The sequence below is a fragment of the Vibrio sp. MM46 genome, assembly GCF_027587135.1.
GTDB lineage: Bacteria > Pseudomonadota > Gammaproteobacteria > Enterobacterales > Vibrionaceae > Vibrio > Vibrio harveyi.
In genome coordinates this window covers 1-57,671 of sequence record NZ_JAPPTO010000029.1, presented here as the reverse complement: position 1 = coordinate 57,671, position 57,671 = coordinate 1, and the positions used below count along the sequence as shown (strand labels likewise).

56 protein-coding genes (1 of these 56 running past the window's edge) are annotated in these 57,671 nt (G+C 45.8%); 21 read left to right on the top strand and 35 right to left on the bottom strand.

Going from position 1 to position 57,671, the window contains the following annotated elements:
- Both OH459_RS23875 and OH459_RS23870 read right to left on the bottom strand, forming a co-directional pair.
- A protein-coding gene (locus OH459_RS23875; protein ID WP_005445339.1) for an AI-2E family transporter crosses the window boundary here: on the bottom strand, positions 1 to 64 show its beginning. It extends 1,007 nt beyond the left edge of the window; only the first 64 of its 1,071 coding nucleotides appear in the window; it begins with the start codon at positions 62 to 64; its stop codon lies off the left edge, out of view.
- On the bottom strand, positions 57 to 311 hold the full coding sequence (locus tag OH459_RS23870) for a sulfurtransferase TusA family protein (RefSeq protein WP_017189245.1): 255 nt from the start codon (positions 309 to 311) through the stop codon (positions 57 to 59). The genes OH459_RS23875 and OH459_RS23870 overlap by 8 nt, the downstream gene beginning before the upstream one ends.
- Before the next feature lie 249 nt (positions 312 to 560).
- On the opposite strand from OH459_RS23870, the gene OH459_RS23865 reads away from it, so the two are divergent.
- Genes OH459_RS23865 through OH459_RS23850 form a run of 4 tightly spaced genes read left to right on the top strand, consistent with a single transcriptional unit; the run spans position 561 to position 3,416 of the window.
- Positions 561 to 2,015: a beta-barrel assembly-enhancing protease gene (locus OH459_RS23865; protein ID WP_005445335.1), complete on the top strand. Its 1,455-nt coding sequence runs from the start codon at positions 561 to 563 to the stop codon at positions 2,013 to 2,015.
- 16 nt (positions 2,016 to 2,031) lie between these two features.
- Positions 2,032 to 2,382: an arsenate reductase (glutaredoxin) gene (arsC, locus tag OH459_RS23860; protein ID WP_005445333.1), complete on the top strand. Its 351-nt coding sequence runs from the start codon at positions 2,032 to 2,034 to the stop codon at positions 2,380 to 2,382.
- Positions 2,383 to 2,955: an NAD(P)H:quinone oxidoreductase gene (gene wrbA / locus OH459_RS23855; RefSeq protein WP_005445329.1), complete on the top strand. Its 573-nt coding sequence runs from the start codon at positions 2,383 to 2,385 to the stop codon at positions 2,953 to 2,955.
- 20 nt (positions 2,956 to 2,975) lie between these two features.
- Positions 2,976 to 3,416 (top strand): DUF2069 domain-containing protein, encoded by a 441-nt coding sequence (locus OH459_RS23850; RefSeq protein ID WP_009698621.1) that lies wholly within the window; start codon positions 2,976 to 2,978, stop codon positions 3,414 to 3,416.
- A 120-nt stretch (positions 3,417 to 3,536) separates the two neighbouring features.
- On the opposite strand, the gene OH459_RS23845 is transcribed toward OH459_RS23850, so the two are convergent.
- The gene (locus OH459_RS23845; protein WP_045488950.1) at positions 3,537 to 4,832 is read right to left on the bottom strand and encodes a DUF2066 domain-containing protein; all 1,296 of its coding nucleotides are present in this window, start codon (positions 4,830 to 4,832) and stop codon (positions 3,537 to 3,539) included.
- 236 nt (positions 4,833 to 5,068) lie between these two features.
- Here OH459_RS23845 and OH459_RS23840 point away from each other — a divergent pair, with 236 nt between their 5' ends.
- Positions 5,069 to 6,322 carry a uracil-xanthine permease family protein gene (locus tag OH459_RS23840; protein ID WP_005433047.1) on the top strand — a complete coding sequence of 418 codons (1,254 nt, stop codon included), beginning with the start codon at positions 5,069 to 5,071 and terminating at the stop codon, positions 6,320 to 6,322.
- 138 nt (positions 6,323 to 6,460) lie between these two features.
- Here OH459_RS23840 and upp read toward each other — a convergent pair whose 3' ends face one another.
- On the bottom strand, positions 6,461 to 7,087 hold the full coding sequence (gene upp, locus OH459_RS23835; protein ID WP_005445324.1) for a uracil phosphoribosyltransferase: 627 nt from the start codon (positions 7,085 to 7,087) through the stop codon (positions 6,461 to 6,463).
- Between the two features lie 179 nt (positions 7,088 to 7,266).
- On the opposite strand from upp, the gene purM reads away from it, so the two are divergent.
- Both purM and purN read left to right on the top strand, forming a co-directional pair.
- Positions 7,267 to 8,307: a phosphoribosylformylglycinamidine cyclo-ligase gene (gene purM / locus OH459_RS23830; RefSeq protein ID WP_017189240.1), complete on the top strand. Its 1,041-nt coding sequence runs from the start codon at positions 7,267 to 7,269 to the stop codon at positions 8,305 to 8,307.
- 404 nt (positions 8,308 to 8,711) lie between these two features.
- On the top strand, positions 8,712 to 9,350 hold the full coding sequence (purN, locus tag OH459_RS23825) for a phosphoribosylglycinamide formyltransferase (RefSeq protein WP_009698624.1): 639 nt from the start codon (positions 8,712 to 8,714) through the stop codon (positions 9,348 to 9,350).
- Between the two features lie 397 nt (positions 9,351 to 9,747).
- Here the strand turns inward: purN and OH459_RS23820 are convergent, their stop codons facing one another.
- Together OH459_RS23820 and lpcA are read right to left on the bottom strand one after the other, a co-directional pair.
- Positions 9,748 to 10,593 (bottom strand): class II glutamine amidotransferase, encoded by an 846-nt coding sequence (locus OH459_RS23820; protein WP_005445320.1) that lies wholly within the window; start codon positions 10,591 to 10,593, stop codon positions 9,748 to 9,750.
- Positions 10,594 to 10,654: 61 nt separating this feature from the next.
- On the bottom strand, positions 10,655 to 11,230 hold the full coding sequence (gene lpcA, locus OH459_RS23815; RefSeq protein ID WP_005436835.1) for a D-sedoheptulose 7-phosphate isomerase: 576 nt from the start codon (positions 11,228 to 11,230) through the stop codon (positions 10,655 to 10,657).
- Positions 11,231 to 11,589: 359 nt separating this feature from the next.
- On the opposite strand from lpcA, the gene fadE reads away from it, so the two are divergent.
- Positions 11,590 to 14,034 carry an acyl-CoA dehydrogenase FadE gene (gene fadE, locus OH459_RS23810; RefSeq protein ID WP_269989035.1) on the top strand — a complete coding sequence of 815 codons (2,445 nt, stop codon included), beginning with the start codon at positions 11,590 to 11,592 and terminating at the stop codon, positions 14,032 to 14,034.
- Between the two features lie 1,710 nt (positions 14,035 to 15,744).
- Here the strand turns inward: fadE and OH459_RS23805 are convergent.
- The 4 genes from OH459_RS23805 to dnaQ form a co-directional block, all read right to left on the bottom strand.
- The gene (locus tag OH459_RS23805; protein ID WP_053053930.1) at positions 15,745 to 16,137 is read right to left on the bottom strand and encodes a DUF1353 domain-containing protein; all 393 of its coding nucleotides are present in this window, start codon (positions 16,135 to 16,137) and stop codon (positions 15,745 to 15,747) included.
- A gap of 41 nt (positions 16,138 to 16,178) precedes the next feature.
- Positions 16,179 to 16,685 carry a nucleotidyltransferase domain-containing protein gene (locus OH459_RS23800; protein WP_005446134.1) on the bottom strand — a complete coding sequence of 169 codons (507 nt, stop codon included), beginning with the start codon at positions 16,683 to 16,685 and terminating at the stop codon, positions 16,179 to 16,181.
- 474 nt (positions 16,686 to 17,159) lie between these two features.
- Positions 17,160 to 18,410: a TIGR03503 family protein gene (locus OH459_RS23795; protein WP_009698629.1), complete on the bottom strand. Its 1,251-nt coding sequence runs from the start codon at positions 18,408 to 18,410 to the stop codon at positions 17,160 to 17,162.
- A gap of 11 nt (positions 18,411 to 18,421) precedes the next feature.
- On the bottom strand, positions 18,422 to 19,141 hold the full coding sequence (gene dnaQ, locus OH459_RS23790) for a DNA polymerase III subunit epsilon (RefSeq protein WP_038899081.1): 720 nt from the start codon (positions 19,139 to 19,141) through the stop codon (positions 18,422 to 18,424).
- Between the two features lie 58 nt (positions 19,142 to 19,199).
- Between dnaQ and rnhA the strand changes: the two genes are divergently transcribed.
- Positions 19,200 to 19,664, top strand: coding sequence for a ribonuclease HI (rnhA, locus tag OH459_RS23785; protein WP_005446139.1), 465 nt, complete (start codon positions 19,200 to 19,202; stop codon positions 19,662 to 19,664).
- Here the strand turns inward: rnhA and OH459_RS23780 are convergent.
- Positions 19,661 to 20,416: a class I SAM-dependent methyltransferase gene (locus tag OH459_RS23780; RefSeq protein ID WP_005446141.1), complete on the bottom strand. Its 756-nt coding sequence runs from the start codon at positions 20,414 to 20,416 to the stop codon at positions 19,661 to 19,663. The two genes, rnhA and OH459_RS23780, sit on opposite strands and share 4 nt — an antisense overlap.
- A 39-nt stretch (positions 20,417 to 20,455) precedes the next feature.
- Here OH459_RS23780 and gloB point away from each other — a divergent pair, with 39 nt between their 5' ends.
- From gloB to OH459_RS23765, 3 genes are all read left to right on the top strand, one after another.
- The gene (gene gloB / locus OH459_RS23775; RefSeq protein WP_009703865.1) at positions 20,456 to 21,214 is read left to right on the top strand and encodes a hydroxyacylglutathione hydrolase; all 759 of its coding nucleotides are present in this window, start codon (positions 20,456 to 20,458) and stop codon (positions 21,212 to 21,214) included.
- Positions 21,215 to 21,466: 252 nt separating this feature from the next.
- Positions 21,467 to 23,053, top strand: a complete 1,587-nt coding sequence (locus tag OH459_RS23770) for a lytic transglycosylase (protein ID WP_005446145.1) — start codon at positions 21,467 to 21,469, stop codon at positions 23,051 to 23,053.
- Positions 23,050 to 23,736 (top strand): YIP1 family protein, encoded by a 687-nt coding sequence (locus OH459_RS23765; RefSeq protein WP_029789634.1) that lies wholly within the window; start codon positions 23,050 to 23,052, stop codon positions 23,734 to 23,736. Before OH459_RS23770 ends, OH459_RS23765 begins: the two co-directional genes overlap by 4 nt.
- A gap of 23 nt (positions 23,737 to 23,759) precedes the next feature.
- Here the strand turns inward: OH459_RS23765 and OH459_RS23760 are convergent, their stop codons facing one another.
- From OH459_RS23760 to rpsB, 21 genes are all read right to left on the bottom strand, one after another.
- Complete coding sequence (locus OH459_RS23760) at positions 23,760 to 24,611, bottom strand: endonuclease/exonuclease/phosphatase family protein (protein ID WP_172580166.1); 852 nt, start codon at positions 24,609 to 24,611, stop codon at positions 23,760 to 23,762.
- Between the two features lie 230 nt (positions 24,612 to 24,841).
- Complete coding sequence (gene glnB / locus OH459_RS23755; RefSeq protein WP_005436810.1) at positions 24,842 to 25,180, bottom strand: nitrogen regulatory protein P-II; 339 nt, start codon at positions 25,178 to 25,180, stop codon at positions 24,842 to 24,844.
- A 219-nt stretch (positions 25,181 to 25,399) separates the two neighbouring features.
- Positions 25,400 to 25,714, bottom strand: coding sequence for a c-type cytochrome (locus OH459_RS23750; RefSeq protein ID WP_005446152.1), 315 nt, complete (start codon positions 25,712 to 25,714; stop codon positions 25,400 to 25,402).
- 61 nt (positions 25,715 to 25,775) lie between these two features.
- Positions 25,776 to 27,107: a tRNA lysidine(34) synthetase TilS gene (tilS, locus tag OH459_RS23745; RefSeq protein ID WP_045488939.1), complete on the bottom strand. Its 1,332-nt coding sequence runs from the start codon at positions 27,105 to 27,107 to the stop codon at positions 25,776 to 25,778.
- An 87-nt stretch (positions 27,108 to 27,194) separates the two neighbouring features.
- Positions 27,195 to 28,154, bottom strand: coding sequence for an acetyl-CoA carboxylase carboxyl transferase subunit alpha (gene accA / locus OH459_RS23740; protein ID WP_005446156.1), 960 nt, complete (start codon positions 28,152 to 28,154; stop codon positions 27,195 to 27,197).
- A gap of 47 nt (positions 28,155 to 28,201) precedes the next feature.
- Positions 28,202 to 31,681 carry a DNA polymerase III subunit alpha gene (dnaE, locus tag OH459_RS23735; protein WP_256902058.1) on the bottom strand — a complete coding sequence of 1,160 codons (3,480 nt, stop codon included), beginning with the start codon at positions 31,679 to 31,681 and terminating at the stop codon, positions 28,202 to 28,204.
- 92 nt (positions 31,682 to 31,773) lie between these two features.
- Positions 31,774 to 32,412, bottom strand: a complete 639-nt coding sequence (gene rnhB / locus OH459_RS23730; RefSeq protein WP_005446160.1) for a ribonuclease HII — start codon at positions 32,410 to 32,412, stop codon at positions 31,774 to 31,776.
- A gap of 9 nt (positions 32,413 to 32,421) precedes the next feature.
- Positions 32,422 to 33,561 (bottom strand): lipid-A-disaccharide synthase, encoded by a 1,140-nt coding sequence (lpxB, locus tag OH459_RS23725; RefSeq protein ID WP_269989034.1) that lies wholly within the window; start codon positions 33,559 to 33,561, stop codon positions 32,422 to 32,424.
- Between the two features lie 137 nt (positions 33,562 to 33,698).
- Positions 33,699 to 34,487 (bottom strand): acyl-ACP--UDP-N-acetylglucosamine O-acyltransferase, encoded by a 789-nt coding sequence (gene lpxA / locus OH459_RS23720; protein ID WP_005446164.1) that lies wholly within the window; start codon positions 34,485 to 34,487, stop codon positions 33,699 to 33,701.
- A gap of 1 nt (position 34,488) precedes the next feature.
- Positions 34,489 to 34,941, bottom strand: coding sequence for a 3-hydroxyacyl-ACP dehydratase FabZ (gene fabZ, locus OH459_RS23715; RefSeq protein WP_005430234.1), 453 nt, complete (start codon positions 34,939 to 34,941; stop codon positions 34,489 to 34,491).
- Between the two features lie 173 nt (positions 34,942 to 35,114).
- A complete protein-coding gene (gene lpxD / locus OH459_RS23710; protein WP_269989033.1) occupies positions 35,115 to 36,146 on the bottom strand; it encodes a UDP-3-O-(3-hydroxymyristoyl)glucosamine N-acyltransferase in 1,032 nt (343 codons plus the stop codon).
- Between the two features lie 6 nt (positions 36,147 to 36,152).
- Complete coding sequence (locus OH459_RS23705; RefSeq protein ID WP_005446168.1) at positions 36,153 to 36,662, bottom strand: OmpH family outer membrane protein; 510 nt, start codon at positions 36,660 to 36,662, stop codon at positions 36,153 to 36,155.
- 13 nt (positions 36,663 to 36,675) lie between these two features.
- Positions 36,676 to 39,090: an outer membrane protein assembly factor BamA gene (gene bamA / locus OH459_RS23700; protein ID WP_269989032.1), complete on the bottom strand. Its 2,415-nt coding sequence runs from the start codon at positions 39,088 to 39,090 to the stop codon at positions 36,676 to 36,678.
- A gap of 44 nt (positions 39,091 to 39,134) precedes the next feature.
- Entirely contained in the window at positions 39,135 to 40,493 is a 1,359-nt protein-coding gene (rseP, locus tag OH459_RS23695; protein WP_009698640.1) for a sigma E protease regulator RseP, read from the bottom strand.
- Positions 40,493 to 41,698, bottom strand: a complete 1,206-nt coding sequence (ispC, locus tag OH459_RS23690; protein ID WP_005446171.1) for a 1-deoxy-D-xylulose-5-phosphate reductoisomerase — start codon at positions 41,696 to 41,698, stop codon at positions 40,493 to 40,495. The genes rseP and ispC overlap by 1 nt, the downstream gene beginning before the upstream one ends.
- 51 nt (positions 41,699 to 41,749) lie before the next feature.
- On the bottom strand, positions 41,750 to 42,592 hold the full coding sequence (locus OH459_RS23685) for a phosphatidate cytidylyltransferase (protein WP_038899075.1): 843 nt from the start codon (positions 42,590 to 42,592) through the stop codon (positions 41,750 to 41,752).
- A 12-nt stretch (positions 42,593 to 42,604) separates the two neighbouring features.
- On the bottom strand, positions 42,605 to 43,360 hold the full coding sequence (locus OH459_RS23680) for an isoprenyl transferase (protein ID WP_005446173.1): 756 nt from the start codon (positions 43,358 to 43,360) through the stop codon (positions 42,605 to 42,607).
- 96 nt (positions 43,361 to 43,456) lie between these two features.
- On the bottom strand, positions 43,457 to 44,014 hold the full coding sequence (frr, locus tag OH459_RS23675) for a ribosome recycling factor (protein WP_005446175.1): 558 nt from the start codon (positions 44,012 to 44,014) through the stop codon (positions 43,457 to 43,459).
- Positions 44,015 to 44,109: 95 nt separating this feature from the next.
- Positions 44,110 to 44,841: a UMP kinase gene (pyrH, locus tag OH459_RS23670; RefSeq protein WP_005446177.1), complete on the bottom strand. Its 732-nt coding sequence runs from the start codon at positions 44,839 to 44,841 to the stop codon at positions 44,110 to 44,112.
- 154 nt (positions 44,842 to 44,995) lie between these two features.
- Positions 44,996 to 45,841 (bottom strand): translation elongation factor Ts, encoded by an 846-nt coding sequence (gene tsf, locus OH459_RS23665; protein ID WP_005446179.1) that lies wholly within the window; start codon positions 45,839 to 45,841, stop codon positions 44,996 to 44,998.
- 131 nt (positions 45,842 to 45,972) lie between these two features.
- Positions 45,973 to 46,701 carry a 30S ribosomal protein S2 gene (rpsB, locus tag OH459_RS23660; protein ID WP_005446181.1) on the bottom strand — a complete coding sequence of 243 codons (729 nt, stop codon included), beginning with the start codon at positions 46,699 to 46,701 and terminating at the stop codon, positions 45,973 to 45,975.
- Between the two features lie 397 nt (positions 46,702 to 47,098).
- Here rpsB and map point away from each other — a divergent pair, with 397 nt between their 5' ends.
- From map to OH459_RS23645, 3 genes are all read left to right on the top strand, one after another.
- Positions 47,099 to 47,977, top strand: coding sequence for a type I methionyl aminopeptidase (map, locus tag OH459_RS23655; protein ID WP_005446183.1), 879 nt, complete (start codon positions 47,099 to 47,101; stop codon positions 47,975 to 47,977).
- Between the two features lie 99 nt (positions 47,978 to 48,076).
- A complete protein-coding gene (gene glnD / locus OH459_RS23650) occupies positions 48,077 to 50,701 on the top strand; it encodes a bifunctional uridylyltransferase/uridylyl-removing protein GlnD (protein WP_009701987.1) in 2,625 nt (874 codons plus the stop codon).
- Between the two features lie 156 nt (positions 50,702 to 50,857).
- Entirely contained in the window at positions 50,858 to 51,241 is a 384-nt protein-coding gene (locus OH459_RS23645) for a DUF3461 family protein (protein ID WP_005436760.1), read from the top strand.
- A 346-nt stretch (positions 51,242 to 51,587) separates the two neighbouring features.
- On the opposite strand, the gene truC is transcribed toward OH459_RS23645, so the two are convergent.
- Together truC and OH459_RS23635 are read right to left on the bottom strand one after the other, a co-directional pair.
- Complete coding sequence (gene truC, locus OH459_RS23640; protein ID WP_009701984.1) at positions 51,588 to 52,355, bottom strand: tRNA pseudouridine(65) synthase TruC; 768 nt, start codon at positions 52,353 to 52,355, stop codon at positions 51,588 to 51,590.
- Positions 52,356 to 52,360: 5 nt separating this feature from the next.
- Entirely contained in the window at positions 52,361 to 52,675 is a 315-nt protein-coding gene (locus OH459_RS23635; RefSeq protein WP_269989031.1) for a YqcC family protein, read from the bottom strand.
- A 76-nt stretch (positions 52,676 to 52,751) separates the two neighbouring features.
- Between OH459_RS23635 and OH459_RS23630 the strand changes: the two genes are divergently transcribed.
- Together OH459_RS23630 and OH459_RS23625 are read left to right on the top strand one after the other, a co-directional pair.
- A complete protein-coding gene (locus OH459_RS23630) occupies positions 52,752 to 53,789 on the top strand; it encodes a DUF3549 family protein (protein WP_005446188.1) in 1,038 nt (345 codons plus the stop codon).
- Between the two features lie 13 nt (positions 53,790 to 53,802).
- Positions 53,803 to 54,102, top strand: coding sequence for a DUF3301 domain-containing protein (locus tag OH459_RS23625; RefSeq protein ID WP_005446190.1), 300 nt, complete (start codon positions 53,803 to 53,805; stop codon positions 54,100 to 54,102).
- On the opposite strand, the gene OH459_RS23620 is transcribed toward OH459_RS23625, so the two are convergent.
- Positions 54,062 to 54,547 carry a GNAT family N-acetyltransferase gene (locus OH459_RS23620; RefSeq protein ID WP_005446192.1) on the bottom strand — a complete coding sequence of 162 codons (486 nt, stop codon included), beginning with the start codon at positions 54,545 to 54,547 and terminating at the stop codon, positions 54,062 to 54,064. The two genes, OH459_RS23625 and OH459_RS23620, sit on opposite strands and share 41 nt — an antisense overlap.
- A 906-nt stretch (positions 54,548 to 55,453) precedes the next feature.
- Here OH459_RS23620 and OH459_RS23615 point away from each other — a divergent pair.
- From OH459_RS23615 to OH459_RS23600, 4 genes are all read left to right on the top strand, one after another.
- On the top strand, positions 55,454 to 55,747 hold the full coding sequence (locus tag OH459_RS23615) for a hypothetical protein (RefSeq protein WP_005446195.1): 294 nt from the start codon (positions 55,454 to 55,456) through the stop codon (positions 55,745 to 55,747).
- Positions 55,744 to 56,193 carry a YaiI/YqxD family protein gene (locus OH459_RS23610; protein WP_005446198.1) on the top strand — a complete coding sequence of 150 codons (450 nt, stop codon included), beginning with the start codon at positions 55,744 to 55,746 and terminating at the stop codon, positions 56,191 to 56,193. The genes OH459_RS23615 and OH459_RS23610 overlap by 4 nt, the downstream gene beginning before the upstream one ends.
- 196 nt (positions 56,194 to 56,389) lie before the next feature.
- Complete coding sequence (locus tag OH459_RS23605; protein WP_026138228.1) at positions 56,390 to 57,379, top strand: ketoacyl-ACP synthase III; 990 nt, start codon at positions 56,390 to 56,392, stop codon at positions 57,377 to 57,379.
- Positions 57,376 to 57,671, top strand: a 296-nt coding sequence (locus OH459_RS23600; RefSeq protein WP_269989030.1) for an NAD-dependent epimerase/dehydratase family protein, incomplete at its 3' end; no start/stop codon positions are given. The genes OH459_RS23605 and OH459_RS23600, both read left to right, overlap by 4 nt.

Sequence of the window (57,671 nt, the reverse complement as noted above, 5' to 3'; positions counted from 1 at the left end):
CGAGGCTCACTGCATGTGGGTCTGAAAAGCGTCGCTTATACCAACGACTTACCATTTCAAGCATCGTACGAAGATTCCTTATTGAATACGGTCAAAGTGAAGTGTTCAGGAGAAGCTTGGCAATCCACTGTGTAGCCTTGGTTACGCAAATACTTCACGATATCGTGCTTAGAGCTTTTATCCACCACTTGAATAACAAGCTGATGATCTTGTTGTGTTTCTTCCTGAAACACCTCAGCAGCGTGACGCTTGGCAAGTAACAGTGCCATAGGGCAGCGTTCCTTACGCAAATCAAGTAATATGGATTCCATTGTATTGCTCTGCACTTGTGATAGGGTTGTATTGTAACGGCTTTTTGAGCTGGTGCTAGCATTTCTCACATGATTTAAGAGTAGACGCGCAGGACTTTTAGATTGACAATTTACGAAACCAATTCGTTTATCTTCGGTCTTATTGCTAGCATATTCATCCCACAAGGATGACCATAAAGTCTGTGCTGATGTTGAATGGATTTCGCCCCTCAAGCACACGCTCGGTATTTTGGAGAATCTTTAAACCGTATGTTAAAACGCACTCGCTCGCTAGTTTGTTTATGCCTTGCTGCTGCATTAAGTACACCAACGCCAGTTTATGCCAATAGTCCCGACCTCCCAGATATTGGTACGGCAGCCGGAGGCACTCTAACGATAGATCAAGAGTTGATTTATGGTGACGCCTATATGCGTATGCTTAGAGCCAGCAAACCTATCGTCAATGACCCTGTTATTAACGAGTACATCGACTCGTTGGGTCACCGTTTGGTCGCGAATGCCAATGACGTAAAAACCCCATTCCACTTTTTCATGATCCGAGATCGCAACATCAACGCTTTCGCTTTTTTTGGCGGCTACGTTGCCCTGCACTCAGGTCTCTTTCTCCATGCCCGCACTGAAAGTGAGTTAGCCTCCGTTGTTGCTCACGAAATCGCGCACGTTACTCAGCGCCACCTTGCACGAAGCATGGAAGAACAAGCTCGTCGTTCACCAGCAACCATGGCAGCACTTGCTGGCGCTCTTCTGCTTGCGATAGCCTCTCCTGAGGCTGGTATGGCAGCGGTGACGGCAGCAACCGCTGGCAATATGCAAAGCCAAATCAACTACACTCGCTCCAACGAGAAAGAAGCAGACCGCTTTGGTATCGCGACACTGGCAAAAGCGGGCTTTGATGCACAAGCAATGCCACGCTTTTTTGGTCGCCTAGCGGATGAATATCGATACGCGAGCAAGCCGCCACCAATGTTGCTCACTCACCCGTTGCCTGAAGATCGTATTACAGACAGTCGTGCTCGTGCTCGTGCTTACCCACCAATGCGGGTGATGCCCTCTATTGATTACCATTTAACCCGAGCTCGCATTGTCGCACGTTATGCCGGAATTGATGGTCAAGCAGCAATGAGTTGGTTTGACCGAACTCAAAAGAAAGCCTCACCTGATATTGTGCCATCATTTGATTATGGTCGAGCCTTGGTACACCTAGACAACAAGCGTTTGAGTGAAGCGGAACCTTTATTGAAAAAGCTCCTTCAGCAAGACCCAGGTAACCCGTTTTATCTGGATGCAATGACCGATCTTTATATTGCTCAAAAGCAACCACAAAAAGCAGTGGATATGTTGAGTAGCGCACTCAAACGCAACCCACAAAACAAAGTCCTGACCATCAACTATGCAAACGCATTACTTGAGGCGAAAAAGGACCAAGAAGCGGTGCGTATTCTGCAGCGCTACACACACGATAACCCAGAAGACACGAATGGCTGGCACCTGCTTTCACAAGGCAGTCATGCGCTGGGTAAAAGTGATGAAGAACTCGCCGCACGTGCCGAAATTTTGGCATTGCGAGCCAACTGGAACAAAGCCATCCAGTATTATAGTGAAGCAAGTAAAATTGCTAAGTTAGGTAGCTTACAACAAGCTCGATATGACGCTCGTATCGACCAACTGATGATCCAAAGAGATCGATTCATGGCATTACAATAACGAAATGGAGAAAACCATGTCAGTCGTGATTTATCACAACCCTCGCTGCTCAAAGAGCCGTCAAACACTTGAACTGCTTGAGCAAAATGGCGTAACACCGGAAGTGGTTAAATACCTTGATACACCGCTTAATGTTGAACAACTGAAAGCGCTTTATGCTCAACTTGGTTTCTCTTCCGTACGCGAAATGATGCGTACCAAAGAAGACATCTACAAAGAGCTGGCACTGGGAGAAGCCTCTGTCAGTGATGAGCAACTGTTCGAAGCGATGGCACAAAACCCGAAACTGTTTGAACGCCCAGTAGTAGTTGCAAATGGGAAAGCAAAAATCGGTCGCCCACCAGAACAAGTTTTGGAAATTCTGTAAATGGATTGCCAGATCCTCATTTTGTATTTCAGCCGTCATGGCTCGACAAAACAACTGGCAAGACAAATAGCAAGAGGAGTCGAGTCGACTCCTCATTGCGAAGCGATTTTACGTACAGTTGAAGAATTGTCACCTCACTCACATACCCCTTCTGATCCAATTGCTACTCTAGATGAGTTGAAGCAGTGCGATGGTCTCGCGTTTGGCAGCCCAGTTTGGTTTGGCAACATGGCAGCGCCGCTCAAGCACTTTTGGGATCAAACCACACCTTTGTGGGTGAATGGCGACCTTATCGATAAGCCAGCTTGTGTGTTTACCTCATCGTCTTCCATGCATGGTGGTCAAGAAACCACGCTACAAAGCATGATGACCCCATTATTGCATCACGGCATGATGGTATTAGGAATCCCTTATTCAGAGCCAGAACTGCACACCACGCAATCAGGAGGCACACCCTATGGTGCAAGCAGTGTAGGACAAGAGCCAAGTCTCACGGCAGAAGAGATTCGTCTCGCACAACAATTAGGAAAACGACTGGCAACCACAGCGAAAAAGCTCAAAGGAAGTCAGTAAGCTCAAGGATAAGTAAATCGATGTCTGACATTATTGACCAACCACCTCTTAGCACACGCACTCAAACCTATCGCTACATGGCGCTGTTTGGCAATTTGGCGTTATTGGCTTGGGTTGCGATCTGGCAACTGGCGTTGTCCCCTCACCCACATCTAAGCAGCACTACATTGGCGATTGCTTGGTGTATTCCTCTATTGTTACCACTTCCTGGTATTTTAGCGGGCAAACCCTACACACACGCTTGGGCAAACTTCGTTCTGATGCTGTATTTTTTGCATGCGTTGACGATTTTGTATGTTGACGATGGTGAGCGTTGGTTGGCCGCAGTAGAGTTGCTCCTTACCTCACTCGGCTTTGCTGGTAACATTTTGTTTGCCCGAGCACGTGGTAAAGAGTTGGGTCTGAAGTTAAAACGCTTATCTCAAGTCGAAAAAGAAGAAAAAGCGAAGTTCAATAAATAGAAGCGAAACCATTACGGGGACATGGCGCTTCAAGCTGAACTAACTTCATCACATCTCCAGCCATAGAACCACTAAAAAAAAGAGTCGCACTAAGCGACTCTTTTTTGTTTTGAATAAACCTTAACTTAGGTTTTCAACCACATCCGTTTCCAATACTGGCGCGATTTCAGAATCTTGTTCTACTGGCTCGGCTTTCGTGCGAACTGGAGCATTCCATTTGTAGATCAGATCGTACTGCTTTGGCGCTGGTTGTAGTGCAACAGCAGGTGTGATTGATGCCGGCTCAGTTGCCACATTTGTTTCCGTTGCCGTATCGAGCTCAACGACTTGAGCGGTTTGATCTTCTGTTGTTTCCGCTGGCAATTGTGCTGGTTGAGCAACTTCCTCAGGAAGCTGGGCTGGTGCTGACGGCTCTACATTCTCAAGCGGGTCTTCGGTAATCTCAAGTGAACGGATAGAGGACGCTTCTTGTTCAAACGCTTGTTGAGATGCCAACAAGTGAATCGTTAACGTCACTTGATTGCCTTGAATTCGTTTGATTTCAGTACCCGCAACTGAGTTTAGCTTTGTCAATGAGTTCTCAAGATTAAAGAAGTCCACCGCTGATGCGACATCTAATACCTTCACATCAATCGCTTCAGATGATTTGCTTGATACCACAACAGCACTCTTCTTCGCGTAGTAGTCTGCGATACCACCCATCATGGCGGAGATTGCATTTGCACCAGACGCTGAGCCACTGCGAGGTGACTGTTGCGATTGAGCAAGTTGCGCTGGTGATTGGTCATATAGCGTCCAGCGAATTTTATCGCCTTGCACACGCACCACTAGCACAGCATCAACAGGGTAACGCTGACTCGCTTGGCTGATTGGGTCTACAAAGCCCCCCCACAAATCAGACACGTTAACACCCGTAACATCATCAAAGTCCCCCACAGGCATAGTGACTGGTAGGCCTCGAGATTCAGCCGCAGCGCGCAGTGCAGCAGCACTGGTTGAGTCTGAATGCTCCCAAGTGATCGTACGATCATAGCCCTGCTCTTCTACCATCCAAACTAAGATGTTGGCACGGTTTGGAGACCATAATGGTAATTGCGCTTGAGTCAGTAGCGAACGAATCTGACCACTATTAAACAGCATCTTTAAACTGCTTTGACCATCAAGCTGACCATAACCAAGCTGAGAAATGTAGCGAGAACTTGAACCCACTGCTTTCTTTATTACCGGGTTGCTAAGGGAAGATTGGCTACCTGTCGCACGCACAATCACATCTTGCATACCTTGTTGACGAGCGAGCTCTTCGCCGTCTTTTTGCTCACCGTCGATCGCCACTTCGGCACGATAGATATCTACCTGAGTTAATGCATAAACTGGCAGAGACAACCAACCTATCAATAAGAGAGCTAAATAGCGCATAGTTTTCATAATCCTCTGAACAAGAACCCGCATGATAAGCAACTATCAAACCGTGAGCAAGAAGAGTACTGAGTGAATTGTCTGTATTCTGACCAAGTTAAAACACGGAAGTGAAACTAAACATTCGTCGACCTTATAAATCCACACAAAAGTTTGATCTAGGCAACATTGCAATCGATTGCCAGATGATAAGATTCGCCGGATTTGTCTGCGTATCTTTGAAATAGGGAATTATTATGAAAAACGCGTTACAAGGCGCTCAGATGCTCTTTGTCGCTTTTGGTGCTCTCGTATTAGTACCACTTCTTACTGGTCTTGACCCAAACGTTGCTCTGTTTGGTGCTGGTGTCGGTACTCTTCTTTTCCAACTAATAACTAAACGTTCCGTTCCTATCTTCCTTGCCTCTTCTTTTGCGTTTATTGCTCCTATTATGTTCGGTATCCAAACTTGGGGCATCGGTGCGACTATGGGCGGCTTAATGGCGGCGGGTTTGGTTTATGTCGCGCTTGGTGCGATGATCAAAGTGCGTGGTGTCGGCTTCATCCATAAAATTTTACCACCAGTTGTGGTAGGTCCGGTGATTATGGTCATTGGTCTTGGTTTGGCACCAACAGCAGTAAACATGGCGGTAGGTAAAACCGGTGACGGTGCCATCCAACTCGTAAATGGTGATGCTGCAGTTATCATTTCAGCAGTGTCATTGCTAACGACCATCGCACTGAGTGTATTCGCGAAAGGCTTCCTAAAACTGGTGCCTATCGTCGGCGGTATCTTAGCGGGTTACTCTGTTTCGCTTTTCTATGGTGTGGTTGATTTCACTCCAGTAGCTCAAGCTGCTTGGCTAGCCATGCCAAACTTCACGGCGCCAGAGTTTAACATCAACGCTATCTTATTCATGATCCCAGTTGCGATCGCACCAGCGGTAGAGCACGTAGGAGACATGCTGGCTATCTCAAACGTAACGGGTAAAAACTACCTGAAGAAACCTGGTCTTCACCGCACGATTGCGGGTGACGGGGTGGCAACAATTGCGGCTTCTATGGTTGGTGCTCCACCAAATACAACTTACAGCGAAGTAACGGGCGCAGTGATGCTGACTAAAGCCTTTAACCCTGTGATCATGACATGGGCGGCGATCACGGCAATCGTACTTGCCTTAGTGGGTAAGCTCGGAGCCATTCTACAAACGATCCCTGTTCCGGTCATGGGTGGCATCATGATCCTATTGTTCGGTTCTATCGCAACCGTCGGTCTAAACACGCTCATCAAAAACAATGTGGACCTGCACAAATCACGTAACCTAGTGATCGTCGCAGTAACACTGGTATTTGGTATCGGTGGCATGGCTTTCGGTATTGGCGAGTTTAGCCTACAAGGTGTGAGCCTGTGTGGTATCGTGGCTATCATTCTTAACCTTGTGCTACCACACGATCTTGGTGAAAACCACGTGGTAGATAATGCACAGATGGAAGAAGACAACGCGAAGTAATTTATCGTGCGGCTTAATTGATTTGAGTCGCGCGGTTATCACTTTCATATCTAGCTTCTAGCTTCCACATAGCAGAGACAAAAAAGGCTTGGTTTTCACCAAGCCTTTATTTATTCAATTCAGTAAAAGCAATAACGCTTATTTAGTACCGAAGATCTTGTCACCAGCGTCACCTAGACCAGGAACGATGTAACCTTTGTCGTTTAGCTTCTCATCGATTGCAGCTGTGTATAGCTCAACGTCTGGGTGAGCTTTTTCTAGCGCTTCGATACCTTCAGGAGCAGCGACAAGAACAAGTACTTTGATTGCCTGACAACCTTTCTCTTTTAGAAGGTCGATAGTCGCGATCATAGAACCACCTGTTGCAAGCATTGGGTCAACAACTAGAGCAATACGCTCATCGATGTTAGAAGCAAGCTTGTTAAAGTATGGTACTGGCTCTAGTGTTTCTTCATCGCGGTAGATACCAACAACACTGATACGCGCGCTTGGCATGTGCTCTAGAACACCATCCATCATGCCTAGACCTGCACGCAAGATTGGCACTACTGTTACTTTTTTACCCTTGATTTGGTCAACTTCTACAGGACCATTCCAACCTTCAATGGTTACTTTCTCTGTTTCAAAGTCTGCAGTCGCTTCGTAAGTAAGTAGGCTACCGACTTCTGTCGCTAACTCACGAAAACGCTTCGTGCTGATGTCACCTTCTCGCATTAGACCGATTTTATGTTTTACTAGAGGGTGTTTAACTTCAACAACTTTCATTTCCATCTCCGGCTTTATTGGCAATATTTAAACAAACCTTCAGATTATACATGATTTTTGCAGGGATATCAGGATAGATCACTAAAGAAAAAAACCGACGCAAACGTTTGCTATCTGTATTTAACCACTGGTAGAATAGCGCCGTTTTCATATCCAACTTAAAAACCGAGGACTTCCCTGTGAGTGGTAACAACTCTTCTCTTAGCTATAAAGACGCTGGTGTAGATATTGATGCAGGCAACGCGCTTGTAGATCGTATTAAAGGTGCGGTTAAGCGTACTCGTCGCCCTGAAGTGATGGGTGGTATCGGCGGTTTTGGCGCATTGTGTGAACTACCAACTAAATATAAACAGCCTGTACTGGTTTCTGGTACTGACGGTGTAGGTACAAAACTTCGCCTAGCGCTGGATATGAACAAGCACGACACTATTGGCGTTGACCTAGTGGCAATGTGTGTAAACGATCTAATCGTTCAAGGTGCAGAGCCATTATTCTTCCTAGATTACTACGCGACAGGCAAACTGGATGTAGACACAGCGGCAGACGTAGTTTCTGGTATCGCTGATGGCTGTGTTCAAGCAGGCTGTGCACTTATCGGTGGTGAAACCGCTGAAATGCCAGGCATGTACGAAGGCGAAGACTACGACGTTGCAGGCTTCTGTGTTGGCGTAGTGGAAAAAGAAGATGTGATTGATGGTACTAAAGTAGCTGCTGGTGATGCACTTATCGCAGTTGGCTCTAGCGGTCCACATTCGAACGGTTACTCGCTTATCCGTAAGATTCTAGAAGTTTCTGGCGCAGATAAGAACGAAGAGCTAGCAGGTCGCACTATTGGCGAACACCTTCTAGAACCAACTAAGATTTACATCAAATCAGCACTTAAGATGATTGAGAAACACGATATCCACGCGATCTCTCACATCACTGGTGGTGGTTTCTGGGAAAACATCCCACGCGTACTGCCTGAAGGAACCAAAGCCGTTATCGATGGTAACAGCTGGGAGTGGCCAATCATCTTCAAATGGTTACAAGAGAAAGGCAACGTTGAAACACACGAGATGTACCGTACGTTCAACTGTGGTGTTGGTCTAGTCGTTGCACTACCAAAAGACCAAGCGGACGCAGCAGTTGCACTTCTTAAAGAAGAAGGCGAAAACGCATGGGTGATTGGTGAAATTGCTCAAGCAGAAGCCAATGAAGAGCAAGTCGAAATCCAATAACTTGCGAATCAAGCTCAAAAAATAAAAAGAATGGGGATGTTATCCCCAAATAACTTCTAAATGCTGGTTCAGCGAGAATGAATTGGTTTGTAGGCGCGACAACGATTTGAAGATCTAGTGGTTCTAAATCAAAAATCGTTAACAAAGTATACAAGCCAATACAGCTCGCCCTTCGGGAGCATGTCACCAATACGATTTCATCGTCAAACAACTTGGAAAAAGCTTATCCACTGCGTTGTTTTCCTTGAACTAGAATTGGTGACAAAGCTCTGAATCCAGCCTAATGAAGTCATTTGGGGATATAGTCCTCATTCTGCTATCTGGAACATCGAAAACCATTCTAATAGTAGGTAATTTAGCAATTACGCACGTCAAACCTACAGTATCAAGGCAGTCTCAATATCATGAAAAACATAGTGGTCCTCATTTCAGGTAACGGCAGTAACCTGCAAGCTATCTTGGAAGCTTGCGAAGACAACATGCCAAATGCACAAGTCGCAGCCGTATTCTCCAACAAAGCTGACGCTTATGGTTTAGAACGTGCAAAGCAGTTTGATGTGAACGACCATTTTGTCGATCCAAAAGCATTTGATTCACGCGAAGACTTTGATGCTGAACTGATGCAGCAAATCGATGAGTACCAACCAGACGTCATTGTGCTCGCAGGCTACATGCGTATTTTGAGCAGCGCGTTTGTTTCCCACTATCTGGGCAAGATGATCAACATCCACCCTTCTCTTCTGCCAAAGTACCCGGGGTTACACACCCACCAGCGCGCGATTGATGCAGGCGACAAAGAACACGGCACCAGTGTTCACTTTGTGACAGAAGAATTAGACGGCGGACCTGTGGTATTGCAAGCAAAAGTGCCAGTATTTGAAGACGACGATGCCGATATTCTAGCCGCTCGCGTTCAAACTCAAGAGCACAAGATCTACCCAATGGTGACTAAGTGGTTAGTAGAAGAGCGCTTAACCATGAAAGATGGCAAAGCATTTCTTGATGGTTTTGAGCTTGGTGAACACGGCTACGCTGACGAGTAATTCTGAATACCAAATTCCAAACGCAAAAAGGCAGCCATCAGGCTGCCTTTTGTCATTTTAAATCTTATAAGCTTGGCTCAATGAAGCCGTTGTCAAACTAGAAACCAAAACTAACAACCTAAAAAGTCCCTGACACCACCTTAGCAATACAACACTCGGATAGTAGATTCTGAATCTGACTCGTTCCTCGTCGTTCAGAATGACGCTGCAGGCAAAGAAAAATCAATTTCACTTCAATTATTTACGTCATTCCAGCGAGCCTTAGCGAGACTAGGAATCTATTATCAATACGCTAGGAAGTAAAAATGCTCATCTGTACCCGCCTTCGGTTTAAGACGCATAAAAATAAAGCTCGCGATTAAGCGAGCTTTATCTAGATGTTCATTGTCAAAAACCATCACTCCAACGGTTCAGTCGGCGCTTGGTTACCTGGCTTCGGTGCAGCAAATGGAACATCTTCCAGAGCTTTGGCATTGTTCAATACCAATTCCCCAACGTGAAACAAACCGTACTCGCCCGGCTTCATGCGATGCCATGTTTCATTACCAGTAAGCGGCTGAGTTGCAATCACAGAAACCACATCATTTGGTGTCGTCTCTTCTTGGAAGTTGATTTCTACATCTTCATCCAACAGAGCGGCCTTGCCAAATGGAGCTCGACGGGTAATCCAATACAAATGGTTGGTACAGTAAGTCATCACAAACTCACCGTCGCTGAGCAGCATATTGAACACGCCTTTCTCTTTTAGCTTGTCGCAACATTCAGCGACATAGATAAAGACCGCTTCCATATCCTGAGGAGGCTCAGGATACTTATCTTCCATCTGCTTTAATAGCCAGCAAAATGCCATTTCACTGTCAGTTTGCCCTACCGGACGGTGACGCCCTGTGTACAAATCTTGGTAATCGGTCAGCTGACCATTGTGTGCAAAAGTCCAGTAACGCCCCCAAAGCTCACGCGTAAACGGATGGGTGTTTTCCAGATTCACACCACCTCGGTTAGCTTGGCGAATATGACTCACTACTGCGCGACTTTTTATCGGGTAGTTTTGCACTAATTCAGCAATCTTTGAGTCACAACTTGGGTTTGGATCTTTGAAAGTGCGGAATCCCTTTCCTTCATAAAAAGTGATTCCCCAACCATCACGATGCGGACCAGTACGACCACCGCGCTGCATCAATCCAGTAAAACTGAAACAAATATCGGTTGGAACATTTGCGCTCATGCCGAGCAATTCACACATGGTTTAACGAACTCCTTACCTTAAAACACAACTAAGCCATCATTCAGCTTAGTTGTAAATCTTATTCCATCTCTTTTTCGATCAATTGAATAATGATGTGAATGATCTTGATGTGTACTTCTTGGATACGGTCTGCATAACCGAAATGCGGTACGCGAATCTCGATGTCTGCAAGACCGGCCATCTTACCGCCATCTTTACCCGTTAGCGCAATCGTCTTCATGCCTTTTGCTTGGGCTGCTTCAATCGCTTTTAAGATGTTACCTGAGTTACCAGAAGTCGATAGACCGAACAGAACATCACCTTTGCGACCCACTGCTTCTACGTAACGTGAGAAGACAAAGTCATAGCCAAAGTCGTTACTTACGCAAGAAAGGTGGCTTGGATCTGAAATAGCGATGCCAGCATAACCTGGACGGTTTTCACGGTAGCGACCTGTTAGCTCTTCTGCAAAGTGCATTGAGTCACAGTGCGAACCACCGTTACCACACGACAGCACTTTACCGTCTTGCTTGAAAGAATCAGCAATCATTTTCGCTGCTGCTTCGATTTGCGCGATGTTGTGATCATCACTTAAAAACTTGTTCAGAACTTCAGCAGCTTCGTTTAATTCACTTCTAATCAGATCTTGGTACATAAGACGTTCTCTTTATTATTTCGGCCAAAACAGTGAGGTTGAGCCTCTCGCTTAGCAAATTGTGCTGATGAGGCAATTGCCTTACACATTTCATTACTCTGAGTTTACCCACAAACGAGAATTAGTGTCGATAGCGAACCACAAGATTTGGATTCTTCACGGTAATAAACTTGCTAACTTGCTTATGAAATCATCACCCAACTCTCAACTTTAGAATTTTAACTCTACTTAGATCACTTTTTGCTCAATGTTGTGTTTTACATTTCTTTAATATTTTGATTACACTTATGAGAACTGGTTAGACCTCTTACCAAAATACAGACGTACAACATAATTAAAGTCTGAGAAGGAAAAAACATATGGACATCTTGCTCTCAATCGTAGCGATGACAGTTGTGTTAGGCATTACGCTTTACCACAGAATGTCACTCGTGAAATCCGTCAGCCTGCTAACAGCTGCCATGCTAGCACTGACTATCGCAGGCTCAGTTGGTTTTATTGGCTGGGTACTTTACGTTCTTGCCGTTGCAGTGTTCGCGGTTTCTAGCATTCGTCAATCCCTCATTAGCCGAAAAGCACTTGCTCTGTTTAAGAAAGTCCTACCTGCTATGTCTCAAACCGAAAAAGAAGCATTAGACGCCGGTACAGTGTGGTGGGAAGCAGAACTATTTAAGGGCAAACCTGAATGGCAAAAACTTCATGCCATCAAAGCTCCTAAATTAAGTAAAGAAGAGCAAGACTTCTTAGACGGTCCTGTAAACGAAGTGTGCGCCATGGTTAGTGACTTTCAGGTAACGCACGAACTTGCAGATTTACCACCAGAAGTGTGGCAATACCTTAAGGACAATAAGTTTTTCGCCATGATCATCAAGAAGAAATACGGCGGTCTTGAGTTCTCTGCATACGCTCAATCTTTGGTATTACAAAAACTAACCGGCGTTTCTGGCGTTTTGTCATCTACCGTTGGTGTTCCAAACTCGTTAGGTCCCGGTGAACTACTGCAACACTACGGCACTGAAGAGCAGAAAAACCACTACTTACCCCGTCTTGCTGAAGGTAAAGAAATCCCATGTTTCGCATTAACTAGCCCAGAAGCAGGTTCCGATGCAGGCTCAATCCCAGATTACGGTATTGTATGTAAAGGCAAATGGGAAGGCGAAGAAGTGCTTGGTATGCGCTTAACATGGAACAAGCGTTACATCACCCTTGCTCCTGTCGCAACGGTACTTGGTCTTGCTTTTAAACTGCGTGATCCTGATGGCTTGCTAGGCGACCAAAAAGAGTTGGGCATCACCTGTGCGCTTATTCCAACGGACCTAAAAGGCGTTGAGATCGGCAATCGTCACTTCCCGCTTAATGTACCATTCCAAAACGGTCCAACCCGCGGTAAAGACATTTTCGTTCCGATGGATTTCATTATTGGTGGCGAGAAAATGGCAGGTCAAGGCTGGCGTATGCTGGTTGAATGTCTGTCAGTTGGTCGAGGTATCACACTGCCTTCTAACTCAACTGGTGGCATCAAAACTGCCGCGATGGCGACAGGCGCTTACTCGCGTATTCGTCGTCAGTTCAAACAACCTATCGGTCATATGGAAGGCGTAGAAGAACCATTAGCACGCCTAGGTGGTAATGCTTACGTTATGGATGCGGCAAGCAACTTAACTGTAGCTGGTATTGACCTTGGTGAAAAACCTTCGGTTATCTCGGCTATCGTGAAATATCACTGTACTCACCGTGGGCAGCAAAGCATCATCGACGCGATGGACATCGTAGGTGGTAAAGGTATCTGTATGGGTCCTTCTAACTTCCTAGCGCGTGGTTACCAAGGTGCGCCAATCGCGGTAACGGTAGAAGGTGCAAACATCTTAACTCGTTCAATGATCATCTTTGGTCAAGGTGCGATTCGTTGTCACCCGTATGTTCTTGAAGAGATGAACGCGGCTTACTCTGACGCAGGCGATGCGGTTGAGAAATTCGACAAAGCGCTAGCGGGTCATGTCAGCTTCACGATGAGTAATCTCGTTCGCAGTATCTGGTTTGGTCTAAGTGATGGTCTGGGTTCCTCATCACCAACTAAAGATGCAACTAAGCGTTACTACCAGCAATTGAACCGTTACAGTGCAAACCTTGCTCTGCTATCGGATATCTCAATGGCGGTGCTAGGTGGCTCATTGAAACGTAAAGAGCGTCTGTCTGCACGTCTTGGCGACATTCTAAGTCAGCTGTACCTTGGCTCTGCAACCCTAAAACGCTTTGAGCAAGATGGTCGTCCGGTTGAAGACCTACCGCTAGTACACTGGGGCTTACAAGACAGCTTGAAGCAGACTGAAGCAGCGATTGATGAGTTCCTAGCGAACTTCCCTAATAAAGTGATCGGTCGCGCACTGCGTGTATTGATCATGCCATTTGGTCGTGTACGTAAAGCGCCAAGTGATAAGCTAGACAGCAAAGTAGCTCGTATTCTACAGACACCAAGTGCAACACGCTCACGCATTGGTCGTGGTCAGTACCTAGAACCAACTGAGCACAATGCAGCAGGTAAAATTGAGCTAGCACTGTCTGTGATTCTTCAAGCTGAGCCTGTGTTCGACAAGGTATGTAAAGCGCAAGGCAAACGCCGCCCATTCCTACGTTTGGATATGATCGCTCAAGAAGGTTTAGAGCAAGGTGTAATCACTCAAGAAGAAGCGGATCTGTTGAGAGAAGCAGAGCAGCATCGTCTAGACACCATCAACGTAGACGACTTTGAGCCAGAGCTATTAGCCGCAAAGCCGCTTTACCCTCAGATGGAGCACGTCGCTTAAGCAGGTAATCACTTAAACGAAAAATAGAAAAGCAAAACGGGAGCTAAGGCTCCCGTTTTTTATTGAATCTCTGCTTCGCACAACACGGCGCTCGCAAAGTCCTAGAACGCTGGTAGCAGATTCTTAGTCTCGCTGGAGCTCGCTAGAATGACGGTTTACTTTGAGTTGTCAGGTTACTGCACGCACAGTGTTCCTAGATTTCCATCATTCTGAACAGTGAGGAACGAACGTGATTCAGAATCTACTTTCCACGTGTTCCTTAGATAATGACGCCCCAAAGCCCTAGAGCGCTGATAGCAGATTCTTAGTCTCGCTGGAGCTCGCTAGAATGACGGCTTACTTTGAGTTATCAAGTGACTACACGCACAGTGTTCCTAGGTTTTCGTCATTCTGAACAGTGAGGAACGAACGTGATTCAGAATCTACTTTCCACGTGCTCCTTAGATGAGGACGCCCCAAAGCCCTAGAGTGCTGATAGCAGATTCTTAGTCTCGCTGGAGCTCGCTAGAATGACGGTTTACTTTGAGTTATCAAGTGACTACACGCTCAGTGTTCCTAGGTTTTCGTCATTCTGAACAGTGAGGAACGAACATGATTCAGAATCTACTTTCCACGTGTTCCTTAGATAATGACGCCCCAAGATCCTAGAACGCTGATAGCGGATTCTTAGTCTCGCTGGAGCTCGCTAGAATGAGGGCTTACTTTGAGTTGTCAGGTTACTGCACGCACAGTGTTCCTAGATTTCCGTCATTCTGAACAGTGAGGGACGAACATGATTCAGAATCTACTTTCCACGTGTTCCTTAGATAATGACTCCCCAAAGCCCTAGAGTGCTGATAGCAGATTCTTAGTCTCGCTGAAGCTCGCTAGAATGACGGTTTACTTTGAGTGATCAAGTGACTGCACGCACAGTGTTCCTAGGTTTTCGTCATTCTGAACAGTGAGGAACGAACATGATTCAGAATCTACTTTCCACGTGTTCCTTAGATAATGACGCCCCAAAGCCCTAGAGCGCTGATAGCAGATTCTTGGTCTCGCTGGAGCTCGCTAGAATGACGGTTTACTTTGAGTTGTCAGGTTACTATACGCACAGTGTTCCTAGGTTTTCGTCATTCTGAACAGTGAGGAACGAACGTGATTCAGAATCTACTTTCCACGTGTTCCTTAGATAATGACGCCCCAAAGTCCTAGAACGCTGGTAGCAGATTCTTAGTCTCGCTGGAGCTCGCTAGAATGACGGTTTACTTTGAGTTACCAGGTTACTACACGCACAGTGTTCCTAGATTTCCGTCATTCTGAACAGTGAGGAACAAACGTGATTCAGAATCTACTTTCCACGTGTTCCTTAGATAATGAAGCCCCAAAGCCCTAGAGTGCTGATAGCAGATTCTTAGTCTCGCTGGAGCTCGCTAGAATGACGGCTTACTTTGAGTTATCAAGTGACTACACGCACAGTGTTCCTAGGTTTTCGTCATTCTGAACAGTGAGGGACGAACATGATTCAGAATCTACTTTCCACGTGTTCCTTAGATAATGACGCCCCAAAACCCTAGAGCGCTGATAGCAGATTCTTGATCTCGCTGAAGCTCGCTAGAATGAAGGTTTACTTTGAGTTGTCAGGTTACTGCACGCACAGTGTTCCTAGATTTCCATCATTCTGAACAGTGAGGAACGAACGTGATTCAGAATCTACTTACCAAGAGAGCCTAGCTAGACAGATAAAAGATCCGGTTTGGAAAAACATCCACCAAACACTCTGACTCCGTAATAGATGTAGGAAGCCCTAAAATTCGACATGCCGTGTTCGAGACATATTTGACGCAGAAGCCTATCCGCTTGCTCTCGACTGCTTTGCGGCAATACTTCCTCCCTCATGAGCTGGTACAACGCGTCATGCACCAAAGACGCCTTGAGGATGTTTTGAGTATCAATCACAGGACCACTCGCCCCATCCCATGAATAGCCTTTCTTAATCGTCAACAAACCTTGCTCAGATAGGCTGAGAAACGGGCTGTCAAAAGGCTGCGCGAGGGCGATACCGGTTTTAATCTGTTCTTCAGAATGAAGGTTATATTTGTACGTCCGACGTTTTTTGTACTTCATAAACACCTCCTAGTCACCAAGCGGCTTGTAAGACACTATACCTAGAGCTTGTCTGCGAGTTTCTTGAGGTAGTTTTTTGCCAACTCATTGTTGTCGCGACTCAGCCATTTTATACAGTCAAACAGCTCCCAAATCAGACCTTGGTCTCCACTTGTATAAACGGGAAAATCTTCGTGCTTTGGGGCTGGCTCATCGGTTACTAACTCATCGATGATATCAGCTTTATCGAATAGAACTTTGAAGGGTCTTGAAAGTTGGAAAGGTTCATTAAGATCCAAGCAATGAATCTCTGCACTGGTCAGATCGTTAAAGATGTACTTTTTAAAGCAAGCATTCTCATTGTGATCGCCTTCAAGACGATAGAAGATCTCTTTGCCTTCCTCAAACAGAGCAAAGCAAGGTGTGACATTTTTATGGAAGTTATTTTTGGTAAACACGATAACATCCGCATCCGATACACGATCCCCTTTTCCTGAAGACAATGAGCCAAGCAATACTGCGGCTACCACCTCTTCTTCGTGCACAAAAGCGTTGCATGCAGATTCCACTAGCGCTCTTTGCAAAGGTAAATGATCTAGATTTAATAATTTGATTGTCACAACTAAAGTCCTCAATTTAAACGCAGCACACAATGTAAATATCAGTTTTTAAACCAAAGTACACCCAAGTGACTTCAAGATACAGGATTCAGAGCGTTGCCATTGATTCGAGAGTAAGGAAAATAACGTAGTATAATAGCCAGCTCTTTCCAAGTTGTTTGGTGTAGCCATTGGTTTAATAAAAAAGCGAGTTCATGACACGCTCTCAAAGGGCACTCTTTACAAATAGTAAGGGCCTTGGCTTGTATACTTTGTTGCCGATTCTTGATTTAGAATCAAGATCTTTAAATCGCCGCAGCGTCTACACATCAACTCATTCTCGCTGAACCCGAGTATCTGAGTTACTTGGGTATAAAACTCTAGTAAGACGATCTAACAAAAACGGAGCCAATCGGCTCCGTTCTATAATCTCATTTCTTTGCCCTACTTCTTAGGGACTTCCAATTGCATCTCTGGCATAGCTTGACGTTTAGCTTTTACCTTGCTCCATATGATCCAGAATAGCACCACTAGAATCAGGGCGATGACGTTTCCGATACCTATGATGATCATGCTGCGCTTACGTTCCGCTTCGCGCTCAGCAATGATGCGTTTTTCCATTTCAATACGACGCTGCTCAGCGAGTTCCGCCTCTTTCGCAACACGAGCCGCTTCAAGATCCACCTCTTCAACAACACTAAATGACTGTTCTTTGATTGGGAAGACTAATGAACGCTTAGTCGCTAAGTCAGTTGCAAACACCTCACCGTGCCATGAGTATTTACCTAGCTCTGGATCGTTGTCCATTTTGAGCGTGGTTTTCGTGCCATCAGCCGACACTTGACCTTGGCTATAACTGATAAAACCATCGGGCGCTTCCTGCTCAATGTTCACCGCAATAGAGCCCGGAGTGATCATGCCTTGTTCACCACTGACCACCAGCTGATGCGGTTGGTCTGCATGACGTGATTGAATAAAGGTGCGCGTAATTGGCGATGGATAGACCAGCACGATTTGTTCTTGCGCTCTCAGGAAAACCCCGTTACCTGATGTAATGCGTGCGCGGTACTTACCCGGCTCAACATCAATTGGTAGCTGAACCGTAAATACACCATCACCTGCTTTTTCATCCAAACCACGACCATCATCGGCAAACTCACCGATCACCATAGGTACTGGTCGCGCTTCTTTGATCAGTTCGTCTTCATTCTCAACAAATTTGGTGAAGGTGACGCGCAGATTGACGCGGTCTAGAAAATCTCTCAATACCAACGGTTGATCGTCTGAGGTTAAACGCGCGGTGAACTTAAGCGCCTCACTGTGGTAAAGGCGATTAGGGAACACATCGGTACTCAGCTTGAGATGTGAAATCAGACGGATGTTGTTTTTAGGAGTGACCTTACCCACAGCCTGCCAAGGACCTGGCATTGGATTATCAATCGATATGATGTCCAGAGAAGGCTCTTGGTACCAACGCACATTGTCGTAGGTACCCCATGCATAATATTTTTTGCCATCAGGACGGACAAGAACAACGGGCTGAGAGCTCTGTTCGCGATAAACCAGAAAGGTAATTTGTTCGATGGTTGGGTCGACACGAAATCGGTTATCTAACAAAGACATGGCGGACTCGCTCGCAGAAAACGCGAAACAACTCCAGAACGCTAAAATAGCGACTGACAAAGCCCTCAACATAGTCTCTCCTATTACTGCCAAATACTGTCGTTCACCAGTTCCAATCTTTTCTGGTGTGCTTCTACTTCATCGGCAGTTGCACGCAAAACCTTTAGCGCTTTTCTTCCTTCAACACGACGAATACCTTCTGCACCGCCGTCACTCTTGTTAGCGTTGAATTCTAGGCTTGTTTGTCCACCAGTCATCAGTAGGTAAACGTCAGCTAGAATCTCCGCATCGAGCAATGCCCCGTGGAGCGTACGGTGTGAGTTATCAATGCCGTAACGTTCACACAAAACGTCGAGGTTGTTTCGTTTGCCTGGGAAGATTTTCTTCGCCATGGCAAGGGTATCAGTCACCTTACAGAAGTCATCCGTTTTACCGATCGTCGGATCGAGCATTTCAAACTCGTAATCCATAAAGCCGGTATCGAAGGGCGCGTTGTGGGCAACCAACTCGGCACCTTTGATGAAATCTAAAAACTCTTGGTGGACATTTGCATAGTCCGGCTTGTCGACAAGAAACTCATCGGTGATACCGTGTACTTCAATTGCATCTGGCTGAATGTCACGGTCCGGTTTTAGGTAAACGTGGAAGTGACGACCAGTTAGCTTACGGTTGATGATTTCCACGGCACCGATCTCGATAATGCGGTGCCCCATGTAGTGCGGGCCGCCTTCGAGGTTCATACCCGTGGTTTCGGTATCGAGTACGACAATACGATTATGTTCAGAATTGCTGCTGGTATTCATAAGGTTATGTGTGTCAGACTATGCTTTATTAAATGTTTCGGCTAATAGTACCAAAAATATGACCAAACACGTTGAGATTTTCACTGATGGATCTTGTTTAGGCAATCCTGGTCCAGGTGGTTACGGCATTGTTCTGCGTTACAAACAAACAGAAAAGACGCTAGCAAAAGGCTACACATTGACGACCAACAACCGTATGGAAATGTTGGCAGCAGTAGTGGCACTTCAAACGTTAAAAGAGCCATGCCAAGTAACGTTAACAACGGATAGCCAGTACGTGCGCCAAGGCATTACGCAATGGATACACAACTGGAAAAAACGTGGCTGGAAGACCGCAGATAAAAAGCCGGTAAAGAACGCCGATCTATGGCAAGCTCTCGATAAAGAAACCGCTCGCCACCAAGTAGATTGGCACTGGGTGAAAGGTCATGCGGGTCATCGTGAAAACGAAATCTGTGATGAGCTAGCACGCGCAGCCGCAGAAAACCCAACCGAAGAAGATACAGGGTACCAAGCGTCTTAGTTTTTACCGCTTGAGACCTTTTTCACTGCACTGCCCTCTCTGTTCATCACGCCCAATGGTGTTAACTTTCTCTTCAAGCGCCAATGCGGCTTGATCGGTTTGAGAGGGTACGTTCGTTTACGAGCAACGATATAGTACAAACTTCCTGCTGGTGATGCCCAATCGCCTAAGCTATTTTCTAGCCACGTCCACATAGTTTTGTAACGCGTCATAGGAAACAGCGCGTAACGGTCACAATGAATCACTTGATAGTTCAATACACCTAACCAGTCTTTGATACGGTTGGCGGTGAACATACGTCCGCTCCATGGTAAGTTGTTTCTGCGCCAAGGCAACAAACTTGCTACACCAGTGAGACTGATCGGATTAAACCCCGTAATAATAAGATAACCATCATCCATCATGACGCGGTCAACTTCACGTAGCAACCGATGGGGATCACTTGCATAGTCAAGCTGATGAGCCAGCACAACAACATCAAAGCTTTTCTCTAAAAAGGGTAATTCGTAACCATCTGCGATGACATTATGCAACGGGTTCTGGATATCTACGTTGACTTGGTGTTGAATGTTACAACTACAGCTGGTTAGCTCACAGCTCAAGCCACCCAATTTCAACATGTGGTAACCGAACAGCTTCGGACACCACTCATCAAGGCGGGTTTGGATTGACTCAAGTACCCATGGACCATTGTTCATTTCTGACCAAGTCGACGGGTGCTGTAAAGTTTTGTTGCTGAGTGCTGGTTTCATTAACCACCTGACTATTAAAAGGGTGACGGAGAACGAATCGTGTTAGAGATCAAAAGCATACCCGCATTTAATGATAATTACATCTGGCTGATACAAAATAGCGACAAGCGTTGTGCGGTGGTCGATCCGGGCGATGCTAAGCCAGTGTTAGAATATTTGCAGGCTAACGAGTTAACTTTAGAAGCGATCTTAATTACGCACCACCACAACGATCACATTGGTGGCGTTCCAGATTTAGTTCATGCTTTTCCACATGTTTCTGTGGTAGGCCCAAAAGCGGAGCCTATTCCAACTTTAACCAATGCGATGGAAGAAGGCGACAAACTAGAGTTGTTTGGCGAAATCTTTATGGTACTTGGCTTACCAGGTCACACTCTGGGTCACATTGGCTATGTCGGCGACGGTAAGCTTTTCTGCGGCGATGTGTTGTTCTCAGCTGGTTGCGGCCGCATTTTTGAAGGCACACCAGAGCAGATGTTCGAATCCCTAAGTAAGCTTTCCAAGCTTCCTGAAGAAACCGAGGTATTCTCCGCTCATGAATACACCGCAAGTAACGTAGCATTTGCCCTTGCCGTTGAGCCGGATAATGAACACTTGCGCCAGTACCGCGACGACGTAAATCGCCTACGTGGGCTGAACATTCCAACTCTCCCGACAACGCTGCGTAAAGAGAAACTCATTAACCCATTCCTTCGTGCGACCAACGCGGAAGTTATTCAATCCGTCGCAAACCGTATTGAAAATAGCGATCCATGCTCGGTTTTTACAGCTCTACGTGAGTGGAAGAACGAATTTTAACCAATTTCTGCTTGTAAACTTGCTCGACGCAAGTATTATCATGAGCTGATTTTCATAGAAGCGCCTCTGGCGCTTCTATTGCGTTTAGGGGCTGATATAAAGCAGTTTGTATTTCACCCAAACGCATACAGTAGCGGCTATGTGCCCTACTTTTAGTTAGTGTTACAAGATGTCTATTATCTTGCGACTGCCACGCACCTTAGCTGCGCGACAGGCAGGAGAAGATAAACAGGCCCTAAATAGGCTGAATCCATGCGTTTAAAGTACAGTTGGGCGTTGGCGTTATTACTTTCTGGCTGTCAATTGACTCAGTCAGATTCAACAAACACTCCAGCACCAGAAACCAATAAGTCCGAGCAAGCAGTAAAACAAGATGCAGCTCAAACGGACTCCGAGAAAAAGCAATCAATAGCAAAGAAATCTGCTAAAGAGACCCCAAAAGCCCTTTCTCCTCAGGAACAAAAAGATGTATGGCGACGTATCGGCATGCAACTTGAGATGGACATCCCAGACAACAAGAAAATTGCTTACTACCGCACATGGTATTTGAAGCACCCTAGCCACCTGCGCACCGTTTCAGAGCGTGCACAGCCGTTTTTGTACATGATTACAAAACGCATCGAAGAACGTGGACTGCCAATGGAGTTGGCGCTTCTGCCTGTGGTAGAGAGCTCGTTTGATGCGTTTGCATACTCGCACGGCAGCGCAGCAGGGCTTTGGCAGTTCGTGCCTGGTACGGGCAAAATGATGGGACTAGAGCAAAACTACTGGTACGACGGTCGTCGCGACGTGTACGCGTCAACTAATGCTGCACTCGATTACCTAGAGCAACAAAGCAAGCGCTTTGATGGTAACTGGGATCATGCTATCGCGGCGTACAACAGTGGTGGTGGTCGTGTATCAAGTGCCATTCGTAAGAACAAAAAGCTTGGTAAGCCAACAGACTTCTTCTCTTTGGATCTTCCAAAGGAGACAAGCAGTTACGTTCCTAAGCTCCTTGCTCTTGCCGACATCGTCGCTAACCAAGATAAGTACGGTATCGAGATCCCACCGATCCCAAACAAACCAGTACTGACACTTGTTGATCCGAAAGAGCAACTCGATCTTGCGATTGCTGCTGATTACGCAGGCATTGGCGTAAAAGAGCTACAAGGTTACAACCCTGCTTACAACCAATGGTCTACCGCCCCAGAAGGACCACATCAACTTCTTATTCCTATTGAGAAAAAGGATCAGTTCCTTGCCCAAGTGAAAAAGAACCGTGGTAAAGGAGTTAAAGTAGCACGCTACAAAGTGAAGTCTGGTGACTCACTCAGCGTGCTCGCTCAAAAGTACGGCACGACAACGAAAGTTATCCAACGTGCTAATGGTTTATCAAACAACAATATCCGCGTTGGTCAGTACCTGATGATCCCAACGTCAACAAAAGACGATTCTAAGTACGCTTTAAGTGCTGAAAATCGCCTCAACAAAATGCAATCTCAAGCTCGTGGTCAATACAAATTGACGCACACCGTCCAATCTGGCGAGAGCTTGTGGTCTATCGCGCGTGAGAACAAGGTCTCTCATAAATCCCTAGCGAAATGGAACGGTATGGGACCAAAAGACACACTGCGCGTCGGTCAAAAACTGGTGATTTGGAAGAATTCAGACAAAGGTGCGGTGATTCGCACTGTGTTCTACAACGTACGCTCAGGCGACACCATCAGTGGTATTGCAAGCAAGTTTAAGGTGAAGAGTAACGACATCGTGAAATGGAATTCTCTTCAAAAGCAGAAGTACCTGAAACCAGGTCAGAAGCTTAAGTTGTATGTTGACGTAACTAAGGTAAGTGTATGAACCCATCGAGTAACCCGCTTGTAATGTTGTTGGATATTTTCCGATCTCCAACATCGTGCTTCTTGGCGCTGTATCAGCGTGGAGGCTGGGGGTGGCAACCGTTCATCTTCTTGATGATCAGCCCATTCCTGTTTTGGGGTGCCTATTTCTCGAATGTGGATTTCACTTGGTTGAGTGAACAATTAACCGCTCAGTTCCAACAGATCGATCCTAAGCAGATTGAACTGTTGGAGCCGAACACGCTGATGGCAAGTGCCATTATCAATGACGTGTTTAACCGTTTTGCAACGCTACTTCTACTGTCGCTTTGGTTCCTTCTAGCGACAAAAGCGAGCAAACAACAATACGGTTACTGGAAATGGTTTGCCGCTTCAAGCGCAATTCTATTCCCTGCTGTACTGGGTGACATTGCCAGCTACGCGAGCCTACTTTTGAAACACGGTGAAGTAATGACTTACGCTGCAGACCTAAACAGTCTTAACGGCCTGTTGAAACTGCCGTTAACCAACGAATGGTCACATTTTGCAAGCTCACTACCGCTATTGCTGCCTTGGTACATTGTATTAGGTTATGGCGTGGTTCTAACTTGGACTGAGTTTGAACGCGGACAGGCTCTTGTGATTTCGAGCCTGCCTTGGATTGCATTCTACGTGATTTGGGCACTGTACATCGTTGTTACTTGAGTCCTCAAGCGAACTTAATGCTGTCAGCGTTCATCGTTGAGCGTAAATGACACCAACAGTGGATTATGATCGGAAGCGTCGCTCTGCGGCGCTTTCGCATTTTTGAGGGTCAGACCACGATAAAAGACATGGTCAAGTGGCAATCCCGTAATGAATTGAGTTCGATCATCTTGGTTAAACTTAGCCTCTTGAAGATGCGCTTTTTGTAACGCCTTTTTCATCGCAGCGACACGTTCTTCACTCCAGCTATTAAAATCCCCAGCAAACAGAATTGGACCTTGGTGCTCCTTCAATACCATCTCTAACGCAGACAACTGCGATGTGTATTCTTCAGTGCCCACGGTAAAGTTAATTGCATGAATGTTCACGACTGCCAAAGTTTGACCATTGCTCAGTTGATATTTGCTGTACAGCGCAGATTTCGGTAAACGCAGCCACGGCTCTTTCGATGTATACGCACAAGCTCGGATTGGCGCTTGCTGAGCAATGCTAATCACACCAGCACCGCTGCCCAATGCTTTGAACGCACTGACTTGATTACTCACCCAATGCCCTTCTACCAACCAATTCTTAAACTCATCTGTTAAGCTCGCTTCTTGTAGAAGCAACAGTTGTTTATTGGCAGAAAACATATCCAATGCTTGTTGCCAGTTATCACGGTTCTGTTTATAGATATTCCACACCAAGACATTTAATTCACCGTCCTTATCGAGCGCTTGCGGTTTATCAAACTCCATACAACGGATGTTTTGAGTAATATTCGCCCCTGTTTGAGTAATAATTTGCGGCTGTTCTGGCACGGTGAAAATGACCTGAAAGCTCACAAATCCAGCGATAATGAGAAAAACTAACGCAAAAGCAAAACGCTGATACATAAACCTACCTAAACACAAAAATGTCACATATATACCCGAGTGGCTTCAAGATGCAGAATTCAGAACGTTGCTGCGCCTGCAAACCAAGTCACTTTCGTTGAACTACGCATCTCGAGGTTACTTGGGTATAAAATGCGAATAACAAAAAAGGAGCCATGCGCGGCTCCCTTTTAGCTTACTCAAATTTTCACCACATAATGAAGTGAAATCTTAATTCTATCTCGACGGAGTTAGATTGCGTCTTCGTCTTCTTCACCTGTACGGATACGTACTACGCGTTCTACGTCGGTCACGAAAATCTTACCATCACCAATCTTGCCCGTTTGCGCTGTTTCGATGATAGTTTCTACGCACTTGTCTGCAACGTCTTCAGTCACAACGATTTCTAGCTTCACTTTAGGCAGAAAATCCACCATGTACTCTGCACCACGGTACAACTCAGTGTGCCCTTTTTGGCGACCAAAGCCTTTCACTTCAGAGACGGTCATCCCTGTAATGCCTACTTCAGCCAATGCTTCTCGAACATCATCCAATTTGAATGGCTTGATAATCGCTTCAATCTTTTTCATGTTCATCCCTTAAGCTTCAATCGTTTGCGCATATTATCGGTTAGCGTCCCACAACATTCAATCCTTGTTATTACCAAGCGACTGAAAATCCTGACACTGATGGAGTTTATTTGACGAAGAACGCAACAAAATACAAGGTGACTGAGACCATACGTTGTGTTCGTCAATAGCAAAAAGCCAGAGCAAAAACTCTGGCTTAACGTAACTTATTGTTCGTACCTATTTTAAGCTAGCATAGTATGCCGCCAAGTTCGCAATATCCTCGTCAGAGAGCAAGTTCGCTTGTGCTTGCATCACAGGCGCAAGACCGCCGGTACGTTGACCCGCTTTATACGCTTTGATCGAGCTTTCAATGTATTGCTCGTTCTGCCCTTTCAGATTTGGATAACCCGGAATCACCGCGATACCATCCGCGCCATGACAAGCGGCACACACAGCAGCTTTCGCTTGTCCTGCCGCTGCATCTCCAGCAGCCAGTGCTTGCCCACTCAACATGGTTAGCGCCACCATTGCGCCCATGATTGTTTTCTTCATTGCTTCACCTAATCGTTTTTATTTAAGTATCTGTTTTTTATATTCGATATTGTGGCATGAATTACAACGACTTGCGCCAGATAAGTTCACAGTCTTGACCACTGAAAGCCTGATCAACAAACAAATCTCCAACGGCGACTACCTGATTTTGGTACATCAAAATCGGAATTTGACGACGTAGCCAACTTGGCACATTGTACTCTTGAAACAACTTTTTCAGCTTACGACTGTGATTCCGCGTGGTTGGGTGCGCAGAAAGCCCCTCTGGATTAAACGTCACTCTGAGCAGATCTGGCTGGGACGGTAACGCTATTGTCGCGTTATCTGAGCTTGTGCTTAGCGTCAACTCTCCTAAATGTTCAGGCAGTACCAACCGTGTGTCGAGCTGAATTTCACTGTGCCATGTTGTGACATCGACACTTTCTTTCACCCAGTAAAGACGATGTTGAAAGCGGCGCACTTCGCCTTGTTTGAGCTTGAGCTTTGGGTTGGCATCTTGTTGCGCCAAAGCGACTTCATTCCAAATCAGATTGAGTTGCACCTGCGTCGGCATGTTGACTGCAAGTTTTGCTAGCCACATTCGGATAAGCCTTGCCCGCGCGAGTTCACTGTGTTCATTGAGTGCTTCAATACTCACGCTGAGGTCAGTTTGCAAAACACGCTCAAATGCCGCTCCTAGCAGTTCATCCAACAAGGCTTCTTGTTGCGCGCATAAACTCGCACTGCGCTGAACGGCTTGATGGACACTCGGCCAACGTTCAGATAACTCAGGCACAATTCGATGACGGAGGAAGTTACGGTCGTAACGAATATCTTGGTTACTTTCGTCTTCTACCCAGTCCAGTTTTTGCTCTCTGGCTGCCGCTTCAATTTGCTCTCGCTTAACGGTCAGCAACGGACGAACTAATATGCCACCAGCAAACGGCATGCTTTCAGCCATTGCTGATAACCCCTTTGGTCCACTGCCTCGTTTAAGTGCTAACAAGAAGGTTTCCACTTGGTCATCGGCATGTTGCCCTGTCAGCAATAAGTCACCCATTTGGATATGCTTTTCTAAGGCTTGGTAACGAGCTTCACGTGCCAACAACTCGATACTTTCACCGCTGTTGATGTCTAGCTCAACCCGTTCAACCGTGCATGGAATGTTCACATGTTTTGCCCATAGCAAGCATTTGTCTGCCCAATCATCGGCATTCGAACTTAAACCATGATGAACGTATACCGCCTGACACCTGAGTAACTTAGATTCAATTGAGTTCACTTGCTGATAACGACTGAGTAGCTCAAGTAGCAGACGCGAATCAACCCCGCCGCTAAACGCCAAGACAATCTTTGTATCTGGTTGAAAATAGCGGTCGAGAACTTGAGCAAAATGCGAGTAAAGCGATTCCATAAGCCATCCGATAGAAACAAAAAAGGGTTAGGCATATGCCCAACCCTTTCTATTTTATCTGTTATCTTGCGAGATATCAGCTAGCGCTTAGCAGTAACCGTAGTTCATTAGACGTTGGTAACGACGCTCTAGTAGCGTTTCGTGGTCTAGTTGCTCAAGGTCTTCTAGCTGACGAAGCAAGTTAGCTTTCATGTTTGCAGCCATTTGAACGTGGTCGCGGTGCGCGCCACCTAGCGGCTCTTCAATGATTTCGTCAATAAGCTCAAGCTCTTTTAGGCGCGGAGCTGTTAGACCCATTGCTTCTGCTGCTTGAGGCGCTTTGTCTGAATCACGCCATAGAATTGAAGCACAACCTTCCGGAGAGATTACTGAATACGTTGAGTACTGAAGCATGTTTACGTAGTCACCAACACCAATAGCAAGTGCACCACCAGAACCGCCTTCACCAACAACGTTACAGATTACTGGTACTTTAAGACCAGACATCACTTTAAGGTTCTTCGCGATAGCTTCTGATTGACCACGCTCTTCAGCGCCAACACCTGGGTATGCACCTGCTGTGTCGATGAAAGTGATGATTGGCATGTTGAAACGCTCAGCCATTTCCATCAAACGCAGTGCTTTACGGTAACCTTCAGGCTTTGGCATACCAAAGTTACGTTTTACTTTTTCTTTGGTTTCACGACCTTTTTGGTGACCAATGATCATCACAGGACGACCTTCAAGACGTGCAATACCACCCACGATCGCTTTGTCGTCTGCGAACGCGCGGTCACCCGCAAGCTCATCAAACTCTTCGAATACGTGCTGAATGTAATCTAGCGTGTATGGACGTAAAGGGTGACGAGCCAGTTGAGCTGTTTCCCATGCACCTAGGTCGCTGAAGGTTTTCTTCTTAAGCTCTAGGCTCTTCTTCTCAAGCTGTTCGATTTCTTTATCAAGGTCAATTGCAGAATCACCACCGTGACGAGATACGTCACGTAGCGCTTCAATTTTCGCTTCTAGTTCTGCAATTGGCTTTTCAAATTCAAGAAAGTTTAGGCTCATCTATGAATCCTTTTTGACTCAGCGTCTTACGTATTGCGCTGAATTTTTTAGTTAAATTCGAGTTCTACTTGGCTCTTACCAAGTAACTGTTTTAAATCGTCTAGTAATGTATCACTTGGCGTTACTCGCCATTCGGTGCCCAATGTTAACCGCGCTCTGGCGTCGGCACGCTGGTAGTATACATTGACAGGTACGGTTCCGGCTTTGTGCGGTTCTAAAATACGAGTAAATTGCTCAAAGAATTTATCGTTAATCTGTTTAGCATCAATTGATACTGACAAACCACGTGCATATTTCTCACGCGCAGTACCCAGATCCATAACTTCACGCGCCGACATTTTAAGGCCACCGTTGAAGTCATCAAAGCTGACCTGTCCAGAAACAACCAAAATTTTATCTTTTTCGAGAAGTTCTGCATACCTATCAAGCGCATCCGAGAACAACATCACCTCCATTCGACCACTTCGGTCGTCCAGAGTCATGATACCGATTCGTGTACCGCGCTTGGTTGTCATTACACGAGCTGCAATCACCAAACCCGCGACTGTCACGGATTGATCACGACGAGTTGGGGTTGCGTCTTTTAGTCGACAACTAACGTACTTATTTAGTTCCTTTATGTATGCGTTAACTGGGTGCCCGGTCAAATATAAACCGAGCGTCTCGCGTTCACCCTCTAACCAGACTTTCTCTGGCCATGCTGGCACCTGAGTATATTTGTGTTCCACCTCTTCCGGAGCATCGGTCAATACACCGAACATATCCGTTTGACCAAATGCTTCCGCTTGGTGGTGTTGGCTTGCCGCTTTCACCGCGTCATTAAGCGATGCCATTAGTGCCGCACGGTGTGGACCCAGTCTATCGAGTGCGCCTGCGTAAATCAGCTTTTCGATGACACGTTTGTTGACCTTTTTCAGGTCGATTCGCGCACAAAAATCAAATAGGTCGATGAAGTGACCGCCTTTGTTGCGCGCTTCCAAGATCGCATCGATTGGACCTTCACCCACACCTTTAATCGCGCCGATGCCATAAACAATCGCGCCATTCTCGTCTACGTTAAAGCGGTACAAGCCGGCATTGATGTCAGGCGGAAGCACGGTGAGCTTCATGCGGAAACATTCGTCAACTAAGCCAACCACTTTCTCAGTGTTATCCATATCGGCAGTCATTACCGCTGCCATGAATTCCGCTGGATAGTGCATCTTCAGCCATAGCGTTTGGTACGAAACCAGTGCGTAGGCTGCCGAGTGAGATTTGTTAAAGCCGTAACCCGCGAACTTCTCTACCAAGTCGAAGATCTTCATCGCCAACTCGCCATCGACGCCGTTGGCAATTGCCCCCTCTTCGAAGGTAGCACGCTGTTTCGCCATCTCTTCCGGTTTTTTCTTACCCATCGCACGACGAAGCATGTCCGCACCACCAAGGGTGTAACCAGACAGTACCTGTGCGATCTGCATTACCTGTTCTTGATACAGGATGATGCCGTAAGTCGGATCCAGAATCTCTTTAAGCGATTCGTGTTGCCACTTTTCATCAGGATAAGAGATCGCCTCACGACCGTGCTTACGGTCGATAAAGTTATCTACCATGCCCGACTGAAGCGGCCCTGGGCGGAACAGTGCCACCAATGCGATGATGTCTTCAAAACAGTCCGGTTGCAGACGTTTAATCAGCTCTTTCATACCGCGCGATTCAAGCTGGAATACCGCAGTGGTTTCTGAGTTTTGCAGCAAACGGAATGACGCCGCATCATTCAGTGGAATCGATTCGATGCGAACAGGATCTTTGCCTTCACGTTCTAGACGCGGGTTAATCAGACCCAACGCCCAGTCGATGATGGTTAAGGTACGCAGACCCAAGAAGTCAAACTTAACCAGACCAGCGGTTTCAACGTCGTTCTTATCGAACTGAGTAACTGGGAAGTGACCTTCCGAGTCAGCATAAATCGGGGCGAAGTCTGTAATTGTGGTTGGTGAGATTACAACACCACCCGCGTGCTTACCGGCGTTACGTGTACAACCTTCTAGGATGCGACACATATCGATCAGTTCTTTAACTTCTTCGTCAGCATCATACAACTCAGGCAGTGCTGGCTCAGCTTTAAACGCTTTCTCCAGAGTCATACCCGGATCAGGCGGTACCAGTTTGGAGATGCGGTCTACAAAACCAAACGGATGCCCCAGTACACGACCTACGTCGCGAATTACCGCTTTTGCCGCCATGGTACCGAAGGTGATGATCTGTGATACCGCATCACGACCGTACATTTCTGCTACGTGATCAATTACTTGGTCACGTTTATCCATACAGAAGTCGACGTCAAAATCGGGCATGGATACACGTTCTGGGTTCAAGAAACGTTCGAATAGAAGGTCATATTCTAACGGATCAAGATCGGTGATTTTTAATGCGTATGCCACCAAAGAACCAGCACCCGAACCACGACCCGGACCTACCGGAATCGCGTTGTCTTTCGACCACTGAATGAACTCCATTACGATCAAGAAGTAACCTGGGAATCCCATTTGGTTGATTACGTCGAGTTCGATTTGTAGACGATCATCGTATTCAGGACGACGTTGCTTGCGCTCTTCCTCATCTGGGAATAGGAACTCTAGACGCTCTTCCAGACCTTCACGAGACTTCATGACCAAGAAATCAGTCTCTTCCATACCCTCGGTTGGGAAAGCAGGGAGGAAGTATTCGCCAAGACGTACTGTGACGTTACAGCGCTTGGCAATTTCGACACTGTTTTCTAGTGCTTCCGGAATGTCGGCAAACAGCTCGCACATTTCCTCTTCAGTACGCAGGTATTGTTCTGGGCTGTAGTTCTTTGGACGGCGCGGATCTTCTAACGTATAGCCGTCATGGATCGCAACGCGAATTTCATGAGCGTCAAATAAATCTTCGCTGATAAAGACCACTTCGTTGGTCGCGACTACTGGCAATTGCGTTTCTTCTGCCAATTCGATGGCAAAGTGCAGGTAAGTCTCTTCATCGGAACGACCAGTACGAACCAACTCTAAATAGAAACGGTCTGGGAAATATTCTTGGTAGAACGCTACACAGCTTTCCACCACTTTGCGGTTACCCTTAAGTAACGCTTTACCAATTTCACCATTTTTCGCGCCAGATAATACGATCACACCTTCTGACAGCTCGGCTAACCAAGCTTTATCAATCACAGGTTGGTGTTGTACGTGACCACGAAGGTAGGCTTTAGAGATCAATAAGGTCAGGTTTTTGTAACCTTCGTTATCTGCAGCCAATAGGGTCAGTTGCGTCAGTTCCTCACCAAACTCATCCGATTGCATTTTGAAATCTGCGCCGATGATTGGCTTCACACCACTGCCGTGCGCAGTGCCGTAGTATTTCACCAAACCACACAGGTTAGTGAAATCGGTCAACGCCATTGCAGGCATGCCGAGCTCGGCGACTTTCTTAACGAGCGGTGGAACTTTGTTGATACCATCCACCATCGAGAAATCACTGTGGATTCGAAGGTGAATGAACTTAGGATCTGACATTAACAGGTACCGTAAAACTAAATCTTGTTTGGGATTCTAACCTAAAGCGGGCATGGTTTATAACACCGATATGCCCGTTATACCACTTTGGCTTATTCTTCGATGCCGAGCGCTTTCTTTACTGGTTTGAAGCTCTTACGATGCTCACTGATCACACCGTGTTGTTCAATTGCTTCAAAGTGCGCTTTGGTTGGGTAACCTTTGTGCTTAGCAAAACCAAATTGTGGGTATTGCTTGTCTAACTCTTCCATTTCTTGGTCACGAACAACTTTCGCAATGATAGAAGCAGCACTGATTTCAGCAACACGCAAATCACCCTTCACGACGGCTTGCGAGTCCATCGGAAGTTGCGGGCAACGGTTGCCGTCGATAAGAGCTAAGTCTGGCTGCACTTCCAAACCAGCGATCGCACGTTGCATAGCAACCATCGTCGCTTGCAGGATGTTTAGCTCGTCAATTTCTTCTGGAGAGCAGCGCCCTACTGACCAAGCCAACGCTTTCTCTTTGATTTCTGGCAGCAACGCCATGCGTTTTTTCTCGCTCAGTTTTTTAGAATCGTTCAAACCCTCAATTGGGTTATTCGGATCTAAGATCACTGCCGCAGTCACGACATCGCCAACCAAAGGACCGCGTCCTACCTCATCAACACCGGCAACCAATTGATAGCCTTGTGGATATTCAAACGGTGGTAGTTCAACTTTGGTTTTGGTCGCTTTTGGTTTAACAGCCATGATAAATCTCTATTTTTCAATCAGTTTTAGAACCGCATTTGCGGCTTGTTGGTCCGCATCTTTACGGATCCAGTGGTGCATTTCAGTGAACTTATCCAACATTTCTTGGTTGTCACTTTCTAGCAAGCGAGACACTTCGTTGAATAAATTATCCGGTGTGCAATCCTCTTGCAGATATTCTTTGACCAATTCGGTATCAGCCAAAATATTCGGTAGCGATACGTATTTAGTCTTCAGCAAGCGTTTAGCAAGAAACGCCGTCATAGCGTTCACACGGTAACCCACCACCATCGGACGCTTAAGTAACATGCATTCTAAGGCCACGGTACCGGAAGCCAACATCACCGCGTCTGAAGCCGTAATTACGTTACGCGCTGTATCATCCACCAACTTAAAGTCCAATTCTGGAGCGTATTCTTTCCACGCTTGTTCGAATTGCTCACGACGTTTTTGATTTACTAACGCAACGACAAAACCAAGATCTGGGAATTTCTGATGGAGTTTTTTACACGTTTCAATGAAGGGTTGAGAGAGCATTTTCAGCTCACTACCACGACTCCCCGGAAGCACCGCTAGCCATCGCCTATCTTGTTCTAGACCCAATAGCTCGCGAGCAGGCGTTTTGTCTGATTGCAGTGGAATCGCATCTGCGAGAGTATGACCAATGAATTCACAAGGTACATTGAATTTGTCGTAGAACGCTTTTTCAAACGGAAGGAATGCCAGCACTAGATTGGTTGCTGCTTCAATTTTGAAAATACGCTTCTGACGCCAAGCCCAAACTGAAGGGCTCACGTAATGCACGGTTTTTATCCCTGCATTTTTCAAATCCAGTTCAACACGCAAGTTAAAATCTGGTGCATCGATACCAATAAAGACATCTGGCGGGTTATCAGTAAAGTACTTAACAAGCTCAGCTTTGACTTTTAGCAATCTTGGTAAGCGCCCTAGAACTTCTACTAAGCCCATTACAGCAAGCTCTTCCATATCGAAGAGAGACTCACAACCTTGAGCGATCATCTTTGGACCGCCAATACCAACGAACTCCGCGTCAGGGTATTGTTGTTTCACCGCTTTGATAAAGCCTTCACCTAGCGTGTCGCCAGACAGTTCTCCGGCAATGATGCCGATACGTAATGGTCTTTCCATATCTACTTCGCTATTTTTCCTGTGCGCTATGGGTAACGGTTTGCACTTTCTCTCACACAAACCGTTATCCATAAAACACAAAAAGACCGCAGCCCTGCTTGGGCGCGATCTTTTCTATTTAACCGCTCACTCGTTGATTAACGAATGATGCCACGTTCCGTCGTTTCCAGAATGTCTGAGAAACGTTTCACTGCTGGCCACTCTTGTGCCATTTCAGCTAGGATTGGTTTTACTTCTTCCAGAGTCTTACCTGAGCGGTAGATTTCTTTATACGCTTTCTGTAGTGCACGAATCTCTGGTTTTTCAAAACCATTACGCTTCAAGCCAACCAAGTTCAAACCAAATGGCGTCGCATGGTTACCTTGCGCGAGTACGTAAGCTGGTACGTCTTGAACAACGGCAGAACAGCCGCCAACGTAAGCATAAGCACCAACAGTACAGAACGGATGAATCGCAGAAAGTGCCATAACACCAGCATGATCATCAACCGTTACGTGACCACCAAGGATCGCGTTGTTGCCAATGTGAGTGTGGTTACCTACGATAACATCGTGGGCGATGTGAGCGTTAACACAGAGCAGGTTATCATCACCAATCACTGTTGTTGCTTTATCTTGAACCGTACCACGGTGAATTTGAACCGCTTCACGAATCACGTTGCGGTCACCAATAACCACTGTTGTATCTTCGCCACCATACTTCTTGTCTTGGTTCTCTTCACCAATCACAGCATGTGGGAAAATGCGGTTATCTTTACCAATTTTGGTGTGGCCTTTGATCACTACGTGAGACATCACTTCAGTGCCTTCACCAATCTCCACCGTAGAGGTGATGTAAGTGAAAGGACCAACGGTCACGTTAGCGCCAATTTTCGCGCCTTCTTCTACCACCGCTGCTGGGTGGATTTTAGCGGTTTCATGAATCATATTAAAACTCTCGACGAGCACACTTCAGCTCAGCTGAACATACCACTTCGCCGTCAACTTTTGCTACACCGCTAAATGCAGCAATGCCACGGCGCTCTTTCAGAAATTCTACTTCAATAATCATTTGATCGCCTGGTACTACTGGCTTACGGAACTTAGCACCGTCTACACTTGCGAAGTAGTACAGTTCGTTTTCCGTTGGTGCACCAAATGATTTAAATGCAAGTAGGCCTGTCGCCTGAGCCATCGCTTCCAAGATCAATACGCCTGGGAATACTGGTAGCTGTGGAAAGTGACCTGTAAACTGAGGTTCGTTAACCGACACGTTTTTAATTGCGTGAAGGTACTTCTCTTCTTGGAAGTCAATCACACGGTCGATCAATAAGAATGGGTAGCGATGAGGTAGTAGCTCTTGAATTTCAGAGATGTTCATCGTTTTCTTTTCAGTAGTCAAAGTCGTCTTCCTATATCAATTCTCAACAACCAAGATGGCAAGGCAGCGGCAAATGCCACTTATTCAGGAATTGCCTGCAAAGTGTATACCAGCTTGGTGATAAATCTACTTATAGCGCGTCATTATAGAAGAAAAAGACCCGCATTTCGCGAGTCTTTGTTCAGAATGTGGAACTAAGATTCTTCTTTCTGTTCCAGCTGCTTTTCAACAGCTTTCAGGCGTTTGTTCATCTCGTCAATACGGTGAACTCGAGTCGCCGTTTTACGCCACTCTCGGTTGGTTTGCAGCGGAATGCCTGATGAGTACAGACCTTTCTCTTCGATACTGCGCATCACCATGCCCATACCGGTGATAGCTACGCCATCTGCAATCGTGATGTGACCATTAAGAACCGACGCGCCGCCGATCTGACAGTACTTACCAATTTTCGTACTGCCCGCCACAATAGTACCACCTGGCATCACAGTACCATATCCGATCTGCACGTTATGAGCGATTTGAAGTTGGTTATCAAGAACTACGTTGTCTTCGATGATGGTGTCTTCTAGCGCACCACGGTCAATAGTGGTACATGCACCGATCTCGACACGGTTACCGATACGCACAGAACCCAGTTGAGGAATCTTGATCCATTCGCCTTTGTCATTTGCATAACCGAAACCATCAGAGCCAATGACTGTACCAGATTGAACTAGACAGTCATCACCCAACGATACTTCATGATAGATCGTCACATTAGCCCAAAGCTTAGTATTGTTACCTAGCTTTGCGTTTTTACCGATAAAGCAACCAGCGCCAACACTTATGTTGTCGCCTAGCTCTACACCCGTTTCAATCACTGCGTTAGCACCGATTGTCACGTTCGTACCCATCTTTACATCCGCTGCGATCACTGCACTTGGTGCAATCTCATCAGCGGGCTTTGGCGTGGTATCCATCGCTTGAACAACACGAGCGAAAGCAATGTAAGGGTCAGCAACAACCAGAGCGTTACCCGCGCACTGGTCTTTGTGTTCTGGTTTCACCATTACCACAGTTGCTTGGCACTCAGATAGGTGTTTCGCGTATTTTGGGTTAGACAAGAAGGTCACATCGCCTTCTTGTGCTTTATCCATTGGAGCTACGCGGTTTACAACGAGAGACTCGTCACCAAATAGCTCACCCTCGGTAATTGTTGCCAACTCGGCTAATGTCAATTTCTTCATAACTTCTTATTTTAGAGCTTTAATTACGTCTTCAGAGATGTTGTATTCTGGCTTACCGTACTGAAGCGAAGAGATATCGATAACTAGGTCGTAACCTTTTTTCTCTGCTACTTTCTTCACTGCGTCTTGGATAGTTTTGAATAGTTTTGCTTTCTCTTCAGCTTCGCGACGTGCACTTGCTTTCTCAAGCGCTTGTGCTTTCACTTTGTATTCGCTGTCTAGTTTAGCGATATCAATACGCAGTTTTTCGATCTCTTCTTGACCTAGAAGCTCGCCATCACGCTGCAGTTTTTCAATCTTTGTCTTAGCTTGCGCTTGGATTGATTTCAGCTCATCAGCTTTGCTCTTAAAGTCTTTCTGCATTTTTTGTAGAACCACTTCACGTTGAGGAAGTGCTTGGAAAACTTGAGCAGTGTTGATGTAGCCAATTTTCTGAGCAGCTTCTGCCGCGTTTGCAAACATTGAAGAGCTAAGTACAAGAAGGCCAATGCCTGCCGCTTTGATCATTTTATTCAAAATATTTTCCTCTTTAGAAGGTTCTACCGATAGTGAACGTGAAGAACTCTTCATCGTCGCCATCAAATTTCTTAATTGGTTTCGCTAGTGAGAATACTAGTGGTCCCATTGGAGACATCCATTGCAACGCCGCACCATAAGATGAACGGTAGTTGGTTGGATCTGAGTAATCGTAGTAGTAACGATCGCCGTATTCAGCACCAGAACTGCGGTAATCGAATTCCGTATCCCAAACACTTGCCATATCAAAGAAGATACTGGTACGAATTTGGTTACGAACTTCATCCGAAGCAAATGGGGTTGGTACGATCAACTCGATACTTGCAAGCGCTACCGCGTTACCACCAACAGAATCATCTGTTGCGGTGTCAGCACCGTTGTTTGAGCCTGAGTAATCACGGTAAACCGCTTTCGGACCTACTGAGTTAGAGCCGAAACCACGTAGTGTTGTAAAACCACCTGCGTAGTAGTTTTCGTAGAATGGGAACAAGTTATCGTTGCCATCCGTTTGACCATAACCGTTACCATAACCTAGACGACCACGGAACAAGAGCGTGAACTCATGCTTCTTGGTTAATGGCACGTATTGACGAACATCATACTGCATCTTGAAGTATTGAACGTCAGAGCCAGGTACGGTCATCTTGTAGAATGCACGTTGGTGGTTACCTGCTGTCGGGAAGTAACCACGGTTCAGGTTGTTACGTGTCCACGAGATGTTGAAGTCAAAGTCATTAGTATTCAATGCGCCGCTAGAATCAATGTTGTCAGCTTGCGCTTGTAGGAACTGTTCTACCTGTAGGTAAGGTGACAAGTTACCGATCTTGTTGTGGGTGTAACCAACACCGAACTCAAAACGGTTCAGTTCGTCAAATGGGAAGCCCCATGTCAAACTTGCACCATATCTTTGGTTGGTATAGTCAACGATACCCGCTTCAGATGCTTCGAACTCATCGTAGAAGATCTTACCACCCAAACTTACACCATCTAGGTTCCAGTATGGGTCACGGTAGTCCAAGCTCACGTTTTTCTGGTAGTCGTTCATCATCGCGTTAATACCAACGCGGTTACCACTACCAATAAAGTTGTCTTGTTGTAGACCAACTTGGAAGCTCACGCCTGATTCAGTACCGTAACCTACACCGAAGTTTACTCTGCCTGAGTTAGCCTCTTTTACGGTATAAACAAGATCAACTTGGTCATCGCTGCCAGGTACACGGACCGTTTGAACCTCTACATTTTCGAAATAGCCAAGACGGTTTAGACGCGTTTTACCCGTTTCGATAGATTTCGAGTTTAGCCAGCTACCTTCCATCTGACGCATTTCACGACGCAATACTTCATCTTTCGTCGAGTTGTTACCCGTAAAGCGAATATCTCGTACATAAATACGGTTGCCTGGGTCAACGTTCACAATCAAAGAAACTTGCTTGTTCTCGTCATCAAACTCAGGGATGGTATTGACTTGTGGGTAAGCGTAACCAGATTCACCAAGTACGCGCTTAATGCCTTCTTCCATCGAAGTCACACGAGAACCATTGTATGTCTCGTTATCTTCAAATGGCACAAGCTTTTCGAATTCCGCCTCTTCACCAATCAGGTTGCCACGGAATTTTACGTCCTTAACGGTGTAAACGTCGCCTTCTTCAAGACCAAGTGTAATGTATACGCCTTTTTTGTCAGGAGAAATCGCCACTTGTGTCGAATCAACGTTAAATTTCAGGTAACCACGGTCTAGGTAGTAAGACTTCAGAGCTTCGATATCACCAGCAAGCACTTGCTTTTGGTATTTTTCGTCCGCTAGGAAGTTCCACCATGGCACATCAACATTTAGGTTGAAACGAGAAAGAAGTTCTTCGTCAGAAAAGACTTCATTGCCGATAAAGTTGATTTGTTGAATTTTCGCCGAAACACCTTCGGTGAAGACGAATTTCAAGTCAGAACGGTTACGAGGCAATGGAGTAACAACCGCTTTTACCGTTGCGTTGTATTTACCAACACTGTAGTAAAAGTCTTCCAAACCTTTTTCGATGTTGCTTAGCGTTGTACGGTCAAGCGCTTCACCTTCACGAACACCAGAAGCATTCAGGTTTTCTTGTAGCTGCTCGTCCTTGATTGCTTTGTTACCCGAGAATGAGATGCTCGCAATAGTTGGACGTTCTTTCACTTGAACAACCAGAACATCACCATCACGCAGTACTTTTACATCTTCGAAGTTACCCGATGCGTACAATGCACGAATGATCTCTGCAACATCGCCTTGGTCAACGGTGTCACCGACACGTACAGGCATTTTCAGCAACGCGGCACCTAGTGCGACGCGCTGCAATCCATCGATTTCAATATCTTTAACTACAAAGTTCTCTGCTCCATTTGCAGATACACTGGTCGCCAGTAAACTTGCAAACAGAATTCGCTTAATCGCCATACTTGTTCTAATTATTCCTTGCTACTACTTTTGTCTCTGAACTATCACAGACGAGTAAAATCATTAAATAGCGCTAACGCCATGAGCGAGAAGATAATCGCACCACCAATTCGATACCCCATTTCCTGTACTTTCTCAGGAACTGGGCGTCGGATGACCGCTTCAATTGCGAAAAATAGCAGATGACCACCATCCAACATTGGTAAAGGAACGAGGTTAATAATACCTAGGTTAACACTAATTAGTGCCAGAAAACCTAAAAAGTAAACCAGACCGTAGTCTGCTGTCGCCCCTGCTCCTTTGGCAATCGAGATTGGTCCACTCAAATTGTTCAGACCAACATCACCTACAATCAGTTTCTTAAGCATACTGATTGTAAGTCCAATAACTTGACCAGTTTTGTCAATCGCTTTGCCAATAGACTCGAATACACCAAACTGTAATTCGAAGCGATAACTTTCTGGCCATTCTGCGACTTCAGGTGCGATACCCGCAAAGCCAACGACTTGTTTGTTAGCTAGCTCACGACTACCCGGTGTCAGTGTGAATGATTGCTCCTCACCTTGACGCAACACCGTCAGTTCCATTGGCGTATCTGGGTTAGAACGAATGGCTTCTACCACTTCATCCCATTTAGAAATCTTATTTCCATTAATCGCAATGATCTTATCGCCAGCTAGTAGACCTGCTTTCTCTGCAGCACCACCTTCGCTTACTTGCGCTAACTCCGTAAAAATCTCTGGAGTATATGGCTTGAAGCCCAACGATTGCATCGCTGATTGTGTTTCTGGATCAAACTTCCAATCACGGATATCAAGTGTCTTCGTGACTTCTGAACCCACTTCGTTTGCAGAAGAGAGTGTCACTGTCATCGAATCATCACCAATATGAGAAACTAATCCCATGTTGACTGATTCCCAGTCCGGAGTTTTGATGCCTGAGATAGATTTTAGTTCCATCCCTGATTCAATTCCTGCTTCTGCAATGATTGAATTGGGCGTAACTTCACCAATTACGGGTTTAACCGCTGGAACACCGATCAGGAAAACCAGCCAGTAAGCCACAATGGCAAAAAGGAAGTTAAAAATAGGACCTGCCGCCACGATGGACGTGCGTTTCCACAAAGGCTTTTGGTCGAAAGCTAAGTGCTTTTCATGCTCTGGGACTTCATCAACACGGCTATCCACCATTTTGACGTAGCCACCCAGAGGGATCATAGAGATGCTGTATTCTGTTCCATCTTTGCCTACCTTGCTCCAGATAGACTTGCCAAAACCGATGGAAAACTTTTCAACTTTTACACCACAACGACGCGCGACCCAAAAGTGACCATACTCGTGCACGGCAACTAAAATGCCCAATGCAACGATAAAAGAAACCAAATTCCACAAGATACCAGTCATTAGCTACGCTCGCGTAAAAAGTCTAAGGCGATAGTTCGTGACATTCTATCTAGCTCTATCAAGCTTTCCAAGCTATTCACATTCTCAGTTGTATGGCTTGCAGTGATTTTGTTCAAAACTGATTCATTGATGCGAGCGATATCTGTGAAACCAAGGCGGTTATTTAAGAAGGCATCAACAGCAACTTCGTTCGCTGCATTCAATGCCGTTGTTGCATGTTGCCCTTCGTAACAAGCATCAATCGCTAGCTTTAAACAAGGGTAACGAGCAAAATCAGGCTGAAGGAAAGTTAATTCTCCAACTTGAGTAAAATCGAGTGGTTTCACCCCAGCATCCACACGCGATGGGTAAGACATTGTCAATGCGATTGGTGTTGCCATGTCAGGCTCCCCCATTTGCGCTAACACAGAGCCATCACGATATTGCACCATAGAATGAATAACCGACTGAGGGTGAATGATCACTTTCAACTGCTCACGAGCAGCATTAAATAACCATTTCGCTTCAATGTATTCGAGACCTTTGTTCATCATGGTTGCAGAATCAACCGAGATTTTTGGTCCCATTGACCAGTTCGGATGAGCAATAGCTTGCGCTGGGGTTACGTTTTCTAACTCTGCAATATCGGTATAGCGGAATGGACCGCCTGATCCGGTAAGAAGAATCGAAGAAATACCATGCTCTTCAAGATTGCAACGACCCAAGTTGGTTTGAACTTGTTGCGGAAGACATTGGAAGATTGCGTTGTGTTCACTGTCGACAGGAAGCAGCTCTGCACCATGTTCTGCAACCGCATCAATAAACAGTTGACCTGACATCACTAGCGCTTCTTTGTTCGCTAACAGCACTCGCTTGCCTGCTTTTACCGCTGCCATCGTCGGCAACAGGCCTGCGGCACCGACGATTGCTGCCATTACGCTATCCACTTCCTCTAACGCAGACACATGGCAAAGCGCATCAACACCACCTAACACTTCTGTGCTTGGAGAAACTGAAGCTAGCTCACTTTGTAGAGCCACAGCCGCCGCTTTATCCGCCATTACCGCGTACTTAGGTTGCCATTTACGACAAAGTGCGACCATCTTTTCAACGTTCGTGCTTGCCGCTAATGCGACGATAGAAAACAGCTCAGGGTTTTGTTCAACCACTTTTAGTGTGCTTGCACCAATTGAGCCTGTTGCACCAAGAATCGTTAACTTTTGCATGATGTAAGACCGTTAGAAAAATCCAGGAGCGACGATGCCGCTCCCGATAAATTAGAATACGTAGTAAAGAAGAGCAAATACTGGGAATGCAGCAGTTAGGCTGTCGATACGGTCAAGAATGCCACCGTGTCCCGGAATGATGTTGCTGCTGTCCTTGATACCTGAAACACGTTTGAACATGCTTTCGACTAAGTCACCAAGAACAGATATCACAACAGTTATCAGAGTAATCATCACCATATGAAGTGGGCTGGTGAATTGGATATCGAACCAACCTGCGAATAACCATCCGACAACTAGTGCTGCGATGATGCCGCCAACCAAACCTTCAATTGTCTTATTTGGGCTCACATGAGGCGCCATTTTGCGTTTACCCATGCTTTTACCAGCAAAGTAAGCGCCGCTGTCTGCAGCCCATACCAAGAAGCAAACGTACAGCACAAGTTTTGCGCCGTGGTATGGATCTACTGAAATATCAGAAGCTCTAAGAATGATCACACTCCAAAGAAAAGGGATCAATGTTAGAAAACCGAATACATGACGAAGGGCTTTGCTACCTTGCCATAAATTGGTGGTTTTAGGGTAAGTGATAGCCATCCCACTTGCGATAATCCACCATGCAAAGCCAAGCGATAATACTGCGTAGTGTGGCATTGCTAGTTGATTTAAGCTGGTTGCGTCTGGCGAAATGAATAGAAAACTTAGTCCGGTTACAACGGCTGCCGGAACAAGCGCAGCAATACGTGAATTGCTTTCTGTAAACTGGGTCCACTCCCAAAAGCCTAATAGCGTTACCGCAGTCAAAGCGATAATGAAGCCAATTAGGGGTAATTTAAAAATACCTAAAATAACCAGGGGAGCTAAAATTAGTGCTGTTATTATTCTCTGTTTCAAACTAACTAGTCCTTATTGAGCAGCCATTAATGCCTTTACTTGTTCACCAGTACAACCAAAACGACGCTCTCGGTTAATAAACCAAGTCACAGCCTCTACTAAGCTGTCTTCGTCAAACTCTGGCCAGTACTCGGGAGTAAAGTACATTTCTGCATACGCCATTTGCCACAGCATAAAGTTACTGATGCGGCACTCACCACTCGTACGAATCAATAGATCCACTTCAGGTAAGTCTGACATCGTCAAATGCTGGGAAATTAACTGCTCGTTGATATCCTCTACACGGATCTCACCGTTGCGAGCTTTGAGCGCTAACGTTTTTGCCGCCTCTGTGATGTCCCATTTACCGCCATAGTTTGCAGCAATGTTGATCACCATCCCCGTGTTGTTCGCCGTCAGTGCTTCTGCTTCGACAATTTTACCTTGTAAGCGCTCGCTAAAACGGCTGGTATCGCCAATAACGCGCAAGCGTAAATTGTTTTTATGCAGCTTTTTTACTTCGCTCGATAAAACAGAAATGAACAGCTCCATCAGTAGCCCCACCTCTTCTTCAGGTCGACGCCAATTTTCGCTGCTAAAAGCGAATAAGGTCATGGCTTTAATGCCGAGTTTAGAAGCGGCTGCAACGGTCTTACGAACGGCACTAACGCCTTTTTTATGACCGAATACGCGAGGTTTTCCTTTGGACTTAGCCCAACGACCATTACCGTCCATGATGATGGCAATATGCTTAGGGAGGGAATCAGAGAAGGCTTGAGAATTTTGCATAGGGAGTTAATTGAGTTCCATCAGTTGGATAGACTAACACAAAAAAACGCTGCACTGTGAGCACAGCGTTTTCCAACAGTGATGTGGGTGGGAGTATTAAACTTCCATCAACTCTTTTTCTTTTGCAGCAAGAACTTCGTCGATCTTCTTAACTGCAACGTCTGTCAGTTTTTGGATCTCGTCTTGTGCTTTGCGATCTTCGTCTTCAGAGATTTCTTTATCTTTTAGAAGACCTTTTAGGTCGCTGTTTGCGTCACGACGGATGTTACGAACTGCAACACGTGCGCCTTCAGCTTCACCACGAACGATCTTAACTAGGTCTTTACGACGCTCTTCTGTTAGCGGTGGAAGTGGAACACGGATGATTGTGCCAGCAGACATTGGGTTTAGACCAAGATCTGACATCATGATTGCTTTCTCAACTTTTTGAGTAAGCTCTTTGTCGAAAACTGTGATTGCTAGAGTACGAGCGTCTTCAGCAACAACGTTTGCTACTTGGTTAAGAGGAGTAGCAGCACCGTAGTACTCTACAGAGATACCAGATAGTAGGCTTGGGTGCGCGCGGCCAGTACGAACTTTAGAAAGGTTGTTCTTTAGCGCTTCAACGCTTTTGTCCATGCGCTCTTGCGCGTCTTTATTGATTTCGTTAATCACGGTTTCACCTTAAAAATGTCATCTTTCCTGAAAAAAGCCTAAAAGGGTTGAGCAAAGCGAAACGCCATCCAACCTAGCGTGGATGGCGTTTAGGATTATGCGTCAGCGTTGATCAGCGTGCCTTCAGCTTCACCCATAACCACGCGACGTAGTGCGCCTGGCTTGTTCATGTTAAATACACGGATTGGCATTTTGTGGTCACGAGCTAGAGTGAACGCTGCCAAGTCCATTACTTTCAGCTCTTTATCCAGAACTTCTGCGTAAGATAGCTTATCATACAGCTCTGCGTCTGGGTTTGCTACTGGGTCTGCAGTAAATACGCCATCAACTTTCGTTGCTTTTAGAACTACGTCAGCTTCAATTTCGATACCACGTAGACACGCCGCTGAATCTGTTGTGAAGAATGGGTTACCAGTACCTGCAGAGAAGATTACCACTCGGCCTTGACGAAGTTCGCGGATAGCGTCTGCCCAATTGTAGTCGTCACACACACCTTTTAGAGGAATTGCAGACATTACACGAGCGTTTACGTATGCACGGTGAAGTGCGTCACGCATTGCCAAACCGTTCATTACCGTTGCAAGCATACCCATGTGGTCGCCTACTACGCGGTTCATACCAGCTTCCGCAAGACCAGCGCCACGGAACAGGTTACCACCACCGATTACCACACCAACTTGAACACCCAGTTCAACCAGCTCTTTAACCTCTTGAGCCATACGGTCAAGAACCGCTGGGTCAATACCGAAACCTTCTTCGCCTTGAAGAGCTTCACCACTCAGTTTTAATAGAATACGTTGATATGCTGGTTTAGGGTTCGTAGTCATGGAGTTTACCTTCCAAAAGAGAGTTGTCGATTAACAGTCATGAATAGACACAAGTTTGCTGATGACTATTCATCACGGCTAATTTTTTGCCGCTCTTTTCGTAAAAAGACCGCAGCCAAGGCCACGGTCTAATCTTTGCACAAATCTCTAAGGATTAACCTTTTTGAGCTAGTGCTACTTCTTCAGCGAAGCTCATTTCAGCCGCTTTCTCGATGCCTTCACCTACTTCTAGACGAACGAAAGTCGATACTGATGCACCTTTCTCTTTTAGCATTTCGCCAACAGATTTCTTAGGTTCCATGATGAAAGCTTGACCAGTTAGAGAGATTTCGCCAGTGAATTTCTTCATGCGGCCGATAACCATTTTCTCAGCGATCTCTTGTGGCTTGCCTTCGTTCATAGCGATTTCAACTTGAACTTCTTTCTCTTTAGCAACTACGTCAGCTGGAACGTCTTCTGGGTTAACGAACTCTGGCTTAGAAGCAGCAACGTGCATTGCAACGTGCTTAAGAGTTTCTGCGTCGCCTTCACCAGCAACAACAACACCGATTTTCTCACCGTGACGGTAAGAAGCGATAGCAGTACCTTCTACGTATGCAACGCGACGGATGTTGATGTTTTCGCCGATTTTAGCAACTAGAGCTACGCGCTCTTCTTCGAACTTAGCAACTAGCTCTTCAGCAGTAGCTTTAGTCGCTAGAGCGTCAAGTGCTACTTTGTCTGCGAATGCAGTGAAGTTACCGTCTTTAGCAACGAAGTCAGTTTGGCAGTTAACTTCAAGAAGAACAGCAACGCCGTTTTCTTCTTTGATGATGATTGCGCCTTCAGCTGCAACGTTACCAGCTTTTTTAGCTGCTTTCGCTGCGCCTGATTTACGCATGTTTTCAATTGCTAGTTCGATGTCAGCGTTTGCTTCTACAAGCGCTTTCTTACATTCCATCATGCCAGCGCCAGTGCGCTCGCGAAGTTCTTTAACTAGAGCAGCAGTTACAGTTGCCATTCTCTATTCCTCGTTTGATTCGAAATAAGGTAAAAAACAGGGGCCTACATTGTCGGCCCCCATTGCTAACTATAACTCAGTCTATGCTACAACAAGGTTTCACATAGACTAAGTGTGACACAGAGCCGCTATTATTCAGCTTCTACGAAACCGTCTTTTTCAGCAACTGCTGCAACGTCTTTGTTGCGACCTTCAGTTACTGCAGATGCAGCAGCGTTTAGGTATAGTTGAACTGCGCGGATCGCGTCGTCGTTACCTGGGATGATGTAGTCAACGCCGTCTGGGTTAGAGTTAGTATCTACCACAGCGTATACTGGAATACCTAGGTTGTTAGCTTCTTTAATTGCAATGTGCTCGTGATCAGCGTCGATTACGAATAGAGCGTCTGGTAGACCGCCCATATCTTTGATACCACCAAGAGATTTCTCTAGCTTCTCCATTTCACGAGTGCGCATTAGAGCTTCTTTCTTAGTTAGCTTGTCGAAAGTACCGTCTTGAGACTGTGCTTCGAAATCTTTTAGACGCTTGATAGACTGACGAACTGTTTTGTAGTTCGTTAGCATGCCGCCCAACCAACGGTTGTTTACGTAGTATTGGTTGCTTGCGATTGCAGCTTCTTTAACAGCTTCAGATGCAGCGCGCTTAGTACCTACGAAAAGAACTTTACCTTTTTTCTCGCCAATTTTAGCAAGCTCAGCTAGAGCTTCATTGAACATTGGTACAGTTTTTTCTAGGTTGATGATGTGAACGCGGTTACGAGCACCAAAGATGAATGGCTTCATTTTTGGGTTCCAGTAACGAGTTTGGTGACCGAAGTGAACACCAGCTTTCAGCATATCGCGCATTGATACAGTTGCCATTTTAAAATCCTCTATGGGGTTAGGCCTCCACATCCCCCATAATTCCGACCAAGCTTCTGCTCAGCACCCCGGAACATGTGACGGAATGTGTGTGATTTAAAGATAAAAAGTTAATCGGAAGAAGCCTGCTTCGCCACTTCTCTAACGAAAAGTAAAGAGAACAGTCCTCGATTCCGGCGCGCTTTATACCATATTTTAGCCCAACATGGCTAGTAAAAATTGTTTCTTACCATTCTAATTTACCTATCACAGTCCCCCCTACTCTCTCTTTAATTACATAACTAAACTACAAGTAAGAATGACTCATATTCTTAACTGGCTTGGGTTAGCCACTCGATATCTGATAGAATGCGCGCATTCGCACGTTTGCGTGCTTACGAATAAGTAGAGAAAGCCAATGTCAATCAAGATTAAAACTGCTGAAGAAATCGAACGCATGCGCATTGCGGGCAAGCTAGCCGCAGAAGTTCTAGAAATGATCGAACCGCACATCAAAGCAGGTGTGACAACAGAAGAGCTAAACCAAATCTGTCACGATTACGCTCTAGAGAGAGGCGCTTACTCTGCACCGCTTGATTACCATGGATTCCCTAAATCAATCTGTACGTCGATCAACCACATCGTTTGTCACGGTATACCGGCAACCCAAGATGAAAAGGGTGCTAACGGTCAAATGAAACCTGCGGTCCTAAAAGACGGTGACATCATCAACGTTGATATCACAGTGATTGTTCCAAACGATGAAAACGCAGACCTAAGCGTTCGTCCACAAGGCTACCACGGTGATACGTCTAAGATGTTCCTAGTTGGTGATGTTTCACCAGCAAACAAGCGTCTATGTATGGTTGCACAAGAGTCACTTTACATCGGTATGCGTCAAGTTAAGCCTGGTGCAACTGTTGGTGACATCGGTACTGCAATCGAGAAGTACATTAAAGAAAACAACAAGAACAACCCACGTAACAAGTTCTCTATTGTTAAGGACTTCTGTGGTCACGGCATCGGTGATGAGTTCCACGAAGAGCCACAAGTGGTTCACTACAAGAACAAAGACCGCCGTGTACTAAAAGAAGGCATGTGCTTTACGATTGAACCAATGATCAACGCGGGTAAATTTGGCTGTACTGTTGACGCGCAAGACGATTGGACAGTTTACACCGGCGACGGTAAAAACTCAGCGCAGTGGGAACACACTATCGTGGTAACTAAAGAAGGTTGTGAAGTGCTTACACTTCGTAGCGACGATACCATTCCACGTATGATGAAAAACGTTTAATCGCCCATCACTTTCCCTATCCCCGCTCATGCGGGGATATTTTTTATCTGCTTCAAATTTGTTAGATTGCTAATAGTTTAGCTTGCACGGATAGCAAATATGACCCTTCAGTCTCCTCTTACGTTTACCGATGAACAAATCAATATCGGAGAACTTAAGCAAGAACTTGAAAAATTCAGTTCATACCAAAAAGAAGAATTTCTACAGCACCACCCTGTGACCAACCTTGTTTTGTCACGAGCCGAGTACATGGACTTACTCCTCAATCGTTTGTGGCAACACTTTGGTTTTAAAGACATCCATAATATTTCTCTGGTCGCGGTAGGTGGTTATGGTCGTGGTGAATTGCACCCCCTTTCCGACATCGACATTTTGATTCTGTCGAACAACAAACTGCCTAATGCACTGGAAGCCAAAATCAGTGAGTTCATTACGCTACTGTGGGATTTACGCCTTGAAGTAGGTCATGCGGTTCGTACTGTCGAGGAGTGTGCTGAAATTGGGCGTTCAGATTTAACTGTCGCCACCAATTTACAAGAAGCTCGTTTGCTCTGTGGCAGTGAAGACACCTTCCAAGCGCTGAAGAAAGTGGTGCTATCTGATTCTTTCTGGCCAAGCGAGACCTTTTATCGAGCCAAAATTCAAGAACAGCGCGAACGCCATGCTCGGTACCATGACACGACCTACAATCTTGAACCAGACATCAAATCCACACCAGGTGGTCTACGTGACATTCATACATTAAGTTGGGTGGCACGCCGTCACTTCGGCGCGACTTCATTGTTGGAGATGAGCCGCTACGGATTCTTAACAGATGCCGAATACCGTGAGTTGGTTGAATGTCAGGATTTCCTGTGGCGCGTGCGTTTTGCGCTGCATATTGAACTACGACGTTACGACAACCGTTTGACCTTTGCCCACCAAGCGCAGGTCGCGGAGCACCTTGGCTATGTGGGTGAAGGTAATCGCGGCGTCGAAATGATGATGAAAGAGTTCTACCGTACCCTTCGACGTGTGGCAGAGCTCAATAAGATGCTACTCAAGCTGTTCGATCAAGCCATCATCAATGGTGGTGCAACAGAAGATGCAGAAATCATTGATGAAGACTTCCAACGTCGTGGCGCCCTAATTGAGGCACGTAAGCCCGCTTTGTTCCAAGCTCGCCCAGAGACGATTCTGGATATGTTTCTGCATATTGCCAATGATTCAAGCATCGAAGGGGTTAGCCCACCAACATTGCGTCAGTTGCGTACTGCGCGTCGTCGATTGAATAAATTCTTACACACCATGCCAGAAGCGCGTGAAAAGTTTATGGCATTGTGTCGCCACCCGAACGCCCTACATAAAGCGTTCAGTCTGATGCACAAGCTTGGTGTCCTCGCGGCATACCTTCCACAATGGAGCCAAATTGTCGGTCAGATGCAGTTCGACCTATTCCATGTGTATACCGTAGATGAGCACAGTATTCGCCTGCTCAAACACATTAATACCTTCAGCTACGCAGAGAACCACAGTAAGCATCCGATTTGCTGTGAGGTTTACCCTCGCATTCAAAAGAAAGAGCTGCTTATCCTAGCCGCGATTTTCCATGATATTGGCAAAGGCAGAGGTGGTGACCATTCGGTGATAGGCGAAGGTGAAGCGTACGACTTCTGTATTGAACACGGTTTGTCTAAACCAGAGGCGAAATTAGTAAGCTGGCTGGTAAGGCATCACCTATTAATGTCGGTGACTGCACAACGCCGTGATATTTACGATCCAGATGTGATCACAGAATTCGCCAAGCAAGTACGTGATGAAGAGTACCTTGAGTATCTTGTTTGTCTAACGGTAGCCGATATCTGCGCAACTAACCCAGAGCTTTGGAATAGTTGGAAACGCACCTTGCTCGCGGAATTGTTCTATTCCACCCAACGTGCACTGCGTCGCGGCTTAGAAAATCCCGTCGATGTGCGTGAACGTATTCGCCATAATCAACAAATGGCGTCTGCCCTACTACGTAAAGAGGGCTTCTCGGCACGAGAAATTGAGGTGCTGTGGCAGCGCTTTAAAGCTGATTACTTCTTGCGTCACACCCATAAGCAAATTGCGTGGCATTGCGAGAATTTGCTGCGTATGGAAGACCCAGCAAAGCCACTGGTACTTATCAGTAAAAAAGCGACACGAGGTGGTACCGAAGTATTCGTTTACAGCCCTGACCAGCCCGCGTTGTTTGCTACCGTTGTTGCTGAGTTAGACCGTCGTAACTTCAACGTGCACGACGCACAAATCATGACCAGTAAAGATGGCTATGTACTCGATACTTTTATGGTACTTGACCAACATGGCAAAGCGATTGAAGAAGGTCGCCACGGAGCCGTTACTAAGCACATTACTCATGTATTGGAAGATGGTCGCCCAACCAAGATCAAAACACGTCGCACACCGAATAAACTTCAGCATTTTAATGTAAAAACCAAAGTCGACTTCCTGCCAACCAAGAGTAAGAAACGCACTTTGATGGAGTTTGTCGCTCTAGATACTCCGGGGCTTCTGGCAAAAGTTGGTCGTACATTTGCTGACTTGGGAATTAACCTCCACGCTGCGAAAATCACCACCATTGGTGAACGAGCAGAAGACTTGTTCATTCTAACCAGTGAAGCGGGTGGTAGGCTAAGCGAGGAACAGCAAGCAGAACTGCGTGAGAAGTTGATTGAGAACTTGTCTGAGCCAGTCTCAGCTTAAGAGAAACCTTCCTTTCATCAATAACTAACGTGGGCAAGAACGATAGCGATCTTGCCCACAAGTTGAGCAATTTGGCTAAATATCAGCTATCTAGCTCATTAATGGGCTGCTACAGTTATACGGAAACTAATTCTAGTTATTAGATAGAGGTAGCCTATGTATCCACACCTCACTGGTTTGGGCATCCATGACCCGAAACAGATTGAACGTTACTCCCTGCGACAAGAAGCACACAAAGACGTCCTAAAGATCTACTTTCACAAACAGAAAGGCGAGTTCTTCGCGAAAAGTGTTAAGTTCAAATACCCGCGCCAAGTTAAAAATGTACTGGTCGACAGTGGCAGTCACAAGTACAAAGAGGTCACGGAGATCAACCGCAACCTGACGCTTGTGATCGATGAGCTGAACAAGATAACCAAGCCTGTGAAAGTGGCTGAAGTGGATGTGAAAGAGAAGATACTTTCTGATCTTCGTCATCTAGAAAAGGTGGTTTCAAGCAAGATCGCCGAGATCGAAGCGGATCTGGAAAAACTCAAGTAGTCCGCTCAATTCCTCAAGAATAAAAAAGGGGGTGATACATATACCCAAGTGACTTCAAGATGCAGGATTCAGAGTGTTGTCATTGATTCGAGAGCAAGGAAAACAATGCAGTGTAATAGCCAGCTCTTTCCAAGTTGTTTGACGCAGCAATCGGGTCAATGACACGCTCCCAAAGGGCGAGCTGCCTTGGCTTGTATACTTTGTTGCCGATTCTTGATTTAGACCCACTAAACCTTTAAATCGCCGCCGCGTCTACAAACCAAGTCAGTCTCGCTGAACCTAGCATCTTGAGGTTACTTGGGTATATACCACCCCTCCTATCTTTCGACTTAATAAAGATAGCCGTTTATCTTACCAACGATTCATCCCATGCAAATCGAGCAAACAACTGCTGCCAAGTCTCATCGATATTGGCTTTCATCACGATTTCTTCATCAGTGAACGGATGCACAAAGCGCAGCACTGATGCATGCAACAATAAGCGATGGGAATCAAATTCCGTGCGATAAAGTTTGTTGTGTTTACCGTCACCATGCGTCGTATCCCCAACAATTGGATGACGCAGGTGCGCCATGTGGCGACGCAATTGATGCTTACGCCCTGTCTTTGGCTTCATCTCCATCAAACAGTAGCGTGTAGTTGGAAACTTACCCGTAGAGTATGGCACTTCCACTTTCGCTAACGGTTTGTATGCCGTTACGGCGTCTTGCGCTTCTTTCTCTTGTGAAGCGAACTTATCAGCGATCTTATCAAGCTCAACTTTCAAGGCGTAATCAAGAACACCTTCTTCTTCAATCCAGCCTCGAACAATTGCATGATAGGTTTTCTCCATCTTATGCTCAGCAAACATAGGCATCACTTGCGATGCGACTTCACTGGATAAAGCAAAAACCAGTACACCTGAAGTTGGGCGGTCCAACCGGTGCAATGGAAAAACATGCTGACCAATTTGATCGCGCAATGTTTGCATCACAAACTGAGTTTCGTGCTTATCCAACCAACTTCGGTGTACCAACATACCCGCAGGTTTATTAACCGCGACAAAATACTCGTCCTGATAAACGATCTCTAGTACCACTGGCTCAACCGATGGTGATGTTTCTTGTTCTGACATTGAGGTTACTTACATAGTTCGTCGATGGTTCGAATGGTTACCAGTAGCTCGGCGTAATGCGGCTCTTGTTTCCATACTTCTGCAAAATACGGCTCGATAGAAAAGCCTCGAGGTAAAGGTTGATTATCTTCAACTAACGCACGCATACGGGCAATAAAGATCCATTGTAACCACTCATGTGGATGCAGCGTGTCAATCGCGAAAGGTTCTGTACTCTGTAGCGCTTCTGCAGAGGGCGTAGTTTGTTGCCACAACTCATGATGCTGCAGTTGTGCCTCAAGTTGTTGAAGTAAGTCGACCAATTGGATGTTTGTTGCCATTAATTCCGTCTCGAACCTTGAATTAGCCAAGAATGATACCATTTCTTGTGAAAAGAACATTAGGATGTCGTATTTAATGGAAAACATTCAAACCCTCACTCAGTTGCTAAGCAACAGTCAGTGTGAGTATCAAATCTTCGACCTTGGTCGTCGTATCAAGACCATCGAGCCACAAGTATTTGCTGACGTGGAAAAAGGTCAATGCCCATACCCATTCCCAATGCAGAGAAAAGCACACTTGGCGATCGCATACTGGAATGAGCAAAAGCAACCTTGGATTTGGTTCTTAAAGTTCGAGCTGGATGAGCGAGGTCTGCTAAAGCAAGCGGATATCGGCAACTTCATTAAATACGTCGTAGAAGCGATGGGTACTCGCCTAAGTGAAGAAATGACAGAAGAGCAGCAACAAAAGCTCTCTAACAACCCATACACCTTCAAACCCGCAGAAGAAAAGATGGCAGTCTTCCATAGCCAAGTTCGCGCAAACTTGGACTTACCCACCAGCCAATACTACGAGCATACTCAGCACTACTTTACGGGCGGTTTAGGCTGGGAAAACTGGCAAACAGTTGGTCTGCAAGGTATTACTGATATGGCGGCTCGTCTGGGTAAAGAACAAAATGCCGTGACTTTGCGTAAAGCCCTTAACTACTTACCCAATGAACCGCTATACGCCCTACTTGGTGCGTTAGAGCATGTTGATTTGCAAGAACGTTTGGCTAAGCGCATTGCAGAGAAAGCGCAGCAAGAGATCGAAAGTAACGAGCCCGATCTGTTCTTACTCTCAGCTTTAATCCGCTCTCTAGCAGGCGCACCAACCGAGATTTCCTTGCCAATCTTGAAGGCAATTTTACAAAGCCCACGCTTAAGCCACCAAGAAGTACTAATCGGTATTGCAGGTCGTACGTGGCACCTACTGGCTGATGCTAGCATTGCTGAACAATTTTTATTGCGCCTCGCACAAACTGGTAATCAGGCTTTATTTAATCAGCTATTTGCCGATTTAGTTATGCTGCCAGAGCTAAGAATGGTATTGCTGCCTTTGCTGCACTCTAGCCCATCGGAAGAGCTAGCGACTGCATTGGTGAAACTGCAGCAAGCAACAAAGGGATAATGAAGGATTAGGGATGATCGGTGACCTATTGGCTATTTTAGGACTGTGCTTTTTCTGCTTTTTGTTTTGGCAACAACGACGTCAATCAGAGTTGGCAAAAGCGGCGATTACGCGTAAATGTGAGCAGTTAGATCTTCAACTGGTAAGCATCGCTTTTGGTGCCCATAAACTGAAAACGCCAGACGGAATCTGGCGTTGGCATACAGTGTATCAATTTGAGTTTTCATCTCTTGGTGATGATTGCTACCAAGGTGAATTGACGATGATCGGGTTTAGGCCGCTGAACTTTCACCTACCGCCACATCGCTTGTAAATTCCATTTCAAAGTAAGGGCCGTAAAGGTCCTTGCTCTCTCTCGTCTTTATAAATCCTAGTTTTTCCAGTACTGCCATGGATGCTTTGTGATGGCTATTCACATTTGCTTTGACTTTGTGTAGCCCAAGCTCACGGCATGCTTTCGGGAAAAACGCCTTTAGCGCTTCTGTCGCTAACCCTTTACCCCAATAAGCTTTATCAAAGATAAACCCTAGCTCAGGTTCATGATCTAGGTTTGAAATGAACACGTGTCCCATATAATCACGGCTGGTACTTTCAAGCACCGCCATACTGTGGACATTCTCATCATCCAGAATCTTCTCAAACAGTTGTTTGGCAGAAGACACCGTATGAGGTCCATTCATCTCTGCGCGATTTTTAGCACAGCAATTCAACATCACGAACTCTAGTTGCAACGACTCATTGTAGGGTAGAAGAAGCATTCTTCTGGTTACTATGGTCACATCTGTTCCTTGATTACAGCAAACTTAATTTATCCACATAACAAAAGTTCAATAGCTTTGAACATGTTATGCGGCACATAACGCCTTTTTGAGAAGCCGAAAGTTAAACCAACTGATTGGAAAGGATATTGATCTGGATTGTTTTTTATTCAGTGTTATGAGGAATTTATAAATAATGTGATATTGCCACTTTCAATCATCCCAAAATATGAAAGGGCTTAAATAAGAAAGACCCCGACACAAGCGTATCGGGGTCATAGTCTTACTCGCAGCAGTCCGGCTACTAATTAGTGCTCCATGCATCATCCATAATAGTGGCTGATTCCGTCAGCTTAGTCCTTACGTCGCCGTCCTAGCGGTGTCCTTATCATCCTGATAGCTAACATTCCCCGTTAGCGCACATCACTTGTTCCTTGAGCGGTGTCCCTTGCATCATCCTGATGCTGTCCCTACCTCAATCCTATGAGGGGTCCATTGTCTATCCTTAGTCATCAACATCCTATTGATGATTGTGTCCTTACAATGTCCTACGCTCCTTGCTTGATCATTCATCCTGAATAACCAAATCGTCTTCCTGACGATAACCAAATCCTTGGTGCTTTCCTGTTCCATGTCTGCTTCCTGCCGACAAGGTTTAATTTACGCTTTTCCCTTTAAATCACAATCTACCCTAGAAAATCTTTTGGCAAAAAACTTAGTTAAAAACATGTTAAAATCAAACTTTTCAATAGCTTAGCTTAAATATTTTCTATTTAACTGATGACGAAATCGTTTTCTCTCACAACCACTGTGAGAGATCTCGCACAAGGCTCTGCCGAAATTGCTATTCGCTAAAATCGACCGTGCAAAGTATGATGATAGAAGTCATTTTAGTATGGATAAATTATGTTAACTCAAGACGTCACTAAAGAGCTGGAAGCCGTGATGGAGCAACTGCAACAGCAGGGTAAAGAACCCACTGTGGCTCTGGTAAAAGCTCGCATGAAAACACCTGTGCCTATGCCAGCACTGATTGCGACTATTAAAAGTTGGAAGAGCGCAAACCGCATTCCGAAAGTTGAAGTCGCGGTCCAAAAACCAAAAGAAGAGAATCGCATTGCTGCACTTGAAGAGACAGTAGCCAAATTGACTGCTCGTGTTGAAGAACTCGAAGCGAAATTGAGTGAGAAAACGTCATGAAATTATGGGTAGATGCGGATGCCTGTCCGAAAGTTATTCGCGAAACAATCGTACGCGCGGCTGAACGTACTGGTGTTGAATGTACATTTGTGGCAAACCATGTAGTGCCAGTACCCAAGCGTGCCAATATTCACTCTTTGCAAGTACCGGCGGGCTTTGATATTGCCGACAATGAAATCGTTCGTCGTGTAGAAGCCAATGACTTAGTGATTACCTCTGATATTCCATTGGCAGACGAAGTGATCAGCAAAGGAGCTCAAGCATTAAGTTCACGAGGCGAGTTATATACTAAAGACACCATCAAAGCGCGTTTGAACATTCGTGATTTTATGGACACCATGCGCTCAAGCGGTATTCAAACAGGCGGTCCTGCGGCTCTGTCTCAAACTGAACGCAGAGAGTTTGCTAACCATTTGGATCGTATTTTAGCCAAATTTAAGAAGTAAAACTCTCACCTTTTAAATTGAGCCAGTTGATCAACACCTGGCTCATTAGTGAATATTTTGTACTCAGTCTTGCAAACAAAGCGTGTTATCGCTCCCATTCGCATTGTCTCACTTATTTTTTTAACCTTTTCGATATAGACCCAATATGCAACTTAAATTATTTTGAACGGCGTTTTTAATAACTTTGTAGAAAATAATGGGCTTTAATATCCTTTCCAGTGGAAGCTATCTGCCAGTCAATCAATGGTCAGATCGGGAGATGGATCGCTTCCTAAAATTACCCTCAGGGACTTGTCGAAACAAATTTGATGTTGAATATCGTCATGTAGCCAGCACGAAAGAAACCGCTGTATATATGGCAATGCAAGCGATAATGCAATGTCTCGGCAACACACACTCGCTAAGTTCTGTTGACCTCCTTATTTATGCCAGTGGCACACATCATCAGGCTTTACCTTATGATGCTTCAGCAGTTTTAGCTGCATTAGACGCCCCGACATCGCTAGAAAGTTTTGATTTAAACAGTACCTGTTTGTCTTTTCTCTCAGCTCTCAATCTTGCTCAGAACCTTTTCATAGCAAAACGCTACCAACGTATTATTATTGTCACCAGTGAGCTCGCTACGGGCATCACACTGAATCGCAGCTTCACACTCAAACCTGAAGTTGCGACCTTATTTGCCGATGGTGCAGCAGCGTTTTTACTAGAGCAAACAGAGAATGAAGGGCTGATCACAAGCCACTTTGAAACGCATCACGCTGGGTATTCATTCTGTCAAATTAAGGGGGGAGGCAGTCATATCAACCCGCATACTTCAGAGCATCAAGCCTATTTGAAAAACTGCCAATTTGAGATGGAAGGCAAAGCACTGTTTAAACATGTGCGCAAAACTTTGCCAGCGTTTCTTGAAAAAGGCTTTGGCTCCTCTCCAGTCACTCTTCGCGATATTGACTACTTTCTTCCACACCAAGCAAGTGCTCACGGTTTAAAGAAGTTACCCTCACTTGTAGGTTTACCGAAAGAGAAAACCGTTAATCACTTTTCTACTTTGGGTAACCAAGTCGCTGCGTCACTGCCGATAAATTTGCACTGGCTACGCAACCAACCAGGCACACAAGGGAAACATGTGTTATTGGCGGGCACTGCTGCTGGGCTCTCGTTGGGGATGGGCGTACTTAAATTATGAGAATATTAGTCACAGGTGGCAGTGGTATGCTGGGCAGTGCGATTCTACGAATGTTTCACCAGCAACATGAACTGCACTTTACTGCGCGAAATACTGTCATCGCAAAACAACTCACAGACCAACTCAATGTCACACCGCATTTAATCAATTTAGAGGATAAATCAGCGGTTCATGAAGTATGCCAAGGTATGGATGGGATCATCCATTGCGCTGCACTCTCAAGCCCTTGGGGTAAGTGGGAAGCATTTTATCAATCCAATGTAGATGCTACAAAAAACCTTATCTGCGCAGC

Coding starts and splice junctions, on each gene's coding strand:
- OH459_RS23870 (WP_017189245.1), bottom strand. CDS start 311: ATGGAATCCATATTACTTGATTTGCGTAAGGAACGCTGCCCTATGGCA.
- OH459_RS23865 (WP_005445335.1), top strand. CDS start 561: ATGTTAAAACGCACTCGCTCGCTAGTTTGTTTATGCCTTGCTGCTGCA.
- arsC (WP_005445333.1), top strand. CDS start 2,032: ATGTCAGTCGTGATTTATCACAACCCTCGCTGCTCAAAGAGCCGTCAA.
- wrbA (WP_005445329.1), top strand. CDS start 2,383: ATGGATTGCCAGATCCTCATTTTGTATTTCAGCCGTCATGGCTCGACA.
- OH459_RS23850 (WP_009698621.1), top strand. CDS start 2,976: ATGTCTGACATTATTGACCAACCACCTCTTAGCACACGCACTCAAACC.
- OH459_RS23845 (WP_045488950.1), bottom strand. CDS start 4,832: ATGCGCTATTTAGCTCTCTTATTGATAGGTTGGTTGTCTCTGCCAGTT.
- OH459_RS23840 (WP_005433047.1), top strand. CDS start 5,069: ATGAAAAACGCGTTACAAGGCGCTCAGATGCTCTTTGTCGCTTTTGGT.
- upp (WP_005445324.1), bottom strand. CDS start 7,087: ATGAAAGTTGTTGAAGTTAAACACCCTCTAGTAAAACATAAAATCGGT.
- purN (WP_009698624.1), top strand. CDS start 8,712: ATGAAAAACATAGTGGTCCTCATTTCAGGTAACGGCAGTAACCTGCAA.
- OH459_RS23820 (WP_005445320.1), bottom strand. CDS start 10,593: ATGTGTGAATTGCTCGGCATGAGCGCAAATGTTCCAACCGATATTTGT.
- lpcA (WP_005436835.1), bottom strand. CDS start 11,230: ATGTACCAAGATCTGATTAGAAGTGAATTAAACGAAGCTGCTGAAGTT.
- fadE (WP_269989035.1), top strand. CDS start 11,590: ATGGACATCTTGCTCTCAATCGTAGCGATGACAGTTGTGTTAGGCATT.
- OH459_RS23805 (WP_053053930.1), bottom strand. CDS start 16,137: ATGAAGTACAAAAAACGTCGGACGTACAAATATAACCTTCATTCTGAA.
- OH459_RS23795 (WP_009698629.1), bottom strand. CDS start 18,410: ATGTTGAGGGCTTTGTCAGTCGCTATTTTAGCGTTCTGGAGTTGTTTC.
- dnaQ (WP_038899081.1), bottom strand. CDS start 19,141: ATGAATACCAGCAGCAATTCTGAACATAATCGTATTGTCGTACTCGAT.
- rnhA (WP_005446139.1), top strand. CDS start 19,200: ATGACCAAACACGTTGAGATTTTCACTGATGGATCTTGTTTAGGCAAT.
- OH459_RS23780 (WP_005446141.1), bottom strand. CDS start 20,416: ATGAAACCAGCACTCAGCAACAAAACTTTACAGCACCCGTCGACTTGG.
- OH459_RS23770 (WP_005446145.1), top strand. CDS start 21,467: ATGCGTTTAAAGTACAGTTGGGCGTTGGCGTTATTACTTTCTGGCTGT.
- OH459_RS23765 (WP_029789634.1), top strand. CDS start 23,050: ATGAACCCATCGAGTAACCCGCTTGTAATGTTGTTGGATATTTTCCGA.
- OH459_RS23760 (WP_172580166.1), bottom strand. CDS start 24,611: ATGTATCAGCGTTTTGCTTTTGCGTTAGTTTTTCTCATTATCGCTGGA.
- glnB (WP_005436810.1), bottom strand. CDS start 25,180: ATGAAAAAGATTGAAGCGATTATCAAGCCATTCAAATTGGATGATGTT.
- OH459_RS23750 (WP_005446152.1), bottom strand. CDS start 25,714: ATGAAGAAAACAATCATGGGCGCAATGGTGGCGCTAACCATGTTGAGT.
- tilS (WP_045488939.1), bottom strand. CDS start 27,107: ATGGAATCGCTTTACTCGCATTTTGCTCAAGTTCTCGACCGCTATTTT.
- accA (WP_005446156.1), bottom strand. CDS start 28,154: ATGAGCCTAAACTTTCTTGAATTTGAAAAGCCAATTGCAGAACTAGAA.
- dnaE (WP_256902058.1), bottom strand. CDS start 31,681: ATGTCAGATCCTAAGTTCATTCACCTTCGAATCCACAGTGATTTCTCG.
- rnhB (WP_005446160.1), bottom strand. CDS start 32,412: ATGGCTGTTAAACCAAAAGCGACCAAAACCAAAGTTGAACTACCACCG.
- lpxB (WP_269989034.1), bottom strand. CDS start 33,561: ATGGAAAGACCATTACGTATCGGCATCATTGCCGGAGAACTGTCTGGC.
- lpxA (WP_005446164.1), bottom strand. CDS start 34,487: ATGATTCATGAAACCGCTAAAATCCACCCAGCAGCGGTGGTAGAAGAA.
- lpxD (WP_269989033.1), bottom strand. CDS start 36,146: ATGAAGAAATTGACATTAGCCGAGTTGGCAACAATTACCGAGGGTGAG.
- bamA (WP_269989032.1), bottom strand. CDS start 39,090: ATGGCGATTAAGCGAATTCTGTTTGCAAGTTTACTGGCGACCAGTGTA.
- rseP (WP_009698640.1), bottom strand. CDS start 40,493: ATGACTGGTATCTTGTGGAATTTGGTTTCTTTTATCGTTGCATTGGGC.
- ispC (WP_005446171.1), bottom strand. CDS start 41,698: ATGCAAAAGTTAACGATTCTTGGTGCAACAGGCTCAATTGGTGCAAGC.
- OH459_RS23680 (WP_005446173.1), bottom strand. CDS start 43,360: ATGCAAAATTCTCAAGCCTTCTCTGATTCCCTCCCTAAGCATATTGCC.
- pyrH (WP_005446177.1), bottom strand. CDS start 44,841: ATGACTACGAACCCTAAACCAGCATATCAACGTATTCTATTAAAACTG.
- tsf (WP_005446179.1), bottom strand. CDS start 45,841: ATGGCAACTGTAACTGCTGCTCTAGTTAAAGAACTTCGCGAGCGCACT.
- rpsB (WP_005446181.1), bottom strand. CDS start 46,701: ATGGCAACTGTATCAATGCGCGATATGCTGAAAGCTGGTGTTCACTTC.
- map (WP_005446183.1), top strand. CDS start 47,099: ATGTCAATCAAGATTAAAACTGCTGAAGAAATCGAACGCATGCGCATT.
- glnD (WP_009701987.1), top strand. CDS start 48,077: ATGACCCTTCAGTCTCCTCTTACGTTTACCGATGAACAAATCAATATC.
- OH459_RS23645 (WP_005436760.1), top strand. CDS start 50,858: ATGTATCCACACCTCACTGGTTTGGGCATCCATGACCCGAAACAGATT.
- truC (WP_009701984.1), bottom strand. CDS start 52,355: ATGTCAGAACAAGAAACATCACCATCGGTTGAGCCAGTGGTACTAGAG.
- OH459_RS23635 (WP_269989031.1), bottom strand. CDS start 52,675: ATGGCAACAAACATCCAATTGGTCGACTTACTTCAACAACTTGAGGCA.
- OH459_RS23630 (WP_005446188.1), top strand. CDS start 52,752: ATGGAAAACATTCAAACCCTCACTCAGTTGCTAAGCAACAGTCAGTGT.
- OH459_RS23625 (WP_005446190.1), top strand. CDS start 53,803: ATGATCGGTGACCTATTGGCTATTTTAGGACTGTGCTTTTTCTGCTTT.
- OH459_RS23620 (WP_005446192.1), bottom strand. CDS start 54,547: ATGCTTCTTCTACCCTACAATGAGTCGTTGCAACTAGAGTTCGTGATG.
- OH459_RS23615 (WP_005446195.1), top strand. CDS start 55,454: ATGTTAACTCAAGACGTCACTAAAGAGCTGGAAGCCGTGATGGAGCAA.
- OH459_RS23610 (WP_005446198.1), top strand. CDS start 55,744: ATGAAATTATGGGTAGATGCGGATGCCTGTCCGAAAGTTATTCGCGAA.
- OH459_RS23605 (WP_026138228.1), top strand. CDS start 56,390: ATGGGCTTTAATATCCTTTCCAGTGGAAGCTATCTGCCAGTCAATCAA.